The 41,332-nt window shown below is 36.4% G+C and carries 36 protein-coding genes and 1 tRNA gene (1 of these 37 only partly in view); 20 read left to right on the forward strand and 17 right to left on the reverse strand.

Annotated elements, in window-relative coordinates:
• From tmk to trxA, 4 genes are all read right to left on the reverse strand, one after another.
• Window positions 1–283, reverse strand: partial view of a dTMP kinase gene (tmk, locus tag CEP47_RS08680; protein WP_261920022.1) — the start only. It extends 365 nt beyond the left edge of the window; the window shows 283 of its 648 coding nt (coding positions 1–283); it begins with the start codon at window positions 281–283; its stop codon lies beyond the left edge, outside the window.
• Window positions 284–307: 24 nt separating this feature from the next.
• Entirely contained in the window at window positions 308–1,348 is a 1,041-nt protein-coding gene (gene mltG / locus CEP47_RS08685) for an endolytic transglycosylase MltG (protein ID WP_261920021.1), read from the reverse strand.
• Between the two features lie 138 nt (window positions 1,349–1,486).
• Window positions 1,487–2,611, reverse strand: a complete 1,125-nt coding sequence (locus CEP47_RS08690; protein WP_261920020.1) for a methionine biosynthesis PLP-dependent protein — start codon at window positions 2,609–2,611, stop codon at window positions 1,487–1,489.
• 110 nt (window positions 2,612–2,721) lie between these two features.
• Window positions 2,722–3,054, reverse strand: a complete 333-nt coding sequence (trxA, locus tag CEP47_RS08695; protein WP_373463111.1) for a thioredoxin — start codon at window positions 3,052–3,054, stop codon at window positions 2,722–2,724.
• Between the two features lie 279 nt (window positions 3,055–3,333).
• Between trxA and CEP47_RS08700 the strand changes: the two genes are divergently transcribed.
• The 5 genes from CEP47_RS08700 to recC all read left to right on the forward strand — a co-directional run bounded on the left by CEP47_RS08700 (window position 3,334) and on the right by recC (window position 8,557).
• The gene (locus tag CEP47_RS08700) at window positions 3,334–3,816 is read left to right on the forward strand and encodes a hypothetical protein (protein WP_261920018.1); all 483 of its coding nucleotides are present in this window, start codon (window positions 3,334–3,336) and stop codon (window positions 3,814–3,816) included.
• Between the two features lie 6 nt (window positions 3,817–3,822).
• Window positions 3,823–4,422, forward strand: coding sequence for a hypothetical protein (locus CEP47_RS08705; RefSeq protein WP_261920017.1), 600 nt, complete (start codon window positions 3,823–3,825; stop codon window positions 4,420–4,422).
• A 6-nt stretch (window positions 4,423–4,428) separates the two neighbouring features.
• The gene (locus CEP47_RS08710; RefSeq protein ID WP_261920016.1) at window positions 4,429–4,779 is read left to right on the forward strand and encodes a hypothetical protein; all 351 of its coding nucleotides are present in this window, start codon (window positions 4,429–4,431) and stop codon (window positions 4,777–4,779) included.
• Window positions 4,769–5,062, forward strand: a complete 294-nt coding sequence (locus CEP47_RS08715; protein WP_261920015.1) for a DUF5374 domain-containing protein — start codon at window positions 4,769–4,771, stop codon at window positions 5,060–5,062. The genes CEP47_RS08710 and CEP47_RS08715 overlap by 11 nt, the downstream gene beginning before the upstream one ends.
• A gap of 78 nt (window positions 5,063–5,140) precedes the next feature.
• Window positions 5,141–8,557, forward strand: a complete 3,417-nt coding sequence (gene recC / locus CEP47_RS08720) for an exodeoxyribonuclease V subunit gamma (protein WP_261920014.1) — start codon at window positions 5,141–5,143, stop codon at window positions 8,555–8,557.
• A 46-nt stretch (window positions 8,558–8,603) separates the two neighbouring features.
• On the opposite strand, the gene dapA is transcribed toward recC, so the two are convergent.
• Window positions 8,604–9,500, reverse strand: coding sequence for a 4-hydroxy-tetrahydrodipicolinate synthase (gene dapA, locus CEP47_RS08725; RefSeq protein WP_261920013.1), 897 nt, complete (start codon window positions 9,498–9,500; stop codon window positions 8,604–8,606).
• 209 nt (window positions 9,501–9,709) lie between these two features.
• Here dapA and bcp point away from each other — a divergent pair, with 209 nt between their 5' ends.
• A complete protein-coding gene (gene bcp / locus CEP47_RS08730) occupies window positions 9,710–10,183 on the forward strand; it encodes a thioredoxin-dependent thiol peroxidase (protein ID WP_261920012.1) in 474 nt (157 codons plus the stop codon).
• Window positions 10,184–10,266: 83 nt separating this feature from the next.
• On the opposite strand, the gene rne is transcribed toward bcp, so the two are convergent.
• Window positions 10,267–13,386 carry a ribonuclease E gene (gene rne, locus CEP47_RS08735; protein ID WP_261920011.1) on the reverse strand — a complete coding sequence of 1,040 codons (3,120 nt, stop codon included), beginning with the start codon at window positions 13,384–13,386 and terminating at the stop codon, window positions 10,267–10,269.
• Window positions 13,387–13,945: 559 nt separating this feature from the next.
• Here rne and rluC point away from each other — a divergent pair.
• Together rluC and metK are read left to right on the forward strand one after the other, a co-directional pair.
• Complete coding sequence (gene rluC / locus CEP47_RS08740; protein ID WP_261920010.1) at window positions 13,946–14,905, forward strand: 23S rRNA pseudouridine(955/2504/2580) synthase RluC; 960 nt, start codon at window positions 13,946–13,948, stop codon at window positions 14,903–14,905.
• 181 nt (window positions 14,906–15,086) lie between these two features.
• On the forward strand, window positions 15,087–16,235 hold the full coding sequence (metK, locus tag CEP47_RS08745) for a methionine adenosyltransferase (protein WP_261920009.1): 1,149 nt from the start codon (window positions 15,087–15,089) through the stop codon (window positions 16,233–16,235).
• A gap of 129 nt (window positions 16,236–16,364) precedes the next feature.
• Here metK and birA read toward each other — a convergent pair whose 3' ends face one another.
• Window positions 16,365–17,342: a bifunctional biotin--[acetyl-CoA-carboxylase] ligase/biotin operon repressor BirA gene (birA, locus tag CEP47_RS08750; protein WP_261920008.1), complete on the reverse strand. Its 978-nt coding sequence runs from the start codon at window positions 17,340–17,342 to the stop codon at window positions 16,365–16,367.
• An 85-nt stretch (window positions 17,343–17,427) separates the two neighbouring features.
• Between birA and CEP47_RS08755 the strand changes: the two genes are divergently transcribed.
• The 8 genes from CEP47_RS08755 to prlC all read left to right on the forward strand — a co-directional run bounded on the left by CEP47_RS08755 (window position 17,428) and on the right by prlC (window position 25,864).
• Window positions 17,428–17,862 (forward strand): type II toxin-antitoxin system RatA family toxin, encoded by a 435-nt coding sequence (locus CEP47_RS08755; protein WP_261920007.1) that lies wholly within the window; start codon window positions 17,428–17,430, stop codon window positions 17,860–17,862.
• Entirely contained in the window at window positions 17,859–18,200 is a 342-nt protein-coding gene (locus CEP47_RS08760) for an RnfH family protein (protein ID WP_261920006.1), read from the forward strand. Before CEP47_RS08755 ends, CEP47_RS08760 begins: the two co-directional genes overlap by 4 nt.
• A 52-nt stretch (window positions 18,201–18,252) precedes the next feature.
• Window positions 18,253–19,446, forward strand: coding sequence for a ribosomal protein uL16 3-hydroxylase (locus tag CEP47_RS08765; protein ID WP_261921033.1), 1,194 nt, complete (start codon window positions 18,253–18,255; stop codon window positions 19,444–19,446).
• Between the two features lie 43 nt (window positions 19,447–19,489).
• Complete coding sequence (gene xseA / locus CEP47_RS08770; protein ID WP_261920005.1) at window positions 19,490–20,980, forward strand: exodeoxyribonuclease VII large subunit; 1,491 nt, start codon at window positions 19,490–19,492, stop codon at window positions 20,978–20,980.
• 29 nt (window positions 20,981–21,009) lie between these two features.
• Window positions 21,010–22,368 (forward strand): metalloprotease PmbA, encoded by a 1,359-nt coding sequence (pmbA, locus tag CEP47_RS08775; protein ID WP_261920004.1) that lies wholly within the window; start codon window positions 21,010–21,012, stop codon window positions 22,366–22,368.
• Window positions 22,369–22,685: 317 nt separating this feature from the next.
• Window positions 22,686–23,432, forward strand: a complete 747-nt coding sequence (gene menH, locus CEP47_RS08780) for a 2-succinyl-6-hydroxy-2,4-cyclohexadiene-1-carboxylate synthase (protein WP_261920003.1) — start codon at window positions 22,686–22,688, stop codon at window positions 23,430–23,432.
• Between the two features lie 14 nt (window positions 23,433–23,446).
• Window positions 23,447–23,785 carry a thiosulfate sulfurtransferase GlpE gene (gene glpE / locus CEP47_RS08785; protein WP_261920002.1) on the forward strand — a complete coding sequence of 113 codons (339 nt, stop codon included), beginning with the start codon at window positions 23,447–23,449 and terminating at the stop codon, window positions 23,783–23,785.
• 27 nt (window positions 23,786–23,812) lie between these two features.
• Entirely contained in the window at window positions 23,813–25,864 is a 2,052-nt protein-coding gene (gene prlC, locus CEP47_RS08790; protein ID WP_373463112.1) for an oligopeptidase A, read from the forward strand.
• 154 nt (window positions 25,865–26,018) lie between these two features.
• Here prlC and CEP47_RS08795 read toward each other — a convergent pair whose 3' ends face one another.
• From CEP47_RS08795 to mobA, 6 genes are all read right to left on the reverse strand, one after another.
• Window positions 26,019–27,626 (reverse strand): ABC transporter substrate-binding protein, encoded by a 1,608-nt coding sequence (locus tag CEP47_RS08795; protein ID WP_261920001.1) that lies wholly within the window; start codon window positions 27,624–27,626, stop codon window positions 26,019–26,021.
• A gap of 148 nt (window positions 27,627–27,774) precedes the next feature.
• Window positions 27,775–29,199: a DHA2 family efflux MFS transporter permease subunit gene (locus CEP47_RS08800; RefSeq protein ID WP_261920000.1), complete on the reverse strand. Its 1,425-nt coding sequence runs from the start codon at window positions 29,197–29,199 to the stop codon at window positions 27,775–27,777.
• 23 nt (window positions 29,200–29,222) lie between these two features.
• A complete protein-coding gene (gene mobB / locus CEP47_RS08805; RefSeq protein WP_261919999.1) occupies window positions 29,223–29,741 on the reverse strand; it encodes a molybdopterin-guanine dinucleotide biosynthesis protein B in 519 nt (172 codons plus the stop codon).
• Window positions 29,742–29,761: 20 nt separating this feature from the next.
• Window positions 29,762–31,123, reverse strand: a complete 1,362-nt coding sequence (locus CEP47_RS08810; protein ID WP_261919998.1) for a PFL family protein — start codon at window positions 31,121–31,123, stop codon at window positions 29,762–29,764.
• Between the two features lie 10 nt (window positions 31,124–31,133).
• Entirely contained in the window at window positions 31,134–31,409 is a 276-nt protein-coding gene (locus CEP47_RS08815; RefSeq protein ID WP_261919997.1) for an ACT domain-containing protein, read from the reverse strand.
• Between the two features lie 9 nt (window positions 31,410–31,418).
• Window positions 31,419–32,033: a molybdenum cofactor guanylyltransferase MobA gene (mobA, locus tag CEP47_RS08820; protein WP_261919996.1), complete on the reverse strand. Its 615-nt coding sequence runs from the start codon at window positions 32,031–32,033 to the stop codon at window positions 31,419–31,421.
• A gap of 92 nt (window positions 32,034–32,125) precedes the next feature.
• Between mobA and CEP47_RS08825 the strand changes: the two genes are divergently transcribed.
• A complete protein-coding gene (locus CEP47_RS08825) occupies window positions 32,126–32,392 on the forward strand; it encodes a YihD family protein (protein ID WP_261919995.1) in 267 nt (88 codons plus the stop codon).
• Between the two features lie 19 nt (window positions 32,393–32,411).
• The gene (gene dsbA, locus CEP47_RS08830) at window positions 32,412–33,038 is read left to right on the forward strand and encodes a thiol:disulfide interchange protein DsbA (protein ID WP_261919994.1); all 627 of its coding nucleotides are present in this window, start codon (window positions 32,412–32,414) and stop codon (window positions 33,036–33,038) included.
• A gap of 205 nt (window positions 33,039–33,243) precedes the next feature.
• On the opposite strand, the gene CEP47_RS08835 is transcribed toward dsbA, so the two are convergent.
• From CEP47_RS08835 to zipA, 3 genes are all read right to left on the reverse strand, one after another.
• Window positions 33,244–33,320, reverse strand: a tRNA-Ile gene (locus CEP47_RS08835).
• A 198-nt stretch (window positions 33,321–33,518) separates the two neighbouring features.
• Window positions 33,519–35,543: an NAD-dependent DNA ligase LigA gene (gene ligA, locus CEP47_RS08840; RefSeq protein ID WP_261921031.1), complete on the reverse strand. Its 2,025-nt coding sequence runs from the start codon at window positions 35,541–35,543 to the stop codon at window positions 33,519–33,521.
• A 94-nt stretch (window positions 35,544–35,637) separates the two neighbouring features.
• On the reverse strand, window positions 35,638–36,636 hold the full coding sequence (gene zipA, locus CEP47_RS08845; RefSeq protein ID WP_261919993.1) for a cell division protein ZipA: 999 nt from the start codon (window positions 36,634–36,636) through the stop codon (window positions 35,638–35,640).
• A gap of 245 nt (window positions 36,637–36,881) precedes the next feature.
• Between zipA and cysZ the strand changes: the two genes are divergently transcribed.
• The gene (gene cysZ / locus CEP47_RS08850) at window positions 36,882–37,652 is read left to right on the forward strand and encodes a sulfate transporter CysZ (protein ID WP_261919992.1); all 771 of its coding nucleotides are present in this window, start codon (window positions 36,882–36,884) and stop codon (window positions 37,650–37,652) included.
• A gap of 51 nt (window positions 37,653–37,703) precedes the next feature.
• Here cysZ and apbC read toward each other — a convergent pair whose 3' ends face one another.
• Entirely contained in the window at window positions 37,704–38,822 is a 1,119-nt protein-coding gene (gene apbC / locus CEP47_RS08855) for an iron-sulfur cluster carrier protein ApbC (protein ID WP_261919991.1), read from the reverse strand.
• 261 nt (window positions 38,823–39,083) lie between these two features.
• Here apbC and metG point away from each other — a divergent pair, with 261 nt between their 5' ends.
• Complete coding sequence (gene metG, locus CEP47_RS08860) at window positions 39,084–41,126, forward strand: methionine--tRNA ligase (protein WP_261919990.1); 2,043 nt, start codon at window positions 39,084–39,086, stop codon at window positions 41,124–41,126.
• Window positions 41,127–41,332: the final 206 nt, after the last annotated feature.

Raw genomic sequence — 41,332 nt, forward strand, 5'->3', positions numbered from 1 at the left:
CCCAACGACCAGCTTGCAATGCAGGTTTAATCACGTTCTCTACTAGCTGTACTCTTGCTGCATATAGCATTAATAATTCCGCCATATCTGTTACTGGTTCGTTAGGATCGCCGTGTTTGATTAGAGTACGGAGTTTCTCTGCTAATGGTGTTCCACCGGGTTCTCGTGTAAAGCAGACGTCTTCAATGCCGTATTTTTTAAGTGTATTGACAACGGTTTGGTGGGCGGTGGTCTTACCTGCACCTTCAAGCCCTTCCAGAACGATAAATTTCCCTAATTCCATTGATTAAATCCTGCTTGCTATTCATTATTTTTGACTGCGATACCAACGTAAATAGCGTTGTACCGCTTGATTATGTTCTCTCAACGTTTTACTGAAAGTATGCCCGCCACTGCCATTTGCGACAAAGTAAAGATAATCCGTGTTAGCAGGGTGAGCCACTGCTAAGAGAGAGGCTTCACTTGGCATTGCAATTGGAGTTGGGGGCAATCCCTCAATCACATAAGTATTATATTCCGTTGGCGTCGTGAGATCCTTTTTCCGCAGATTGCCTTGATAATTATCCCCCATACCGTAAATAACGGTTGGATCGGTTTGTAATTTCATTCCTCGCTTTAAACGATTAATAAAAACAGAAGCGATAGTTGGGCGTTCGGCATTGATCCCTGTTTCTTTTTCAACAATAGAGGCTAAGATTAAGAGTTGATAAGGCGTTTTCAGTGGTAGATCAGCCTCTCTTTCTTGCCAAATTTCCGCTAATCTCGTTTGCATATGTTGGCTAGCTCGTTGTAATAACGCTAAATCCGTTGAGTTAGGGCTATAATGATAAGTATCTGGATAGAGCCAACCTTCAATTTTTTGCTGTTGCGGATCAGCGGTTTTTGGTAAGTTTAATAAATTATAAATTTCACTTTCACTCTTATCGGTTAGCGTCTGGCGTAAATAAGGACTATTTTTTAATTTATTTAACCATTGTTTTGTGGTTGTGCCTTCAACCATTTGAAAAGTTAGTTGTACTTCTTTTCCACTATGAATCCGTTCTAAGAGTTGTTGTAATGACTGTAGATTTTCCAGAGAATATGTTCCTGCTTTGAGACTATACTGCGGATAACGTTTTAATAACCACGGTAAGAGCGTTGAATTCGAAACAATTTTTTCGCTAACTAATTGTTGGGTAAACGCTTTAGGGGTGGTACCACGTTTGATCTCAATTAATTGTTGTGGAGTAGCGGTAATAGGTTCTGCTAATAAGCGTTTAAATTGTTGTTCTAACCAAAAAAAACCGCCTGTAAGACAGGTGATGATCAAGATGATACTTAGAAAAACAATACCTAAGATTTTTTTCATTGATTATCTCTATATGATTGTTTATTTACAAAGGGGCAAGCCATTAAATGGTGGCAGTTTAACATAAATCGTTGAGTTAAACTCAAAAGTGTCAAAAAAACGGCATTGAATGCCGTCTTTTGGTCTATTTTTCACTATTTACGCTTGGCTGGCTTGTTGTAATGCTTGAGTTAAGTCGGCTTTGAGATCTTCGACATTTTCTAAACCGACAGAAAAACGTAATAATCGGTTACAAATCCCACGAGCTAATCGTTCTTGTACTGGAATATCCATATGAGTTTGTGTTGCAGGGTAGGTGATAAAACTTTCTGTTCCACCTAAACTTTCAGCAAAAGTGATTAATTTTAAGGCTTTTAAGAAAGGATTAACCCACTGTTCTTGTTGTAAACGAAAAGAGATCATACCGCCTTTATTAGGATATAACACACTTTCAATTTCTACTTGTTGAGCTAAAAATTCGGCAAGGATTTTGGCATTTTGCTGGTGTCGTTCCATTCTTAAGCTAAGCGTTTTTAAACCACGGATAGCCAGAAAAGCATCAAAAGGAGATAAAACAGCCCCAGCACCGTTTTGAATATAGAATAAGCGTTCACACAGTTCAGCACCTTTAGCCACTACTAAGCCGGCTAATACATCATTATGCCCTGAGAGGTATTTTGTCGCACTATGGAGGACAATATCTGCACCTAGTTCTAATGGTCGGCATAAAACTGGGGTTAAAAATGTATTGTCAACGATGAGGAGTAGCCCCTTTGCTTTCGCAAGTTTAGCAATAGCAGCAATATCACATTCTTCCATTAATGGATTAGAAGGTGTTTCAATAAAAATAGCTTTGGTATTTGAGGTGATAGCTTGTTCAATTGCGGGTAAAGAAGCCGTATTTACATAGACAGGTTTAACACCGTGGTTGTTTTTACAGCAAAAATCGAGTAAGCGATAAGTTCCACCATAGACATCTCTTGAAATAATCCATTCATCAGGTGCTTTAAAAAGCGACATAACTAGCTGAATTGCTGCCATACCAGAAGCACAGGCAAAGCCTTGATCACCTTTTTCTAAAGCGGCAATCCCTTGTTCTAAAACGGTGCGAGTAGGGTTTTTGGTGCGAGTGTAATCATAACCAGTGGATTCACCAATGCCATGGTGTCGATAAGCTGTGGAGAGATAAATCGGGGTTGAAACTGCCCCTGTACGGTCATCAGTACGATTACCCAGTTGAGCGAGGAGAGTATCAATTGTGTAAGTAGTATGTTGTTGTGTCATTTTGTTGCCTTTCTTGTTATAGCGGAGGAAGTATGAATGTTTTTATATTTATGTTGTGTAATAGATCAAAAAAGCCATTGAATTGCAATGGCTTTTGGTAAAATCTAAATTTAGATCGATTTCTCAATAAAGGCGGTTAATTGTGCCTTAGGTAATGCACCTACTTGGGTAGCGACAGCTTTGCCATCTTTAAAAACAATAAGGGTTGGAATGCTACGCACACCTAAGCTTGCAGGGGTTTTTTGGTTTTCATCAATGTTTAATTTAACGATTTTTACCTTTCCGTTAAATTCTTCTGCTAAGTCGTCTAAGATAGGTGCGATTGCACGACAAGGTCCACACCACGGTGCCCAAAGATCTAATAAAACTGGAATATCAGATTTAATAACGTCATCATCAAATTTTGCATCAGATGTATAGATAATTTTATCACTCATATTCATAGTCCTTTTTGAGTTAAATAATTGTTAAGATTTTTTTAATGATTTGAAATCATATTCACGGTCAGTATAGCATAGCTTTTTAGTAGAAAAAAAAGTGTAAAAAAATTGGATAAGGTGATTTTGATAAAAGCTAAGACGATAACACATTTATTATGCAATATATTTCCTATTATCCCGACTTATTTTCGATCTTTCTCGCAAAAGAAAAGGCATAACTTGTATTTAGTGTGATTTTTTTTATCTTGCTTATTAATTAAATACAAGGATAGATAATGCAAGATGAAAGAAGGGTTTACGCTATTTGAAGGATTAACTTTATTGTTAATTTTAACTTTAATTACGTTATTGAGTCAGCCTTATTGGTATAACATTAATCAACGATTGGTACGTTCTATTGATGAAAAGCGTTTATTGCTATTTTTACGTGTTATTCAAAGTCAAGCCAATACTCAAAATACAGATTATCAGCTACGAGTGAGTCGAGATCTATTACAAGGTCGTTGGTGTTTGAGTGCCCAATTAAGCAATCAACCGCCTTGTAATTGTTTGCAAAAGGAGCGTTGCCTTAATCAACAAGTGAGTATCTATTTTCCCCATTCAGCGGCAAGAACGATGGTTGTAAGTAATAACTATTTTCCGAAAGAGCATATTTATTTTTATGGTAAACGTAATACGATTAAAGCCGCTAATTTAAGTGTACAAGCTGAGAATTATCAACGTGTTTTGCGTTTTGCGGATAATGGGCGAATTCGTCTAGAGTAAAAAATTATGTTAGTCAGATCCTTTAATACCACTGGTCATAAGTTAGGAATAACCTTAGTTGAAGTGATGCTTTCATTAGGGTTGAGCTCACTCCTTTTATTATCAATAAGCCACCTAATTAGTTATCACTACCAACGTTTAACGTATTTATATACCCAATTAGAATTGCAATTAGTAATACATAAAGTCGCAGAATTAATAGGTAAGGATTTACAACGAAGTGGTTTTAACCCTTCAAGTAAGGCAAAAATGATAGCAGATCAAGAAAAAGATACGTTGAGCTTAGAATTACCGAAAAGTATTGATAGAACGGCGTATCAGTGTGTGTTATTTAACTATCAAGCAACATCTTTCGGTTATCGTTTTGACAGTAGAAATATTCGTACTTTTGATAGTAGAGAAGGCGTAATTCCAACTTGTCAGCAACAAAACTTATATTGGAAAAGATTAATTGATGATAGGTATTATCAGATTACAGATTTTTCTTTAGAGCCAATTCAAGGTGCTAAGCATCGGGGAATTCGGTTGAAAATTGTGGCTAAATTAAAGCATAAATTAGCATTTATATATGAATTTGAAAGTATTATTCCACTTTTAAATCAGTAGGTTTTTATGCGAAATCATCATCAAGGTTATATTAATTTATTTCCGCTATTATTTTTAATCAGTCTATTACCATTAATTTTTCTAGCTTATCAGCAAGATCTGAGTTTTTATCGAACAATTTTGGGGCAAAGATACCAGTATTTAAAACAGAAACATCTTTTTTATCAAGGGCTTGAACTCGCAACTAAAGATCCAGCTCAAGTTTGTCAGAAAGAGGGAAAAAATGTTTTGATCTATCAGGGCGAAAACACAGGGTATTTTGTTGTCTGTCAAAAAATAATTGTACCTGCTAGTGAAGGAAGATTGAAATCTACTATTGAATGGCGGTTAGTTGAGAGGAGTCTTAGTGATTTTTAATTTTTATCAAAATGGTAGCAGTAGTGTATCGATCTTATTAGCGATCTCATTATTTTCATTTTTGTGTTTGAGTGTACAACAGGGATTGAATGTACAGCAGCAACAAGCCAGTGAAATTTATCAACGTTATCAGGCGATTCAGATTGCTGAAAATCAGTTAAACCGACAGTATTTAGGGTTAGAGTGTGAAAATCAACGTATACAGAATGGGATTCGTTTTCAGATTAGTTGTGATCAGCAGGTTACGGTAACTTACCCTTTAGGTGTGATTAAGGTACGGTAGTATCGTTGAGCAGAAATATTTAGTTAGTCGTTTAGATAAACTGTTAAAATATACCTTCAACGATCAGGAGAGAATACAGTGTTTCGTCTTTACTACTCAAATTATTTAGAAACTCAGAAAGAGATATTGTTCCATCTCATTCAACAACAACCATTAAAAGATCCTTTTGCCAAAGAAGTTATTTTGGTTCAGAGTCAAGGTATGGGGCAATGGTTACAGTTACAGTTTGCACAACAGCAAGGAATAGTTGCCAATCTTGAATTTTTGATGCCAGCGAGTTTTATTTGGCGATGTTATAGTGGCATTGATCCGTTGGTAAAAGATAATTTTGCATCAGTAGATCAATTTCAAAAAGAATTAATTAGTTGGCGTTTGATGCGTTTAATTCCGCAACATTTAGAAAAGATCGAGTTTGCGGGATTACGATCTTATTTGGTGGCAGAGAAATCAGAAGCAAATCAAATTCATTTACTTGATCAAGAGAAGTTATTTCAATTAGCCAATAAAATTGCCGATCTTTTTGTACAATATTTGGTGTACAGATTGGATTGGATTAGTTTATGGGAAGAGAGTGAAGAGCAACAGTTAATTCAACAGTTACATCATCAATTAGGTGAGAACAAAAATCCTATCTTTAATCAAAATATTGAGAATGATGTACGTTGGCAAGCGATTTTATGGCGTAGTTTGGTTGAAGATATTCGACAACAATATTCATATCAAAGCGGTGTTGAACAAACAAGGGTATGGCATCGGGCAAATTTACAACAACATTATTTACAACAATTAGTAGATCGGAAAAATGAGGCTTTAATTAAACAAAGTTTACCACAGCGTGTTTTTGTTTTTGGTATTTCCGCATTGCCACAAATCTTTTTAGAAACTTTGCGTCAACTAGGTGAATATATTGAGGTTCATCTTTTTTTCAATAGCCCTAGCCCTTATTATTGGGGGGATATTGTTGATCCCCATTATTTGAATAAGTTACGGAGTAGTCAATTAAATAGATTTCGCCCTGAACAGTTACACCGTTTAGAACAACAAGAATATGAGATTTCTACATTTAATGAACAATTACAAGTTGGGCACCCATTATTATCCGCTTGGGGTAAATTAGGGCGAGATTTCTTATATTTATTAGCAGAGACAGATGTAAATGGCATAGAAGGGTATGCACCACCAAGTGGTGATACTTTATTAAGCCAACTGAAACGGCAAATTTATAATTTGTCTGCAACGCCACAGGAGCAACAACTCTTTTTTAGTCCAGCGGATAAGTCAATTAGTTTTCATGCTTGTCATTCGGCAATGCGAGAAGTCGAAGTTTTACACGATCATTTATTACAGTTATTTGAACAAGATCCAACTTTAACGCCAAGAGATATTATTGTAATGGTGCCAGATATTGATTATTACACGCCTTATATTCAGGCGGTATTTTCACAATATCAGGCTAGGTTGAATGATAAACGGGCTATCCCGTATGCCATTTCTGATCGGAAATTAACTGAAAGTGATTTGGTGATTTCTGCATTTTTACAGCTATTTTCCTTAGGAGAAAGTGAATTTAATGCTGAAGAAATTTTAGAATTGTTGGATATTGAACCTATCAGAATGAATTTTGGAATTGATGGGCAGGATATTGATAGGCTTCGTAACTGGCTAGATTTAACAGGGATTCGTTTTGGTTTAGATAAGTTTGAAACTAACCAACCGCCTAATTATAACTCTTGGCAGAATGGTTTAGAGCGAATGCTACTTGGTTATGCGATGCGAGAGCAACAAGGTATTTGGCAAGATACACTAGCTTTTGATTTTAGTACAGGCTTGCAGGCTAAGTTAGCTGGTAATTTATATCATTTTATCAGCGTATTAAAACAATGGCGGCAAGTGCTATTGCAACCACTTACGGCTTTGCAGTGGCAAGATGAAATTTTCACTATGCTGAATCAATTTTTTGTTGAATCAAGTAAGAATGAGGCGTTAGCTGAGGTTAAATTGTTTATCCGTGAGAATGTATTAGCGGTTTTACAACAAGCGGAACAGACCAATTATCAGCAACCATTATCAGCGAATGTAATACAACAATTACTTGCGAATAAATTAAATGAACAGGTAAATAATCACCATTTTTTAATGGGAAAAGTCAATTTTTGTACCTTGATGCCAATGCGTGCAATTCCCTTTAAAGTAATCTGTTTGTTAGGAATGAATGATGGTGATTTTCCACGTCAGGTTCTACCAAATAGTTTTGATTTGATGCAATACCTGCCACGTAAAGGTGATCGTTCTCGCCGAGAAGATGATAGTTATCTTTTTCTTGAAGCGTTGTTATCCGCACAAGAACGTTTGTATATTAGTTATATTGGACGTTCTATAACAAATAATACAGAAAAAGAACCTGCAGTACCTGTTAGTCGGTTATTAGATTATTTGACAGATAATATTCAGAGTGAGCAGTCAGTAAGAACACAATTATTAACAATTTATCCAATGACGGTTTTTAGTCCGAATAATTTTATCCAACCGCATTTTTCCTATGCAAAAGAGTGGTTATTACCACAGCAAAAAAATCAATTAGCAGATTTTGTTCAACCTATTGCGGAAGAAAATTGTTCACAAGTCGAGATCACTCTCGATCAATTAATCGCATTTGTTTGTTCTCCCATCAGTTATTTTTTTGAACAAAGATTAGGGGTGTCATTTTATCAACGGGAGCAAGAGTTAGCAGGTAACGAGTATTTTCATCTTGATACATTGGTTAATTATTGGTTGACAGAAGAATTGCTGGATAATCCTCAGCAATGGCAATATTTTGCCGAGAATGCAGAGCATAAAGGAATGTTACCACGAGGTGGTTTTACCGAGGTGGCAAAACAGCGGTTATATAGCGAGATTGATCCTTTATTAGTAGCGATACAGCCTTATCGTTCTCAAACTATTTCTAGCGTAGATGTTAACTTAATTTTTGATAATCTGGATTCATATGTTCAGTTAAGTGGTCGTTTAACTTCACTTTTTAATCATAAGCAAGTTTATTGGCGAGCAGGGAAAATAAGAGAACGAGATCAATTAAGTTGTTGGATTAAGTATCTTGTTTATATTTGTCAAAATGCGGTAACGGCAACAAATATCGCAATACCCACCCCACTTTTTATTGGTAGAGAGAAAGATAAAGTCGTTTATTTTGAATTTAAGGCGATTGAACCAAAGCAAGCAAAAGAGCAACTCGAGATTTATTTGCACGCTTATTTGCAAGCACAAAAACAGCTACCATTAATTCCAACCTATGAGTTGGCTCATTATCATAAGTTAGTAGAAAAAGAATCTAGTAGTGATTATGAGTGGTCAAGCTATCTTTCTACTCAAACTGAAGATCATCGTAGTGGTATTTATTGGCAACGCACTTTACAGCAAACTCAACAACCCGATACGGAATATTTTAAACAACTTTTTACCAGTTGGTTTGCTTTAATGCTAGATAAGAAAAAATAAAAATAAGCCCTGATAAAAATCAGGGCGATGGTAGAAATAACATCATTTAGAGGAGTTTTGCCGCTACTAAGGCGTTTTCAACAATGGCTTGAGCAGATTCACTTAACAGTGTCAGTGGTAGGCGTAGAGTAGGTTCATCAATTAAACCTAAACGGTAGCACGCCCATTTTACTGGAATAGGGTTTGATTCAACAAAAAGATGGCGATGTAAAGTCATTAGACGTTGGTTAATCTGTTCTGCTTTGGCAAAATCACCAGCTAATGCGGCGTGGCACATTTCTGCCATATCGCTAGCGGCAATATTATTTGTGACTGAAATTACCCCTTCCCCTCCAGCTTTAATGGCATCTAAAGCTGTTGCATCATCACCACTTAATACAATGAAATCTTTTCCTGCGAGTGCTTTAATTTTTTGTACACGGCTAACATCACCAGTCGCTTCTTTAATGCCGACAATATTGTCAATTTGCGCTAAACGTCCGATTGTTTCAGGGAGAAGATCACTGCCAGTTCGACCGGGTACGTTATATAAAATTTGTGGAATGGTTGTACATTCAGCGATTGCTTTAAAATGTTGGTACATACCTTCTTGGGTAGGTTTGTTGTAGTAAGGTACAACACTGAGGCAACCTGCAACGCCACTATTATTAAGCAATTTCGTCATTGTTATGGCTTCACTAGTCGCATTTGCCCCCGTACCTGCAATAACAGGAATACGCCCATCAGCAAATTCTACGGTTTTCAAAATAGTTTTAATATTTTCTTCAATACTTAATGTTGCTGATTCCCCAGTAGTACCGACTGAAACAATCGCATCTGTGCCATTTTCGATATGATAATTAACTAATTTTTTAAGTTGCCCAAAATTGACTTCTCCTGATTTATCAAATGGTGTCACTAATGCAACGATACTTCCAGAAAATAGGGGTTTTTGGTCTGCCATAAATACTCCTGTTTTAATGTGTTATTTTTACAGTTTGCTATTCGACATCTTATCCAAAATAAGAAGGTTGTGGACTAGGATTGCCAAAAATCCCTGATATTGCAAGCGTTTTTTATACTTTCTTTCGATTAAAATTGGTTTAAAATTATTTTATTAATTGAAATAACTCAATTAGAATGACGGTGGTTGAGAAATAGGAGGAAAAAATTATGCAAAGATTAACAGTTGGTGATCTTGCACCAGATTTTACTTTATTAGATCAAGATCAAACCCCAGTACACTTAAAAGATATCTTACAACAAGGTAAAAAAGTGCTGGTCTATTTTTATCCTAAAGCATTAACGCCGGGTTGTACTGTACAGGCTTGTGCGATTCGAGATTATAAAGCAGAATTTGATCAGCGAGGTGTGGTGGTTTTAGGAATTAGCCCTGATTTACCTTCAAAATTAAGTAGTTTTACTGAGAAGAAAACACTTAATTTTACGTTACTTTCAGATCCAGACCATCAAGTCGCCGAGGCTTTTGGTGTTTGGGGAGAAAAGAAATTTATGGGGAAAACTTATGATGGTATTCATCGTGTTAGTTTTCTGATTAATGCTAATGGTGAGGTTGAACAGGTATTTGAAAAATTTAAAACGAAGGATCACCATCAGCTTGTATTAGATTTTTTAACTAGACAATAATCTAGGTTTAATTAAAAAATAAAAAGTTAAAGGCTACATTTGTAAAATGTAGCCTTTATTATGGGGGGGGTTAATCTGGATTTTTACTCTATATTTTCAGTTTTAACTCTTGCTTGCGTTGGTTCAACATAAATATGTTCAACTGCGGCGTGATGCCCTGCTTTTCGGCGACCACGGAAGCTAAAACGAGATCCTTTCCATTCTGTTATGTCAATCTCAGTTGGCAGGTATTGCATACTTGGTGCAACAGTTGCTTTTGCTTTGGTATGTTGTACCGATGAAATAGTCCCTACTCGCCCCTTAAATAGAAAGGTAGATTGATATTGTTTTACATCAACAGTTAAAGTACCCATTTCAGAAAGTGTAGGAGCAGCAGTAGCTTCTGAAGTTACTCGAGTCATTTTTTGAGGTTCTGACGTTATTGTTTTTTCTTCAACAGGTTGAACTGGTGAAGGGATAATTTCCGCTGTATTTTCTAACGTATCATTCTTAGTTTCGAGATTAGGTTGGATTTCTACAACGGTTGCTTGTTGTTCCTCAGTAATGGCATCTGCTACAATCGCAGGTGTCGAAACTGTTATTACCTCTCCTTGTTCAGAAGGAAAATGAGGTTGTTCAGGCTTTCCTTCCTTCCCATTTGCAATCATAGTTAAAACATCAATCAAAGGTTTGACTGGTTTTTGTTCTTCCACAATAGCAGTTGCTGGTAATATCGTATTGGTTTCTACCGATTGCTGTTGGAGCATTTCATCAACTGACACAAAGTTTGCTTCTTTGATTGGCTGAGGTTTTGCCAGTGAAATATGAATTTTTCCACTTGCCAATTCTGGTGACGCAACCGCCATAAAGAGTGGCATTGGTGATACTTTCAGTTCATCATTATGCTGATGACGGCGACGTTGTTTACCCATCCGTAAATGACGAGGTGAACGGCGTTGACGTCCTTCTTTATGATGGCGTTCAGAGGTGTTTGTTTCAGTTGTTACTGTTTCAGTTGAATTGTCAATAACGACTGGTAACTCAATTATCTCCTCTGTTGGTTTATTTTGTTGTGAAACAAGCGTTTTTTCTTCGAAAATTGCTGTTTTACTTACTGGTTCAGGTGTAGAAACAACTTTTTCTGATGGTGTCGTTGTTTCGGTGATAACCGTTTCAGTTTGATTCTGTTCAGTTATTGCTGTTTCTACTTCTTGAGTTAAACGAACTTTTTTACGAAGATCTCTGCGTTGACGTCTAGGCGTAACGTTTTGTTCTTTCGTCTGTTCTTGTAATTCTGTTATCGGTAAGTCTTTTACTTTATCGGCTTCGGTATTTGCTTTCCGATTGCTACGATTATTGCGTTTGTTTGACTCTTTTTCACTTTGAGTTTTATTCTCACGTTTTTCATTACGTGCTTGTCGGTTTTGACGAGTTTCTTTTTCACGCTCACGGCGGTTTGAATTGCGACGACGGCGTTGATTGCGTCCCTTACTTTCTTTTTCTTCGGTTGTATCACCTGAAAAGAGTTTTTTGATAAAATTAATCAAACGAGAAAATAAGGAGATTTTCTCTTTTTCTTTACGTTCAATCACTGGTGCAGGTGAAGGGATATTGATTTCAACTGCAGCGGTATCGGTAGAATTTGCGGTAGGAATCTCAATTTTACGACTTACTAAAGCATCTTCCGACATACAGTAATCGTCTTGTTCTTCGTGTAATTTTGCCAAGTTATAACTTAATGTATTGGTGGTTTCTCCATTCCGTAAACGGAATACAGAGAAATGCGGTGTTTCCATATGTTCGTTTGGAACAACAAGAATATCAACGTTATGGCGTTTCTCAATATCTGCGATTGTTTTACGTTTTTCGTTTAAGAGATAGGTGGCAATTTTTACTGGTACGATAGTATGAACTTGTTTAGTGTGTTCTTTTAATGCTTCTTCTTCTAATAAACGCAAAATGGATAAAGAGAGTGATTCATTATCTCTCACTTTACCCGTACCTTGACAACGTGGGCAAATATGATGGCTTGATTCATTTAATGACGGGCTTAAACGTTGGCGAGACATTTCTAGTAAGCCTAAGCGAGAAATTCGACTAATTTGAATTCTAGCTCGATCTTGTCTTACCGCATCACGTAAGCGATTTTCGACTTCACGTTGATGGCGAATAGGTGTCATATCAATAAAATCAATAACAATTAACCCGCCTAAATCACGCAAACGTAATTGGCGAGCTATTTCATCGGCAGCTTCTAGATTAGTATTTAATGCGGTTTCTTCAATATCGCCACCACGAGTAGAACGAGATGAGTTAATATCAATTGCGGTTAATGCTTCGGTGACATCAATAACAATTGAACCTCCAGAAGGTAAACGGACTTCACGTTGGAAAGCGGATTCAATTTGTGATTCAATTTGAAAATGGCTAAAGAGTGGGACTTCACCTTGGTAAAGTTTAATTCGATTTGTAAAATCAGGACGCACCAGCTTGATATGTGCTTTGGCTTTTTCGTAAATTTTAGGGCTATCAATCAGAATTTCACCAATATCTCGTCTCAAATAGTCTCGAATTGCACGAACAATAACATCACTTTCTTGATGAATGAGGAATGGTGCAGGGCGAGATTGTGAGGCTTGTTTAATCGCTTCCCAGTGGTGTAGTAGAATATGTAAGTCCCATTGTAATTCTTCAGGCGATTTTCCTACACCTGCAGTGCGGATAATTAAGCCAACGCCATCAGGAATATCTAACGAACTTAAAGCCTCTTTTAATTCTTGCCGTTCTTCCCCTTCAATACGGCGAGAAATACCACCCGCTTTAGGGTTGTTTGGCATTAAAACTAGATAACTACCAGCTAGAGAAACAAAAGTGGTTAATGCTGCACCTTTATTGCCACGTTCTTCTTTATTAACTTGAACAATAACTTCTTGACCTTCCTTGATAATATCTTTGATATTAGGACGTCCATCGAAAACATAATCTGCAGGGAAGTATTCTCGTGCAATTTCTTTTAATGGTAGGAAACCGTGGCGTTCTGCGCCATAGTCAACAAATGCGGCTTCAAGGCTTGGTTCAACTCGGGTGATTATCCCTTTATAAATATTGGCTTTTTTTTGTTCGTGCCCCGGACTTTCAATGTCCAAGTCAAACAGTCGTTGCCCATCAACTAGGGCGACTCGCAACTCCTCTTTTTGAGTTGCATTAATTAACATTCTTTTCATCGTATTTTTCTCAATTTCTCCAAATAAGCCTGATACTAAACCGCACTTGTTGTATTAATGTTAGCTTCACAACTATCAAAGTGTCGAGTGCATAGAAAAAGTGATTAAAACAACGGAATATTACGCAATCTGTTTTAATTGAGCAGAATATTTTTCATCTGAATTCTATTGGTTGAGTATCAATCAAAAACTATTATTTTTGTATTACGTCTCAATGTCTTATGCCTTAAGCTGCATTAAGTTTTGTGAAAAATAATAGCCCATAATAATTTTTTATCGCTTTGAATTTTCGCTCGTTTTCTAGTCAGAATTTAAAGGATAAAAATTCGTGCTATTATTCCATTTTCTCACGTATTTTGGCAAGGTAACTTTGAATGAAAACAGTAATTATTTTGTTGAATATATTTAAGAGTGGATTTTACCTAACTTTTTCTTATAAATCTTAATGTTATACCTATCAATCTTGTTATTTTAAGATGGAAAGTTTTATCTTCCCTTAACTCCTGAAAAAACGGTACAATCTCTTTTTCATTTTTTAATTTAATCACGAATAAAACGAATGAACGATAAACAAACAGCCCAACATAGTGTCCAATTTATTACCATTGATGATGATCAAGCAGGTCAGCGGATTGATAATTTTTTATTGGCAAAATTGAAAGGTGTGCCGAAAAGTATGATCTATCGTATTGTACGCAAAGGCGAAGTGAGAGTGAATAAAGGGCGGATTAAACCAGAATATAAATTACAAGCAGGGGATACAGTTCGAGTACCACCGATTAGAACAAGTGAAACTAATCAACCTATCATTTCACAAAAATTAAATAGGGTCGCTGAATTAGAACAGCAGATTATTTATGAAGATGATTGTCTATTAGTGTTAAATAAACCTTCTGGTATGGCAGTACATGGAGGCAGTGGTGTAGATTTTGGGGTTATCGAAGCTTTGCGTGCATTGCGTCCACAGGCACGTTTTTTAGAGTTAGTGCATCGTCTCGATCGAGATACATCAGGGATTTTATTAGTTGCTAAAAAACGTTCGGCTTTACGTCATTTGCACGAGCAGTTACGTCTTAAAACAGTACAAAAAGATTATTTAGCTTTAGTAAGGGGACAATGGCAATCGCATTGTAAAGTTGTGCGAGCACCATTATTGAAAAATGAATTATCTAGCGGAGAACGTATTGTTAAAGTTAGTGATCAGGGTAAACCTGCTGAAACACGTTTTAAAATAGAAGAACGTTATTTGCAAGCGACTTTAGTAAAAGCTTCGCCAATTACAGGACGAACGCATCAAATCCGAGTACATTGCCAAACCACAGGTCACCCAATAGCTTTTGATTCGAAATATGGTGAAAAAAATTTTGATCAACAATTGGCAATGACAGGTTTAAACCGTTTATTTTTACATGCAGTTGCAATTCGCTTAACGCATCCAAAAAGTGGCGAAACATTACAGTTTTATGCTCCTTTAGATCAACAATTAAAAGGTGTTTTGCAACAATTACGCCAGCAATAAGCACGAAGTTAAAGAGCTTTGTTGGATTAAAAAATACCTAGTTCGGCTGTAAAGTTTGCTTAGAATTCATTGCAATTAACAACAAAAACTTGTCAAAAATAAATAATCAGGTATTATAGCCGTCTAGATGGATATATGAATTATTTTACTATTTAAAATTAATAGAATTAAGGAACAGATAATGTCAATTTACCTTTTTACCTCTGAATCAGTCTCTGAAGGACATCCCGATAAAATTGCTGATCAAATTTCAGATGCAGTACTTGATGAAATCTTAAAGCAAGATCCGAAAGCACGAGTTGCTTGTGAAACCTATGTAAAAACAGGAATGGCATTGATTGGTGGTGAAATTACCACGTCTGCTTGGGTTGATATTGAAAATTTAGCACGTCAGGTAATTTGTGATATTGGTTATACCAGTTCAGATATGGGATTTGATGGGAATTCTTGTGCGGTGTTAAATGCGATTGGTAAACAGTCTTCAGATATTAATCAAGGGGTTGATCGAGAAAATCCATTAGATCAAGGTGCGGGTGACCAAGGGATTATGTTTGGTTATGCAACCAATGAAACAGAGGTATTAATGCCTGCTGCAATAACATATTCTCATCGTTTAATGGAGCGTCAAGCAGAAGTGCGTAAAAAAGGTATTTTACCTTGGTTACGCCCAGATGCGAAAAGTCAGCTAACTTTTGCTTATGAAAATGGCAAAATTAAAGGGATTGATGCAGTCGTTCTTTCCACACAGCATTGTGATAGTGTCTCTCAAGCTGATCTACATGAAGGGGTAATGGAAGAAATCATTAAACCTATTTTACCAAGCCAGTGGTTAAACCAAGATACTAAGTATTTTATTAACCCAACAGGACGTTTTGTTATCGGTGGTCCAATGGGAGATTGTGGTTTAACAGGACGTAAAATTATCGTTGATACCTACGGTGGTGCAGCTCGTCATGGTGGTGGTGCGTTTTCAGGAAAAGATCCATCAAAAGTTGATCGTTCTGCTGCTTATGCGGCACGTTATGTTGCTAAAAATATTGTTGCTGCAGGCTTAGCAGATCGTTGTGAAATTCAACTTTCTTATGCTATTGGTGTTGCAGAGCCAACTTCAGTGATGATTGAAACCTTTGGTACAGGCAAAGTATCAAACGATACTTTAGTGAAATTAGTACGTCAACATTTTGACTTACGTCCTTATGGATTGATCAAAATGCTTGATTTAATTAGACCAATTTACCGTCAAACTGCTGCTTATGGTCATTTTGGGCGTGAACAATTCCCATGGGAAAAAACAGATAAAGCAGAAGAACTGAAAGCGGCAATTAAATAATTTTCGATAAATGGATTATAAAAAACGCTCCTTGAAATAAGGTAGCGTTTTTTTGTTTTCTTGAAAGATAAGATTTTGACCTAAACAATACTTATTTCTGTTTTATAGTATATTCCATTTGTGCTCTTTCTATGAAAGAGGAGGAGTTGTCTTATCAATGGTTCTTAATGATACTTCGCCACTATGAAAGGTTAAAATCTCTGACGGTGTTTTTATACATAGCTGTCCTTGTATATTTACCCCAATATTTTTTCCTGTAATAGTTTGATTTTCTTGGATAATTTTTACAGGCAAACCAAAATAGGCATCATAGTCTTGCCATTGAGTAATAAAAGGTGAAAAGCCAGATTGAGTAAATTGGCTTAAAGTTTGATTAAGATGTTGAATGATTGTAGCAAGTATTTTGGTGCGATCTTGTGCAAGTGGTTTTAAGGCGGTTAATTGGGTTATTGCTTGATTGATTTGCTGTTGTTGATCGGTTGGTAAGGCGACATTTATTCCCAAACCAATAACTAAGTCGTAAAAATCAGGTTTTTTGGCTGACATTTCTAGCAAAATACCACCTAATTTAGCTGTTTTGTGTGTTGTTTTATCAAAAACAATCAGGTCGTTTGGCCATTTTAATTGTGGTTGATGATAGCCTAACTGCCGTAATGCTTTGATTACCGCTATACTCACCACGAGGCTTAATCCTTCTAAAGAAAGTGTTTTGGCAAATTGTTGATAGTAGCTTAGGATAATTTGCCCCGCAAAAGGAGATTGCCAAACTCGATTCCGTCTCCCTCGACCTGCAGTTTGTGTTTCAGCAATACATACACTTCCAGTTGTTAATCTGTCTAAATTATCTAATATATATTGATTGGTTGAGTTAACAACTGATTGATAAATAATAGGATTTTCTGGAATTTGTTGTTGTAATTGAATGGGATCAATTAATGGTGTTAAAGGTGATAAATACCACTCATTTCCTTGTTGTTGCACTGGTATCCCTTGGTTGATAAATAGTTGTAATTGCTGCAGGATTTGTTGCTGTGAACATTTTAATTGTTGGCTTAATGCGATTAAACTTAACGGTTGAGTGGTAAGAGTATGAAGGAGATCTCGCATAATTTTTTAATCATCTTGTTTTACTGGATTTAAACCTAGACCGAATAGCGTATAATGCCATACTTTAAACAATGATGGGAGAATTATGCCAATAATTAATCAGACGGCATTAGTAGCTTATAGTGCTGAACAGATGTATCAGTTAGTTAATGATTATCAGCGTTACCCTGAATTTTTACCCGGTTGTGTAGCAAGTCGGACGATTGATCAAGGTGAATATTCACTGACTGCAGAGTTAACTATTAGCAAAGCGGGAATTAGTCAGTCGTTTTCGACTCATAATACCATACAGCCTAATCGTGAAATTATCATGAAGTTGTTGGAAGGTCCTTTTAGATATTTACAAGGTAGATGGTTGTTTGAACCTTTTGATGAACAGAGTTGTCAGATTAGTTTGTATTTAGAATTTGAGTTTTCTAACCCATTGATGAGTATGTTATTTAGTCCTATTTTTCAACAGCTTACTTCACAAATGATTGAGGCATTTAAATTGCGAGCAAAAGAGGTTTATGCTTTATGAGCGAACAGCTTGAAATTACAGTAGAAGTTGCTTATGCCTTGGCTGAACGGTATTTTTTAAAGAAAATAAAGGTAAAATCTGGTTGTAATATTCAATCGGTTATTTTGCAATCAGGTGTGTTATCACAATTTAAAGAAATTGATTTGCGTGAGAATAAAGTTGGGATTTTCAGTCGCCCAGCAAAATTAACGGATCTAGCACAAGATGGTGATCGAATAGAAATTTATCGCCCATTACTGGCTGATCCAAAAGAGATCAGACGTAAACGTGCAGAACAACAACGAGAACAAGAACGTATCGCAAAGCAAGCAAATAAGGTAAAAAATCATCACCAATAAGAATGATGATAAATTGACGCCAACCCATTTTTTAACTTAAGGAAAAATAATGATGAATATTCCTTTTTGTTTACCTAAAAATATAACTGCAGAGCAGTTTCTAAGTGAATATTGGCAGAAAAAGCCACTCTTTATCCCAAATGGTTTACCACAAATAGTGGGAATGTTTACACCTGAGGATATTATTGAATTAGCACAGCAAGATGAAGTTACAGCACGTTTAATTACAACTAAAGAAGATAGCGATGGCGAAAACTGGCAATTAAAAACCAGTCCATTAACGACGACAGATTTTCAAAATCTTCCTGAAAAATGGTCGGTATTAGTCCAAAATCTCGAGCAATGGTCACCAGAGTTAGGGCAGTTGTGGAAAGCATTTGGTTTTATTCCACAGTGGCAACGTGATGATATTATGGTTTCTTTTGCGCCTAAAAATGGTTCAGTTGGTAAACATTATGATGAATATGATGTTTTTTTAGTCCAAGGTTATGGGCATCGCCGTTGGCAATTAGGTAAATGGTGTGATCCTAGTACAGAATTTAAACCTAACCAGCCGATACGAATCTTTGATGAGATGGGAGAATTAATCTTTGATCAGGTGATGCAACCCGGTGATGTTTTATATGTTCCATCACGTTTATCACACTATGGCGTAGCACAAGATGATTGTTTAACTTTTTCATTTGGTTTGCGTTATCCAAATGCTGCAGACTTACTTGAGAATCTTTGTAAAGCAATTGAACAATACAGTGATCAAGGGACAAGTTTACAGCTTCCATTTCGGCTTCCTGTGGTAAAGCAAGCGAATGCTGTATTAGAAAATACTAGTGTTCAACAGTTGAAACAACAACTTATCTCAATATTACAGAGTGATAATCCACACATTGATCAATTATTTCAACATGCGGTGGCAACCGCAGTGAGTTGCCGCCGTTATCCATTATTAGCGACAGATGAAGGGTATTATCCAGAAGAAATCAGCGAAGCGTTACAGTCTGGAGGATCTTTGATGCAAGATAGTAATTGTAAAATTATTTATACTGCAATCCCAGAACGGATTTATATTAATGGTGAATGGATTGATGAGTTGACAGAGATAGAGCGTTCACTTTTGATTGAGATTGCTAATGGTGGTGTGATTGATTGGGCAAAAGTAGAACAGTTGACAACAGATCCACAGAGTTTGTCTCTATTACTTGATAGTATCTGTGATTGGTTGGATAACGGTTGGTTACTGTTAGTGTAAAAAATCAATATTAACTTTGTTAATAAAATAACTTGAACAGTTTATGCAAAATCCTGCTATTTATTCGGTTAGCCAGTTAAATCAAAGTGTGAAAATTTTGTTAGAGCAAAACTTTCAACAAGTATGGCTGAGTGGAGAGATTTCAAATTTTAGCCAACCCATTTCTGGACATTGGTATTTGACGTTAAAAGATCAGAACGCTCAGGTTCGTTGTGCAATGTTTCGTGGACGGAATTTACAGGTAAAATTTAAACCACAAAATGGTATGCAGGTGTTGGTACGAGCAAATATTAGTTTGTATGAACCGAGAGGGGATTATCAAATTATTATTGATAGTATGCAGCTTGCTGGTGATGGTTTGTTACAGCAAGAATTTGAACGTTTGAAAATGCAACTTTCTGCGGAAGGACTTTTTGCACAACAAGCAAAACAGCCGTTGCCTTCATTTTGTAAAAGGGTGGGTATTATTACTTCTAAAAGTGGTGCGGCGTTGCAAGATATTTTACAAATCTTACAACGGCGAGATCCAAGTTTAGAGGTAATTATTTATCCGAGTATGGTACAGGGGAAAGCGGCAACAGCTGAATTGATCCAAATGGTCGAAATAGCGAATTTACGTCAAGAATGCGATGTTCTAATTATTGGTCGAGGTGGTGGATCGTTAGAAGATCTTTGGTGTTTTAACCAAGAAAGTTTAGCCAGAGCGATATTTGCTTCTAAAATACCAGTGATTAGTGCAGTTGGGCATGAAACGGATATTACTATTTGTGATTTTGTGGCTGATATTCGAGCACCAACACCTTCGGCAGCAGCTGAATTGGTGAGTCGAGATCAACAAGAGTTATTGCAACAATTATTTTATCAACAACAACGTTTAGAACGTGCTTTTGATTATTTATTTAGCCGTAAACAACAAAATTTAGCTCAGTTATCTTTACGTTTGAAAAATCAACATCCGAAGACACGATTAGGTTTTTTACAGCAACAGTTGCACCAATTACACTTGCGATTACCGCAGGTAATGAAAATGAATTTAGCAAGGTATAAGCAACAACAAGAACAGCTTAATTTCAGGTTAAAGAGGCGTGATCCTTTAATAACTATTCAGTTGAAACAAGAAAAGGTCACGCAATTACATCAGCGGTTACTACGCAGTATGCAGGTAAATTTATCGACATCTTCGGTAACGTTTGGCAATTTATCACAACGTTTGATACGGTATTCTCCGTTACCATTGATTGATCAGGCAAAAAATAATCTTTTATATCAGCAACAACGTTTACGCTTTAGTATTCAACAACAACTCAAGCAGCGACAGTATCAATTTGGAGCATTATGCGATAAGTTGGATAATTTAAGTCCTTTACGTGTTTTAGCTCGTGGATATAGCATTACGCAAACACAGCAGAAACAATCAATTTTATCTACCACGCAAGTTATGGTAGGCGATAAAATTTTTACACGTGTCAATAATGGTCAGATTGAAAGTCAGGTGGTAGCACTCTATCCTGAAGATCAGGCTAGTAATAGATAAGTAACACTTTGTAAGCATAGGATTATTGAATGGAAAAGACAACTCAACATACCACTGCATTATTAAAAGAGCAGGAACAAAAAATTCGTCAAGCGGCAGCTTATGCACTTGAATTGGCAGAGAAAGCAGGTGCTAGTGCAGAAGTAGGGGTAACTAAGGCGACAGGTTTAAGTGTATCAACACGTTTTCAAGAGATAGAAAATTTAGAATTTCATAATGATGGTGCTTTAGGTATTTCAGTTTATGTAGGAAAACAGAAAGGTAATTCTTCTACTTCCGATCTTACTCCTGAAGCGATTAGACGCTCGGTTGAAGCAGCATTAACCATCGCACGCTATACCTCTGCCGATGAGTGTGCAGGATTAGCACCCGAAGAACTAATGGAGTTTAATCCCCCTGATCTAGAGTTATACCACCCAGCAGATATTAGTGTGGAACAAGCGGTTGAGCTGGCAAAAGAAGCAGAACAAGCGGCATTAAACTATGATCCTAAAATTATGAATAGTGAAGGTGGCGCTTTTAATGAAGTAAGAGGAATTCGAGTATATGGTAATACATATGGTGTATTAAATAGTTATTTATCTTCTCGTTATTCTATTTCGTGTGGTGTGATTGCGAGTGAAAATGGTCATTTAGAACGTGAATATGATTACAATGTTTCTCGCTATTTTGATCGTTTAGTATCACCAGCTGAAATTGGTCGCCGTAGTGCAGAAAAAGCAATTAAACGTTTAAATCCACAAAAATTAACAACCAGAGAATCAGCCGTTATTTTTCTTAACGATGTTGCAACAGGCTTATTTTCTCATCTAGCAGGGGCTATTAGTGGTGGTGCTTTGTATCGTAAGTCATCGTTTTTATTAAACCACTTAGGGAAAAAAATCTTACCTGAATGGTGCGATATTATTGAAAAACCACGTTTACTTGGCGGATTGGCTTCAACTGCTTTTGATAGTGAAGGGGTTCGTACTCAGGATAAGCAGATTATTCAAGATGGTTTTCTGCAAAGTTATTTATTAACCGCATATAGTGCAAGAAAGTTACAAATGCAATCTACAGGTAATGCTGGTGGGGTATATAACTGGCAGATCAGAGCAAATCGTCAGGGTGGGTTAGAGGCACTATTAAAAGAAATGGATCGTGGTTTATTAGTTACTGAATTAATGGGGCAAGGCGTTAACTTAGTTACAGGGGATTATTCACGTGGTGCTGCTGGTTTTTGGGTAGAAAATGGGCAAATTCAGTATCCTGTTTCTGAAATTACCATTGCTGGCAATGTAAAACAGATGTTTGAACAGATCGTTGCAATTAGTGATGATACAGAACTAGAGTCTAGTTTTATGACTGGTTCAGTATTATTAGCACAGATGAAAATTTCAGGTAATTAGAATAAATCTTAATCCTAAATAAGAATAATTCTTATTGACATTTAAATTTGGGTTGCTATGATAGCGACTGTCGGGAACGAGTAACTAAGCAATAGAATGTTTGGGAGAGCATTTTGTTGAATGTAATGGAAATGGATCATTGATCTGCTAGATTACTCATTAATCCGGGCAACGTAGAGTAGAAAGTTCGTAAGTCACTGGCGGAAGTTGAAAAACTTCCGCCTTTATTTTTTTGTTGAATCCATATTTTTAGATAGGTTAAGTATTAATTAACTATTACAATGGTAACAATATGGTGTATTCATTGAGAAAAAGTAATGGCACAGCATACATTAATTTTTTTACATGGTTTTCTTGGCGATAAAAATGATTGGCAGCCAGTGATTGATATTCTTCAAAATCACCCAAATTATCGTGCTATTGCATTAGATTTGCCTTTTCATGGTAAGAATCAAACAGAAAGTATTAGGAATTTTGATGAAGCAAGCCATTGGCTAAGCCATCAGATTAAGCATCAGATTAGCCAACCTTATACATTAATTGGTTATTCATTAGGTGGACGGATTGCGGCTTATTTTGCTTGCCAACAGCAAATACCAACGACAAATTTACAGCGAGTCGTATTAGAAGGTGCAAATTTAGGTTTGAGAGAATTACAACAGCGAGAAAGTCGTTGGCAAAGCGATCTTGCGTGGGCAAAACGTTTTCAAACAGAGCCTTTGCTTGATGTTTTGATTGATTGGTATCAACAACCTGTGTTTGCTTCTTTAACCTTATCGCAAAGAGAAAATGTAATAAAATATCGGCTCAAAAATGACGGAAAGAAACTGAGTGAAATGCTACAAGCGACTTCTTTAGCAAAACAGCCTGATTTGAGGGAGCAAGTTAGATTGAATCGTGAAAAATTTTACTATATATGTGGTGAAAAGGATCAGAAATTCCGTACAATGGCAGACTCTTTGGCATTATCTCCAGTATTGATTAGTCAAGCTGGGCATAATGCACATCGAGAAAATCCAACAGAATTTACAACTAAATTACTTGAAATTTTAGTTCAAGCATAAAATATAGGAATAATATGCAAGAGACATTTACTGAAATTAGCCCAGAACAAGCGTGGCAAATGTTACAAGATCAGCAAGCCGTTTTACTTGATATTCGAGATTTGCCAAGTTTTAATTTAAAACATCCTGTTGGGGCATTTCATCTTACCAATGAGACGTTTAATACTTTTAGTCAGCAATATGATTTTGAATTTCCGCTTATTGTTAGTTGTTATCATGGTAAAAGTAGTCGTAACGTTGCTCAATATTTAGTCGAGCAAGGTTATGATCAAGTGTATAGTTTAACGGGTGGTTTTGAAGCTTGGTTAAAAGCACAACTACCGATAGAAAGCCATTCCTCTGAAAGTAATTAATTATTGATAAGGTTATAAGGAATTTTTATGTCGAATCCATTATTACAATTTGATACTTTACCTCAATTTTCAAAGATAGAGCCACAGCATATTCAGCCAGCAATCCAACAATTAATTGAAGAGTGTCGAAATACCACCGAGCAATTATTACAACAACCCCAATTTACTTGGGATAACTTTTGTCGTCCGTTTGCTGAAGTGAATGATAAATTAGCACGAGCTTGGTCACCAGTAGGGCATTTAAACGCAGTAAAAAATAGCCCTGAATTAAGAGAAGCTTATCAAGCTTGTTTACCGTTGTTATCTGAATACAGCACTTGGTTAGGGCAACATAAAGGTTTATATCAAGCGTATTTACAGTTAAAGCAAAGTGATGAATTCGCAACATTATCGTTGGAACAACAAAAAGCGATTGACAATAGTTTACGAGATTTTGAATTATCAGGAATCTCTTTACCAGAAGAAAAACAAAAACGCTATGGTGAAATTGTTGCACGTTTATCAGAGTTAAGCTCACAATTTGGTAATAATGTTCTTGATGCCACTATGGGGTGGGATAAAGTTATTACAGATGTAAATGAACTAGCAGGGTTACCAGAGAGTGCATTACAAGCGGCGAAAGCGAGTGCTGAAAGTAAAGGTTTAGAAGGATATCGTTTTACATTAGAAATACCAAGTTATCTGCCTGTAATGACTTATTGTGAGAATCGAGATTTACGTGCAGAAATGTATCAAGCTTATACCACCAGAGCCTCAGAACAAGGACCGCAAGCGGGGAAATGGGATAATTCAATGGTAATGGAAGAAATTCTTACGTTACGTCATGAATTAGCACATTTGTTAGGTTTTTCTACTTATGCCGATTTGTCATTAGCTACTAAAATGGCGGAAAGCCCAAAACAAGTATTAGATTTTCTTAACGATTTAGCGTTACGTTCAAAAGAACAAGCAAAAAGAGAAGTAACAGAATTACAAGATTTTTGTAAAGAACATTATGCGGTTACAGAATTAGCCCCTTGGGATATTACATTTTATAGTGAAAAACAAAAGCAACATTTGTATTCAATTAATGATGAGGAGTTACGTCCATATTTCCCAGAAAATCAAGTGCTTAATGGATTGTTTGAAGTGCTAAAACGAATCTTTAATATCCGTGCAGTAGAACGTTTTGATGTTGATACTTGGCATCAAGATGTACGATTTTTTGACTTAGTGGATCACAATGAAGAAGTAAGAGGAAGCTTCTATCTCGATCTCTATGCCCGTGAAAATAAACGTGGTGGTGCTTGGATGGACGATTGCATCGGCAGAAAACGCAAGGCTGATGGTTCATTACAAAAACCTGTTGCATATTTAACCTGTAATTTTAATAAGCCATTAGGTGACAAACCTGCATTATTTACTCATGATGAAGTGATTACTTTATTCCATGAATTTGGACATGGTATTCATCATATGCTGACTTTGATTGAAACAGGTGATGTTGCAGGGATCAATGGTGTGCCGTGGGATGCTGTGGAATTACCAAGTCAATTCTTAGAAAATTGGTGTTGGGAAAAAGAGGCTTTAGCTTTTATTTCTCGTCATTACCAAACAGGTGAAGCGTTACCAGAGGAAAAATTACAACAACTATTAAAGGCAAAAAATTTCCAAGCGGCTATGTTTGTGCTACGCCAACTTGAGTTTGGGTTATTTGATTTTCGTTTGCACTATGAATTTGATCCACAACAAAAAGGGCAAATATTGCAAGTTCTAAGAGATGTAAAAGCCAATGTTGCAGTATTACAGTCCCCAGATTGGGTGAGAACACCACATAGTTTTAGTCATATTTTTGCTGGTGGTTATGCTGCAGGATATTATAGTTATCTATGGGCGGAAGTTTTATCTGCTGATGCGTATTCTCGCTTTGAAGAAGAGGGTATTTTTAACCAAGCAACAGGGCAATCTTTTTTAGATAATATATTAACCCGAGGGGGATCTGAAGAGCCTATGGTATTGTTTAAACGTTTTCGAGGGAGAGAGCCAAAACTTGATGCGTTATTACGTCATAAAGGGATTTGTGCTACTGTAAAAAATTAAAAGGCAATTTTTAGTCTGATAATAATTGGGATACGGTGAGTCATTGAATGGCTGACCGTATTTTTTTATTTTCTATTGAGTTAGGTTAAAAATAAGATAAAAAAGCGGTCAAGTTATGACCGCAATGAGTAGGAGGCTTTATAATTTATTATCATTATTGAGCTAATTTAACACCATAGAATTGTGTATAGCCAAATGGACTTTGTTTATAGTCTTGTACTCTTAAACTTAATGGCGTATAGCTAATTGAGTGAGCAATTGGAATCCACGGTGCTTGTTGATGGAAAATAACTTGTGCTTTTTTATAATAGTCAGCACGTTCTTGAGGAGTTGATAGTGTAATTGCTTGGGCAAGTAAAGCATCAAATTCCGCATTACACCAACGAGAATAGTTACTGCTACCCTGTGCATTTTCACAACTTAATAAAGGTGAAAGGAAATTATCTGGATCACCGTTATCCCCAGACCAACCATAAATGCCTGCAGTAAGCTCACCAGCACGGGTGCGTTTGATATAATCCCCCCATTCATAACTGATTAATTTTGCTTTCACTCCAATTTTAGCCCAATCACTTTGTAATATTTCGGCTGTACGACGTGGATTAGGGTTAGAAGCTCTAACAACAGGTTGTACCCAAAGATCGGTTTCAAAACCATTTGGATAACCCGCTTCAGCAAGGAGTTCTTTCGCTTTTTGAAGATTGAATGGGTAAGGCTGAATTTCGTTATTATATCCCCAGATAGTTGGTGGTAGAGGACTTTTAGCCGCAACCCCAGCACCTTGATAAACGGCTTTGATAATAGTCGCTTTGTCTGTCGCATAATTAAGTGCTTGACGTACTTTTACATTGTTAAATGGTGCTTTTTCTGTATTGAAAGCGATATAGGCTACATTTAAACCTTCTTGTGAGAGTAGCTGGATTTTTGGATCGTGCTTCATTTTTTCTAAATCGGCAGGATTTGGAAAATCTATCATATCACAAGTGCCTTTTTGTAATTTCGCATAGCGAGCGGTGGCATCGGGAACGATACTAAAAATTAAGGTATCAATATCAGGCTTACCTTTCCAATATGCTTTATTTGCAAAATAACGAATTGCTTGATCAGGTTTATAGCCAGCAAAGACAAATGGTCCTGTACCGATAGGATCACTATCAATTAATTCAGCTTTACCACGTTTCATTAAAGTTTCAGCATATTCTTTTGAATAAATTGAAATAAAGTCCATACCTAAGCTAGCAAGGAAAGTTGCATCAGGACGGCTTAAAGTGATTTGAATTGTATTGTCATCTAGTTTTTTAATTGATTTAACTAAACTTGGGAATTTCATCACATTGTAGTATGGATAAGTTCCCTTAGAAACATTGTGATAAGGGTGATTCGGATCGGATTGACGTTCAAATGAAAAAAGAACATCATCAGCGTTAAAATCCCGAGTAGGTTTAAAGTATTTATTTGAATGGAATTTTACGCCTTTTCGTAGATGGAATGTATAAACTAAACCATCAGGTGAAATATCCCAGCTAGTTGCTAATCCGGGTTCTATTTCAGTGCTACCTCGTTTAAATTCAACTAATCGGTTATAAATTTGTTGTGAACTAGCGTTATAGGAAATTCCCTCAATGACCAGTGCTGGACTAAAGCTACTTGGTGCTCGGCTGATACAATTAATAAAGGTTTTATTGGCTGCATGAGCTAAATTTGACGTTGCAAATACAGCGGTTGCTGCAGCAATGAGATTAAGATGAGTGCTTAGTTTCATTATGTGACTCCTAATAGGTTGTCATTTGTGTTTGATTTTACACTAAACAACTTGATTAAAGTCAGATAAACATAGCATTAAGTATTAAGATTTTAAAGAATAAAATGCGCTTTGTTATAACTAAAAGAAATTAGAAATTCTTTTTTTATTAGCATTTACTCTTTTTTTGAATCGGCATTTGTATATTTTCACCATCGTGACGTTTGATTTTCAACAGTACTGGTAGAGTGAGGATACCTAGGAAGGCAATCGAAAAAATACTATAACTAAAAACGGTGTGAAGTGAAGCACTGTTAGAATTTAAGTGAGTAAAAAAGGATAAAAGAACTGAAACTACGGCAATACCTAAGCTAATGCCAATTTGTTGAATAACACTTAATAGCGTATTACCAATACTTAGTTGTTGTTCATTAAGATCACTGATCATTAATGTATTGATTGACGTGAAAATAACTGACATACAACATCCATAATTAAAAATAATTAACGCTGTTACCCAGAGTGAAAAATCATGAGAAAGGAATCCGAGTGCAGCGATACTTAATACCATAAATAGAGTTGTTCCAAGTAACGTAATTTTATAGCCAAAATAGGCGAGTATTTTGCTGATAAAGGGTTTAGCCATAATAGAACCTAATGCAAGTGGAATCATCATTATTCCTGTAGTATCAGCACTATATCCTAGTGCGACTTGGAGCATTAAAGGCAGTAAAAAAGGGATTCCTGAAGCTGAAAGTCGGATAAAAATATTGGCGATTATCCCAATCCTAAAAAGTCTATTATGAAAGACTGAAAGAGGAAAAAGAGGAGTATTTACTCGTAGTGCGTGTTGATAGTAGGCATAGAGTAGGATTAAACCTGTGAGTAAAATTAAACTGGCAATGAAGTTTGATTGATGTTGATTGCTAAAATATTCTAAACCTAACGTGAGACTTACTAAACCGCTAGCAAAAAGGAGGAAACCTGTACGATCAAGGCGATTGGGTTTTGCACTAAAGTTAGGGATATATTTGCCAGAAAAGTATAATCCACAAATGCCAATAGGGATATTAATCAGAAAGATCCAGTGCCAACTAGCATAAGTAACAAACCAACCACCAAAAACAGGACCTAAAATAGGACCAGTTAGTCCAGCCATTGCCATTAAATTCCATGCCGATAGGATTTGAGCTTTAGGGGTTGCTTTAATTAAGGTAAGGCGAGCTACGGGCATCATCATTGAGCCGCCAATACCTTGTATGATCCGTGCAACAATTAAGCTATTAAGAGTAGGTGAGATCGCACAACAGAAAGAACCAAAAGTAAACCAAGCAACGGCGTAACGAAATATGGTTAGCGTGCCGTATTTATCTGCAAGCCAGCCACTTAGAGGGGTGAGTAATGCGATAGTTAAGGCATAACAGATCACTGTAAGTTGCATATTGAGTGGGGATTGATTAAGTGCTGTTGCGATTGCGGGTAGTGCTGTATTAAGAATAGTAACATCTAAGGTCTGCATAAATAATGCTGTTGCAACAATCCAAGTTAATGGACGAGATGCTGGAGAAAGAGAGGGCTTGATTGATTCAGCCATAGATAGATGTCCTATTCTTGTTACTATTTAATACGTTGCTTTAATAAATGTTGCTGAATAAATTCAGAGATTGCTTCGATCTGGTTTAATTGAAAAACAGGTTGAGGATAAATATCAAATAACTCAGGTTGATCGCTTGCAATCGCCATCACCCATTGGTCAATTTCAGGTAAGGGTTTATCAACACTTTGACGATGTAATAAGATTTTAGGGATTGGTTCGTGTTTAAAACCTTCGACCAATATCAAATCAACTAAATTCGGATCAAATTGGGCGACTAAATAGTTAAAGTCAGCAGGTTTTGTCGTTTCAGTCATTAATGCCCAGCGTTGATTGCAGGTCATTATTACTTGCTTTGCACCCGCTTGAGTCATTCGCCAGCTATCTTTACCTTTTTTGTCTGTTTCAACATTATGATGAGTATGTTTGATTACAGCAACATTAATGCCTTGTTGGCTAAGTGTAGGGACAAGTTGTTCGAGCAAAGTGGTTTTACCACTGCCACTATAACCAGTAATCCCTAGCATTGGAATACGAGTCATTATTATTCCTTCCTTTCTTTTTAATTTTTGAGGGCTTGAACAGGGGCAGGAATACGTCCTCCACGCTGGATAAAACTTTCACAATTTCCTTGTTTGATTGGCATTATAGGGGCATAGCCGAGTAACCCACCAAATTCAACGCTTTCTCCTACATCTTTATTTGGCACAGGAATAATTCTAACAGCGGTTGTCTTACTGTTGATCATACCGATGGCAGCTTCATCAGCGATAATGCCAGAAATGGTTGCAGCAGAAGTGTATCCGGGAACCGCAATCATATCTAAGCCGACCGAACAAACAGCAGTCATTGCTTCCAGTTTATCAAGGGTGAGGACACCTTTTTTTGCAGCGGCTATCATTCCTTCGTCTTCAGAAACAGGAATAAAAGCACCACTTAAACCACCAACGGCACTACTTGCCATCATTCCCCCTTTTTTGACGGCATCATTGAGTAGAGCAAGTGCCGCAGTTGTGCCGTGTGTACCACAAATACTTAATCCCATTTGTTCTAAAATGCGTGCCACGCTATCACCAATCGCAGGGGTTGGTGCCAGAGATAAGTCGAGAATACCAAATGGAATACCCAAGCGTTTACTGGCTTCTTGTCCAATCAGTTCACCTACTCGAGTAATTTTAAATGCTGTTTTTTTCACAATCTCTGCTATTTCAGTGAGTGTCGTTGCGGGCGTATTTTCTAAAGCCGCTTTTACAACTCCCGGTCCTGAAACACCAACATTGATGACACAGTCTCCTTCACCTGAACCGTGAAATGCACCTGCCATAAAGGGATTATCTTCTACCGCATTGCAGAAAATGACTAATTTTGCACAGCCAAAACCTTCTGGCGTGATTTCGGCGGTTTGTTTTACAATTTCACCCACTAATTTTACAGCATCCATATTAATTCCCGCTTTTGTCGAACCAATATTGACGGAACTGCATACGATATCAGTGGTTTTCATTGCTTCAGGGATTGAACGGATCAGCACTTCATCTGAAGGACTCATTCCTTTTTGTACCAATGCAGAAAATCCTCCAATAAATGATACTCCAATCGCTTTTGCTGCACGATCTAAAGTTTGAGCAATCGAAACATAAGAATTAGCTTTCGTTGCTGCAGCAATTTGTGCAATTGGTGTAACGGAGATACGTTGATTAACGATGGGGATACCATATTTAGCAGAGAGTTCTTTTGCGGTTTGGACTAAATCTCGCCCAATATGTGTGATTTTATCAAAAATATTACGATTTAGTGTATCAAGATCATCGCTAATACAGTCGTGTAGATCGATGCCAATGGTTATTGTGCGGACGTCAAAATTTTGATCTGAAACCATTTTTAGGGTTTCAAGAATTTCATAAGATTGAATACTGTTACTCATTTTCTATCCTTTAAATTCGGTGCATCGCATTAAAAATTTCTGTATTTTGTAAGCGCAGATCTAAGCCAAGTTGTTGCCCTTGTTGATTAAAATATTGAGCAAGCATTTGATAGTCTTTGGTACAGGCTGAGGTATCAACTAAAACAATCATAGTAAAGTAACCGTTCATTAGTTGCTGGCTAATATTGACGATATTAATTTGTTGTTCCGCAAGTAGTTTTGCAACATCATAAACAATTCCAATGCGATCTTTCCCGATTACCGTTAATACAGAGGTATTTTGCATAATTTATCCTTATTTTTCTGTTTGATTGAGTTTAGCTAGTTCTGCCAAGGTATTGATATTTGTAAAAGCAGCACTTTCTTGATCAAAATTTACGGCTAGTGCATGTTGTTGTTGCATAAATTGTAGCACACGGCGTTGCCCTTGTTGCAGATAAATTGTTAATGGAAGGATTAGATCACGTTGTAAAAGACAAAAGGTTGGGTGAGCTTTATTTCCTACGGTGACATAAGCAGCTTTAGCGAGTGGTTGCTGAGTGTGTTGATGAAAGAGAGATTGATATAACTTGTCAGCTAAATTAGTAGGAAAGAATGGGCTATCACAGGGAATAAATAAAACCCAATCATATTTTGCTTGTTTTAATCCTGCCAGCATACCACTTAATGGTCCTGAATATTCGGGAATTTGTGAGATTTGAACATCACTAAATACTTCAAAACCACTTTGTTGATAAAGTGCTTGGGAACGATTTGCATTAATTAAGATTTGTTCTGCTTGTGGGATTAAACGTTGTAAGATGTGTTGAAATAGTGGTTTTCCTTGTAATAGTTGTAATCCTTTATCAAGCCCATTCATACGTCTGGCTAATCCACCGGCTAAAATGACAGCAGTGATTGTTGGTTTCATTGGTATTATCTTCTCTTTTGCAATTAGATTATTAAGTGTTATCATCGCACAATTCTGGCAAAACTGTTAGTCAACAAAAGGAGAAATAGTGAGTGAAGTGTCATCGTTTAAATGAAGTGTTGGAGTTACTTCAACCTTATTGGGCGAAAGATCCTGATTTAAATTTAGTTCAATTGTTACAAAAAATTGCAAATGAAACTGGATTTAAACAGCCGTTAGCTGAATTAAGTGATGAAGTGATTATCTATCATTTAAAAATGATAGATAAAGATAAAAATGAACCTATTCCGGGTTTAAAAAAAGATTATGAAGCGGATTTTAAAACTGCTTTATTGAAAGCTCGTGGAATTATTAAATAATCTGTTACAGAGGTATAAAATGAAAAAACTACTCTTAATTTTATTCACATTATTTTTTAGTGTAAATTTAGCGCAGGCTAATGCAACGACGTTTAGTGAAGGCAAAGATTACTTTGTTTTAAACCAACCTCAATCCCCTCAAAAAGAAGTCATTGAATTTTTCTCTTTTTATTGTCCTCATTGTTATGATTTTGAAACCTTATATAAAATCCCTCAAAAAATTCGAGCTGCTTTACCAGAGGGAGCAAGTTTTAAACAGTATCAGGTTAGTTTTATTGGACCAGAAGGTGAGGATTTAACTAGAGCGTGGGCGGTTGCAATGGCATTAGGGGTAGAAGATAAAGTCCGTGATGCACTGTTTGAAGGGGCTCATAAGAACGCCTTTACTTCTATGAATGATATTCGCCAAGTCTTTATCCAGCAAGGGGTATCAGCGAAAGACTTTGATAGTGCTGTAAATAGTTTTGCGGTAAATGGTTTGATTAAGAAACAGCAAAATTTATTAAAAAAATATAACGTTCGTGGTGTACCAGATGTTTATGTTAATGGTCGTTATGCTGTAAATATTGAAAGTTTTGTAGGATTATCAACCGAAGAGTTTGTAACACGTTATGTGGATTTAGTCTTGTATTTACTGAATAAGTAATAGTAAGCCTTATACTAGAGTAAGGATTGAAACGTCTTATGGAGTTGGCATAAGGCGTTTTTTTTATATTATTTTTGTGAAGATGAATAAGCCTTTGGCATATAAAGATTTGATGAGATCTAGTTTTATAAGATATGACTTTTTAATTTTTATATGTTGGAAAGGATATTAAGCAACTATTGAGAACGATAAAATCTGTATAAAATGGTGGCCCCAACAGGACTTGAACCTGTGACCAATCGATTATGAGTCGACTGCTCTGACCAACTGAGCTATGGGGCCCCTTTAAGAAAGGCGGTGTGATTATAACAAAGATTTTTTTTCTAACAATAGTTTTAAAGGTTTTTAGATAGTTTTCAATGTTTTTAGTTGCTTATTAAGCTAAAAAACAAACAATGCGACTTAAAAATAAACATTTTTGAGGGGAGAGGATAAGTAGAGAAAGGGAATTAGGTTATAATTCCCTTGCTGAGTGGTGATTTATAGATATGTTTTGGTTATGGTTAAGAACTGATCTTCACTCAGTATTTTAATACCAAGTTCTTCCGCTTTAGTCAGTTTTGATCCTGCATTTTCACCAGCAATCAGATAATCCGTTTTTTTCGATACGCTACCAGTAACTTTACCTCCTAATTGCTGCAGTAAGGTTTTTGCTTGATCACGCCCCATTTGTGTTAGTGTACCAGTCAAAACAACGGTTTTATTTTTCAGTGGGTTATCGCTAATATTTTGCTCTGTGAGTGTTGGAGGATCCCAGTGAATACCGACTTCTAACAATTTTTCTACCACTTGTCGGTTATGCTCTTCTTGCCAAAAGTGATGTACTCGGTTAGCAACTACTTCACCAATATCAGGGACTTGTTGTAGTTGCTCAATATCTGCTTGTTGAATTGCTTCTAGCGTTTTGAAGTGATTTGCTAAATTTTGTGCGGTTGCTTCGCCAACATCTCGGATACCTAGGGCAAAGATAAAGCGAGCTAAAGTCGTTTTTTTCGCTTTTTCGAGACTTGCTAACGCATTTTCAGCTGATTTTGCACCCATACGATCTAAACCGATTAAGATCTCTTTAGTTAATAAGAAGAGATCTGCTGGAGTATGTAGGTATTCACGATCGACTAATTGCTCAATGAGTTTTTCGCCTACCCCATCAATATCCATCGCTTTACGAGAAACAAAATGTTTTAATCCTTCTTTTCGTTGTGCTTCACAGACTAATCCACCAGTACAACGTGCGACGGCTTCACCCTCAACTCTGACAATATGTGAGCCGCAAACAGGGCAGTTTTCTGGGAAAATAATAGGTTGTGCATTAGCAAGGCGGCGACTTTGCACGACACCGATTATTTGTGGAATAACATCACCTGCACGGCGAATAATGACGGTATCCCCAATCGCAATGCCTAAACGTTCAATTTCATCAGCATTATGTAATGTTGCATTGCTAACAGTTACGCCACCAATAAAAACAGGTTCTAGTTTAGCTACGGGGGTGATGGCACCAGTTCGTCCAACTTGGAATTCAACGTTATTTAAAACAGTCATTTCTTCTTGTGCTGGAAATTTATAGGCGATAGCCCAACGAGGTGCTTTGGATATAAAGCCAAGTTCATCTTGCAAGTTAATGCTGTTAATTTTAAGTACAGTACCATCAATATCATAGCCAAGAGTAGGGCGTTTTTCTTGGATAGTTTTATAATAATTCAGAACACTTTGTATGCCTTTACAACATTGAATTTCACTATTCACTGGAATACCAATGCTTTTTAACCATTGTAAGCGTTCATAGTGTGTTTTCGGTAGTTCAACCCCTTCAGCGATCCCTATTCCATAAGCATTAAGTACCAATGGACGTTGGCGAGTGATTTTCGGATCTAGTTGACGTAATGAACCTGCGGCAGCATTCCGTGGATTAGCAAAGGTTTTTTCACCATTTTTTAAGGCTTGTTGGTTGAGGTGATCAAAGCCTGCTTGTGGCATAAAGACTTCACCTCGCACTTCCAAACGGGCAGGAGGATTATCAGTTAATAATTGGAGTGGAACATTGCGGATAGTACGAATATTGCTAGTAATATCTTCGCCAGTTGTACCATCACCACGGGTTGCACCTTGCACTAAACTTCCATTGATATACAAAAGGCTAACAGCTAAGCCATCAAGTTTCGGTTCACAGCAAAATTCTAGTTGCTCGGTATCACCCATTTGCAGTGGTAAGCGGTCTTGCATACGTTTAACAAAAGCAACAAAATCATCATCAGAAAAAGCATTATCCAGAGATAGCATTGGAATTTCGTGCTGTATTTGGGCAAAGCCATTCTCAGGTTTAGCTCCCACCCGTTGCGTCGGCGACTCTGGCGTAATGAATTCTGGGTATTGTTGTTCTAATGTTTTTAATTGTTGAAAGAGGCGATCATATTCAGCATCGGGAATTTGTGGTTGATCTAAAACGTGGTATTGATATTCGTGATAACGCAATTCTTCTCTTAATTGTTTAATTTTAGTTGTTATATTCATAAATATTCTCTCTTGGTAAGATAAAAAACCGTACTTTTTTGAGGCTAAACCACAACAAAAGTACGGTTTTGAAGAGAAAAATAAAAATTTACTCTTCCGTTACTTTAGCTAAATAGGCTTGTTTATTTTCTTCAGTAAAAATTTCTCGCCGATCATTTAATAAAAATCCGTTTAGTTCTTCAGAAAGTGTTGTTGCGGTTCTTAACATTGTTCGGAAATTTACGAGGTTATTACCCGGAGATGGTAAAGGCATAAAGAAGGTTAAACCGTTTGTACTAAATTGATCCATATTACTCAGATCAAATACCCCGGGTTTACGCATATTAGCAACACTAAATGTAATTGGGCTGTCGGCATTTAAGTCTAGGTGATAATGGAAAATATTATGTTGACCAAAAATAAAGCCTAAATTTTCTAATGAAGCCACAATGCGGGAACCATAAAATTCACGGTTTTCTGGTGCTACAACATAGATCACAAGGTATTCTTGTTGTGTTTTTTCTTCTGTTGTTTCAGGTTTTTCAGCATTATTTTCACTGTTATTTACTGAATTTATTTCGTCTTTTTCATTTTGTTCAGCTTGATTTGTTATTTCTGTGGTTTGTTCTGATGGTGTTATTTCTTGTTCACCTTTAACCGCATCAAGTGTTGGATTAGATTGAGATGTAGCAGAAATAGGTGGTTGTCCCGGTAGTGTAATTTTAATTTGGCTAACTTCTTGTTCCAGATTATCATCATCTAAATCAAGAGTTTGTTGTAATGGTTGATGAACAGCTACATCATCTTTATTTTCTGTTATTTCGGTAACAGGAGCAGTGGTAGGTTTGGTGGTGTTAGCAGATATAGTAGAAGTGGTATTTGTATTTACACAGTTTTTTTGTACTTCAAGTTGATCATTAATTGAAGCACGACGAACAGGGCGAGGTGCTGAAACATATTCAGAGGTTAATTCTGGTTCTTGTCGCTCAAAACGTTTATTGGCTTGTTCTCGTTGTAATTTTTCTTTACGGGCTGACCATAAACCATGGCCGATTAGAATTGCTAAGATAATGACTGCGATAGTGATAATGATTTGTTGAAGATCCATTGCTAATCCACTCTCTTTTTTGTAGCCTAACTATGAGTTTTGATTGTTTTGGTCTTATCGAATCAATCAGATTTGTTAAATTAACTATTTGATCTTAATTTTCGCTAGACCAGCTTAATAACAGCTAGAAATGGCTGTGTGAAAGTCCTGATAGCTTAGCATATTTTTTCTAGTAGGGCAGTAGTAGATCTCGCTTGAAATTAAGATTTTATTGTTATCATAATCAATTAATAAGAGTATTTACTGTGAATTTTGAAGAAATTAAACAAGGGTTCAATTATTTTGTTTTAGGCTGGCACTTAATTATGCAAAAAGGATTACGCCGTTTTGTTATTGTGCCGTTTATTATTAATATTATTCTACTGAGTGCTATTTTTTACCTTTTTTTACACCAGATTAACCAGTTTAACCATTGGTTAATGGCATTTATACCAGATTGGTTAGGTGTGATTAGTTATTTAATCCTAGCTTTAGGAATAGCGGTTATTTTGTTGTTCTTTTATTTTATTTTTACCACCTTAGCAGGTTTTATTGCTGCTCCTTTTAATGGTCTTTTGGCTGAAAAAGTAGAAATACGATTAACGGGTGAAGAGACAGCTAGTATGACTTTGCTTGATCTCACTAAAGATCTTCCTCGTATTTTTAAGCGAGAATGGCAGAAACTTTGTTATAGTTGGTGGCGTTTAGTGTTACTTTTTCTTTGTGGTTTTATTCCCTTTCTTGGACAAACGATAGTGCCTTTTCTTTTTTTCATTTTTACAGCGTGGTTATTAGCAATTCAGTATTGTGATTATCCTTTTGATAACCACAAAGTTGATTTTCAACAAATGAAACTTGCACTTGCACAAAAACGTTGGTTAAATTTGACTTTTGGTGGTTTAGTGTCTCTCTGTGCTTTTATTCCTTTAGTGAATTTTATTGTAATGCCTGTTGCTGTTTGCGGTGCTACTGCCATTTGGGTGGATCATTATCGTCAGCAGTTTAAGAGCAATCTAGCAGAAAATAGAACGGATTAGAGAAGAAAAAAGGCGATTAAAAATCGCCTTTGTATAAAATTTTGATGAATTTTATCGTACTTCTTTGATCATTATTTCACTAGGAATCGTTTTACCTTGCCAGTAGAGTTCAGCCGATATTTGTTGAGCTAATTCAAGATATGCTTGACTGATAGGATCTTGAGTATCTGCTACAACGGTTGGAATGCCACGATCAAGATCTTCTCGTAAACGAAGGTGTAAAGGCAACTGTCCTAATAATTTAACTTGATATTTTTCGGCAATTTTTTCAGCACCACCCGTACCAAAAATGGCTTCGTGATGGCCACAATTTGCACAGATATGTACACTCATATTTTCAATAATACCTAGAACAGGAACGGATACTTTCTCAAACATCGCAATGCCTTTAATTGCATCAAGTAATGCAATATCTTGTGGTGTAGTAACCACAATTGCACCTGTTACAGGGATTTGTTGCGATAAGGTGAGTTGAATATCCCCTGTTCCGGGTGGCATATCAATGACTAAATAATCAAGATTTGGCCACCATGTTTCGCTAAGTAATTGAGTTAAAGCATTACTTGCCATTGGGCCTCGCCAGATGGTTGCATTATCGGGGTCAATTAAATACCCAATTGAATTGGTAAAAATACCGTGCGTTTCAATCGGCGTCATATGTTGGTTGTCAGGCGATGTTGGGCGTTGTTGAGAGGCACCTAGCATATGTGGAATAGATGGTCCATAGATATCTGCATCTAATAAACCAACTCTAGCGCCTTGTGCTTTTAAGGCTAATGCAAGGTTAACAGCAACAGTTGATTTACCAACCCCTCCTTTACCAGAAGTTATCGCAATAATATTTTTTACCCCATTGATTGCAGGTTGGTTGTTGGCTCGTTTAAGAGTAGCAATTTGGTAGTTTAAATGCCATTTCACTTCAGTGGTATTTGTAACTTGTAGAAGGCTATCAGTGGTCTGTTGTTTTAAGATTTCAAAAACACTATTCCACACAAATGGCATTTGTAATTGAAGATGTAAAGTAGTGTCTATTAATTCAATTTTTTTAATTGCATTTAATTCAAGGAGATTTTTTTCTAAGCTATGATGTTTGAATTGAGACAAAATGACAATTATTTCTGTTAAAACATCTTGTTTTAGACCGTTATGTTTTGGTAATTCAAGAGTCATAAATTATCCTTAATATCTTGCTTTAAATTCTATGTTGGTAAACCTTCATTTCAATTTTGACCGAACAACTATTGGTTTGAAGTCTTTTAACTTATCAACTTGGAAAGTTTTATTCTAAGCTAATCTGGCGTGAAATCCTACTTTATCTTCTCTAGTCTCTAGTAAAGATGGTATGAATCCGCTAATATTAGCCGTTTATTTTATGTAGATTCAGAATTCCCAATGTATTTCAAATAATAAAAAGTGAAAGGTCGATAATAAATGGTTACTCCACGTCAAATTTTAGTTACTTGTGCTTTACCTTATGCGAATGGTCCTATTCATTTAGGACATATGTTAGAACATATCCAAGCAGATATTTGGGTGCGTTTTCAACGTATGCAAGGCAATCAAATTTACTTTGTTTGTGCTGATGATGCACATGGCACGCCAATTATGTTGAAAGCAGATCAAATGGGAATTACACCTGAACAACTGATTAATCAAGTACAACAACAACATATTGCTTCTTTTTCAGGTTTTAATATTAGTTACGATAATTATCATTCTACTCATAGTGAAGAAAATCGTGAACTTTCCGCTTTAATTTATACTCGCTTAAAAGAAAATGGTTTTATTAAAAGTCGGACTATTTCTCAATTATTTGATCCTGAAAAAGGAATGTTTCTGCCTGATCGTTTTGTGAAAGGTACTTGTCCTAAATGCCAAGCTAAAGATCAATATGGGGATAATTGTGAAGTTTGCTCCGCAACTTATAGTCCAACTGAATTGATTGAGCCTCGTTCAGCGATTTCTGGTGCAGTGCCTGTATTAAAAGAATCTGAACATTTTTTCTTTGATCTCCCAAGTTTTGAAGCGATGTTACAAACGTGGATTAAATCAGGATCACTGCAAAGTGAAGTGGCAAATAAAATGCAAGAATGGTTTGCATCGGGATTACAACAATGGGATATTTCTCGTGATGCCCCTTATTTTGGTTTTGAAATTCCTAATGCAGCAGGAAAGTATTTTTACGTTTGGCTTGATGCACCAATCGGCTATATGGCATCTTTTAAAAATCTTTGTCAAAAGACGGGATTAGACTTTGAGCATTATTGGCAAGCAAGTAGTCCAACCGAGTTATACCATTTTATTGGAAAAGATATTGTTTATTTCCATAGTTTATTCTGGCCTGCAATGTTAGATGGGGCGGGTTACCGTAAACCAACAAATATCTTTGTACATGGTTATGTTACAGTGAATGGCGAGAAAATGTCTAAATCTCGGGGCACCTTTATTCAAGCGGCTACTTATCTAAAATATTTAGATCCAGAATGTTTACGTTATTATTATGCGGCAAAATTGAGTAGTCGCATTGATGATCTTGATCTTAATCTTGATGATTTTGTTCAACGTGTTAATAGTGATCTAGTCAATAAATTAGTCAATTTAGCCAGTCGTAATGCAGGCTTTATCCAAAAACGTTTTGCGGGAAAATTAGCAGATAAATTAGAAGATCCAGCGTTATTTAATGACTTTATTGCACAAGCAGAAAATATCGTATCATGTTATGAACAACGAGAATATGGCAAAGCAATTCGTGAAATTATGGCGTTATGTGATAAAGCGAATAAATATATTGATGAGAAAGCACCGTGGGTAATTGCAAAAGATGAGAGTAAAGCAGAAGAATTGCATCAAATTTGTTCAATGGGCATTCAATTATTCCGTATCTTGATTGGCTATTTAAAACCAGTTTTACCACAATTAGCCCAACGCTCAGAAGCCTTTTTAAATGATGAATTAACTTGGAAAAACTTAGCTGTGCCATTGTTAAGTCATCAAATTTCACCATTCAAAGCGTTATTTAGTCGTTTAGAAACTAAACAGATTGAACAGTTAATTGAAGCTTCAAAACAGGAAAATGCAACAGTTACTACTGCACTTGAAACAAAACAAGCGCAAGTCGTTCAAAATAGTGAAATTGAACCAATTGCAGAGACTATTACGATTGAGGATTTTGCTAAAATAGATTTAAGGATTGCTAAAATTATCAAAGCAGAAGCGGTTCCAGAGGCAAATAAATTACTTAAATTAACCCTTGATATTGGTAACGAAACCCGTCAAGTTTTTGCAGGAATTAAGTCTGCATATCAACCAGAAGAATTAGAAGGACGTTTGACTGTGATGGTCGCTAATTTAGCACCACGCAAAATGAAATTTGGTCTTTCAGAAGGTATGGTATTAGCTGCAGGTCCCGGCGGAAAGGATCTCTTTATTCTTAGCCCTGATCAAGGTGCAAAAGTTGGTATGAGAGTGAAATAATCTATCTTTGTGGTGTTGTTTTCTTTAAGCAACAAGATCGCCTTTTATTTCAACAAACGAACAGGAAAGATCTTTTTTTTGATCTTTTCTGCGGATCTTAATTTAACTTTATTGTATGATAAGTAGGTTTTTAACCCTCTGAATATAAAATTTTATCTCCGAGTCAGCGAGATAAAAGAATAACTAAATAATCTTAAGAGCTACCT

It is taken from the genome of Mergibacter septicus, assembly GCF_003265225.1.
Classification (GTDB): Bacteria; Pseudomonadota; Gammaproteobacteria; order Enterobacterales; family Pasteurellaceae; genus Mergibacter; species Mergibacter septicus.

Excerpts from the sequence above, each read along its gene's own strand:
- mltG (WP_261920021.1), bottom strand. The coding sequence starts at position 1,348 with ATGAAAAAAATCTTAGGTATTGTTTTTCTAAGTATCATCTTGATCATC.
- CEP47_RS08690 (WP_261920020.1), bottom strand. The coding sequence starts at position 2,611 with ATGACACAACAACATACTACTTACACAATTGATACTCTCCTCGCTCAA.
- trxA (WP_373463111.1), bottom strand. The coding sequence starts at position 3,054 with ATGAATATGAGTGATAAAATTATCTATACATCTGATGCAAAATTTGAT.
- CEP47_RS08700 (WP_261920018.1), top strand. The coding sequence starts at position 3,334 with ATGAAAGAAGGGTTTACGCTATTTGAAGGATTAACTTTATTGTTAATT.
- CEP47_RS08705 (WP_261920017.1), top strand. The coding sequence starts at position 3,823 with ATGTTAGTCAGATCCTTTAATACCACTGGTCATAAGTTAGGAATAACC.
- CEP47_RS08710 (WP_261920016.1), top strand. The coding sequence starts at position 4,429 with ATGCGAAATCATCATCAAGGTTATATTAATTTATTTCCGCTATTATTT.
- dapA (WP_261920013.1), bottom strand. The coding sequence starts at position 9,500 with ATGGCAGACCAAAAACCCCTATTTTCTGGAAGTATCGTTGCATTAGTG.
- bcp (WP_261920012.1), top strand. The coding sequence starts at position 9,710 with ATGCAAAGATTAACAGTTGGTGATCTTGCACCAGATTTTACTTTATTA.
- rne (WP_261920011.1), bottom strand. The coding sequence starts at position 13,386 with ATGAAAAGAATGTTAATTAATGCAACTCAAAAAGAGGAGTTGCGAGTC.
- rluC (WP_261920010.1), top strand. The coding sequence starts at position 13,946 with ATGAACGATAAACAAACAGCCCAACATAGTGTCCAATTTATTACCATT.
- metK (WP_261920009.1), top strand. The coding sequence starts at position 15,087 with ATGTCAATTTACCTTTTTACCTCTGAATCAGTCTCTGAAGGACATCCC.
- birA (WP_261920008.1), bottom strand. The coding sequence starts at position 17,342 with ATGCGAGATCTCCTTCATACTCTTACCACTCAACCGTTAAGTTTAATC.
- CEP47_RS08755 (WP_261920007.1), top strand. The coding sequence starts at position 17,428 with ATGCCAATAATTAATCAGACGGCATTAGTAGCTTATAGTGCTGAACAG.
- CEP47_RS08760 (WP_261920006.1), top strand. The coding sequence starts at position 17,859 with ATGAGCGAACAGCTTGAAATTACAGTAGAAGTTGCTTATGCCTTGGCT.
- CEP47_RS08765 (WP_261921033.1), top strand. The coding sequence starts at position 18,253 with ATGAATATTCCTTTTTGTTTACCTAAAAATATAACTGCAGAGCAGTTT.
- xseA (WP_261920005.1), top strand. The coding sequence starts at position 19,490 with ATGCAAAATCCTGCTATTTATTCGGTTAGCCAGTTAAATCAAAGTGTG.
- pmbA (WP_261920004.1), top strand. The coding sequence starts at position 21,010 with ATGGAAAAGACAACTCAACATACCACTGCATTATTAAAAGAGCAGGAA.
- menH (WP_261920003.1), top strand. The coding sequence starts at position 22,686 with ATGGCACAGCATACATTAATTTTTTTACATGGTTTTCTTGGCGATAAA.
- glpE (WP_261920002.1), top strand. The coding sequence starts at position 23,447 with ATGCAAGAGACATTTACTGAAATTAGCCCAGAACAAGCGTGGCAAATG.
- prlC (WP_373463112.1), top strand. The coding sequence starts at position 23,813 with ATGTCGAATCCATTATTACAATTTGATACTTTACCTCAATTTTCAAAG.
- CEP47_RS08795 (WP_261920001.1), bottom strand. The coding sequence starts at position 27,626 with ATGAAACTAAGCACTCATCTTAATCTCATTGCTGCAGCAACCGCTGTA.
- CEP47_RS08800 (WP_261920000.1), bottom strand. The coding sequence starts at position 29,199 with ATGGCTGAATCAATCAAGCCCTCTCTTTCTCCAGCATCTCGTCCATTA.
- mobB (WP_261919999.1), bottom strand. The coding sequence starts at position 29,741 with ATGACTCGTATTCCAATGCTAGGGATTACTGGTTATAGTGGCAGTGGT.
- CEP47_RS08810 (WP_261919998.1), bottom strand. The coding sequence starts at position 31,123 with ATGAGTAACAGTATTCAATCTTATGAAATTCTTGAAACCCTAAAAATG.
- CEP47_RS08815 (WP_261919997.1), bottom strand. The coding sequence starts at position 31,409 with ATGCAAAATACCTCTGTATTAACGGTAATCGGGAAAGATCGCATTGGA.
- mobA (WP_261919996.1), bottom strand. The coding sequence starts at position 32,033 with ATGAAACCAACAATCACTGCTGTCATTTTAGCCGGTGGATTAGCCAGA.
- dsbA (WP_261919994.1), top strand. The coding sequence starts at position 32,412 with ATGAAAAAACTACTCTTAATTTTATTCACATTATTTTTTAGTGTAAAT.
- zipA (WP_261919993.1), bottom strand. The coding sequence starts at position 36,636 with ATGGATCTTCAACAAATCATTATCACTATCGCAGTCATTATCTTAGCA.
- apbC (WP_261919991.1), bottom strand. The coding sequence starts at position 38,822 with ATGACTCTTGAATTACCAAAACATAACGGTCTAAAACAAGATGTTTTA.
- metG (WP_261919990.1), top strand. The coding sequence starts at position 39,084 with ATGGTTACTCCACGTCAAATTTTAGTTACTTGTGCTTTACCTTATGCG.